Origin of the sequence: Halomicrobium zhouii (assembly GCF_900114435.1) — an archaeon.
Lineage (GTDB): Archaea > Halobacteriota > Halobacteria > Halobacteriales > Haloarculaceae > Halomicrobium > Halomicrobium zhouii.
Window position 1 is genome coordinate 110,452 of record NZ_FOZK01000002.1, and the last position, 57,285, is coordinate 167,736.

At 66.6% G+C, this 57,285-nt stretch carries 50 protein-coding genes, 1 tRNA gene and 1 pseudogene (1 of these 52 only partly in view); 28 read left to right on the plus strand and 24 right to left on the minus strand.

Going from position 1 to position 57,285, the window contains the following annotated elements; translation table 11 throughout:
- Nucleotides 1–312 carry the 3' portion of a DUF5790 family protein gene (locus BM337_RS08090; protein WP_089815822.1) on the plus strand. The gene continues 156 nt to the left of window position 1, outside the view, so the window shows 312 of its 468 coding nt (coding positions 157–468); its start codon lies beyond the left edge, outside the window; its stop codon occupies nt 310–312.
- A gap of 37 nt (nt 313–349) precedes the next feature.
- On the opposite strand, the gene BM337_RS08095 is transcribed toward BM337_RS08090, so the two are convergent.
- Both BM337_RS08095 and BM337_RS08100 read right to left on the minus strand, forming a co-directional pair.
- Nucleotides 350–1,066, minus strand: coding sequence for a creatininase family protein (locus tag BM337_RS08095; RefSeq protein ID WP_089815824.1), 717 nt, complete (start codon nt 1,064–1,066; stop codon nt 350–352).
- Between the two features lie 118 nt (nt 1,067–1,184).
- Nucleotides 1,185–1,709: a DUF6789 family protein gene (locus tag BM337_RS08100; protein ID WP_089815826.1), complete on the minus strand. Its 525-nt coding sequence runs from the start codon at nt 1,707–1,709 to the stop codon at nt 1,185–1,187.
- Nucleotides 1,710–1,959: 250 nt separating this feature from the next.
- Between BM337_RS08100 and BM337_RS08105 the strand changes: the two genes are divergently transcribed.
- The 4 genes from BM337_RS08105 to BM337_RS08120 are packed head-to-tail and all read left to right on the plus strand — an operon-like array spanning nt 1,960 to nt 5,211.
- Nucleotides 1,960–2,793, plus strand: coding sequence for a basic amino acid ABC transporter substrate-binding protein (locus BM337_RS08105; protein ID WP_089815828.1), 834 nt, complete (start codon nt 1,960–1,962; stop codon nt 2,791–2,793).
- A gap of 3 nt (nt 2,794–2,796) precedes the next feature.
- A complete protein-coding gene (locus tag BM337_RS08110; RefSeq protein ID WP_089815830.1) occupies nt 2,797–3,513 on the plus strand; it encodes an amino acid ABC transporter permease in 717 nt (238 codons plus the stop codon).
- Nucleotides 3,510–4,262 carry an amino acid ABC transporter ATP-binding protein gene (locus BM337_RS08115; RefSeq protein WP_089815832.1) on the plus strand — a complete coding sequence of 251 codons (753 nt, stop codon included), beginning with the start codon at nt 3,510–3,512 and terminating at the stop codon, nt 4,260–4,262. The genes BM337_RS08110 and BM337_RS08115 overlap by 4 nt, the downstream gene beginning before the upstream one ends.
- The gene (locus BM337_RS08120; protein ID WP_089815834.1) at nt 4,255–5,211 is read left to right on the plus strand and encodes an amino acid ABC transporter permease; all 957 of its coding nucleotides are present in this window, start codon (nt 4,255–4,257) and stop codon (nt 5,209–5,211) included. Before BM337_RS08115 ends, BM337_RS08120 begins: the two co-directional genes overlap by 8 nt.
- A 74-nt stretch (nt 5,212–5,285) precedes the next feature.
- Here the strand turns inward: BM337_RS08120 and BM337_RS08125 are convergent, their stop codons facing one another.
- The 4 genes from BM337_RS08125 to BM337_RS21055 form a co-directional block, all read right to left on the minus strand.
- Complete coding sequence (locus BM337_RS08125) at nt 5,286–5,687, minus strand: ArsR/SmtB family transcription factor (RefSeq protein WP_089815836.1); 402 nt, start codon at nt 5,685–5,687, stop codon at nt 5,286–5,288.
- A 106-nt stretch (nt 5,688–5,793) separates the two neighbouring features.
- Nucleotides 5,794–6,438, minus strand: coding sequence for a helix-turn-helix domain-containing protein (locus BM337_RS08130; protein ID WP_089815838.1), 645 nt, complete (start codon nt 6,436–6,438; stop codon nt 5,794–5,796).
- A 154-nt stretch (nt 6,439–6,592) separates the two neighbouring features.
- Entirely contained in the window at nt 6,593–7,045 is a 453-nt protein-coding gene (locus BM337_RS08135; RefSeq protein WP_089815840.1) for a pyridoxamine 5'-phosphate oxidase family protein, read from the minus strand.
- Between the two features lie 196 nt (nt 7,046–7,241).
- Nucleotides 7,242–7,406, minus strand: a complete 165-nt coding sequence (locus tag BM337_RS21055; protein ID WP_177227342.1) for a DUF7560 family zinc ribbon protein — start codon at nt 7,404–7,406, stop codon at nt 7,242–7,244.
- Between the two features lie 238 nt (nt 7,407–7,644).
- Between BM337_RS21055 and BM337_RS20500 the strand changes: the two genes are divergently transcribed.
- The 10 genes from BM337_RS20500 to BM337_RS08180 all read left to right on the plus strand — a co-directional run bounded on the left by BM337_RS20500 (nt 7,645) and on the right by BM337_RS08180 (nt 18,253).
- Complete coding sequence (locus tag BM337_RS20500; RefSeq protein ID WP_143117662.1) at nt 7,645–7,800, plus strand: rubrerythrin-like domain-containing protein; 156 nt, start codon at nt 7,645–7,647, stop codon at nt 7,798–7,800.
- Between the two features lie 17 nt (nt 7,801–7,817).
- On the plus strand, nt 7,818–9,113 hold the full coding sequence (gene gdhB, locus BM337_RS08140; RefSeq protein WP_089815842.1) for a glutamate dehydrogenase GdhB: 1,296 nt from the start codon (nt 7,818–7,820) through the stop codon (nt 9,111–9,113).
- 105 nt (nt 9,114–9,218) lie between these two features.
- Nucleotides 9,219–9,878: a cyclase family protein gene (locus BM337_RS08145; RefSeq protein WP_089815845.1), complete on the plus strand. Its 660-nt coding sequence runs from the start codon at nt 9,219–9,221 to the stop codon at nt 9,876–9,878.
- A gap of 64 nt (nt 9,879–9,942) precedes the next feature.
- Complete coding sequence (locus BM337_RS08150) at nt 9,943–10,935, plus strand: VOC family protein (protein WP_089815847.1); 993 nt, start codon at nt 9,943–9,945, stop codon at nt 10,933–10,935.
- An 82-nt stretch (nt 10,936–11,017) separates the two neighbouring features.
- Entirely contained in the window at nt 11,018–11,995 is a 978-nt protein-coding gene (locus BM337_RS08155) for a DUF6199 family natural product biosynthesis protein (protein WP_089815849.1), read from the plus strand.
- An 857-nt stretch (nt 11,996–12,852) separates the two neighbouring features.
- Nucleotides 12,853–13,485 carry an HD domain-containing protein gene (locus BM337_RS08160; RefSeq protein ID WP_089817142.1) on the plus strand — a complete coding sequence of 211 codons (633 nt, stop codon included), beginning with the start codon at nt 12,853–12,855 and terminating at the stop codon, nt 13,483–13,485.
- 391 nt (nt 13,486–13,876) lie between these two features.
- The gene (locus BM337_RS08165) at nt 13,877–14,821 is read left to right on the plus strand and encodes a cupredoxin domain-containing protein (RefSeq protein WP_089815851.1); all 945 of its coding nucleotides are present in this window, start codon (nt 13,877–13,879) and stop codon (nt 14,819–14,821) included.
- Nucleotides 14,818–17,430 carry a cbb3-type cytochrome c oxidase subunit I gene (locus tag BM337_RS08170; RefSeq protein ID WP_089815853.1) on the plus strand — a complete coding sequence of 871 codons (2,613 nt, stop codon included), beginning with the start codon at nt 14,818–14,820 and terminating at the stop codon, nt 17,428–17,430. The genes BM337_RS08165 and BM337_RS08170 overlap by 4 nt, the downstream gene beginning before the upstream one ends.
- 12 nt (nt 17,431–17,442) lie before the next feature.
- A complete protein-coding gene (locus BM337_RS08175) occupies nt 17,443–17,712 on the plus strand; it encodes a cytochrome C oxidase subunit IV family protein (protein WP_089815855.1) in 270 nt (89 codons plus the stop codon).
- A gap of 103 nt (nt 17,713–17,815) precedes the next feature.
- The gene (locus tag BM337_RS08180) at nt 17,816–18,253 is read left to right on the plus strand and encodes a hypothetical protein (protein ID WP_089815857.1); all 438 of its coding nucleotides are present in this window, start codon (nt 17,816–17,818) and stop codon (nt 18,251–18,253) included.
- Between the two features lie 83 nt (nt 18,254–18,336).
- Here the strand turns inward: BM337_RS08180 and BM337_RS08185 are convergent, their stop codons facing one another.
- From BM337_RS08185 to BM337_RS21865, 4 genes and pseudogenes are all read right to left on the minus strand, one after another.
- The gene (locus BM337_RS08185; RefSeq protein ID WP_089815859.1) at nt 18,337–19,260 is read right to left on the minus strand and encodes a phosphotriesterase family protein; all 924 of its coding nucleotides are present in this window, start codon (nt 19,258–19,260) and stop codon (nt 18,337–18,339) included.
- Nucleotides 19,261–19,361: 101 nt separating this feature from the next.
- Entirely contained in the window at nt 19,362–21,320 is a 1,959-nt protein-coding gene (locus BM337_RS08190; RefSeq protein ID WP_089815861.1) for an ABC transporter ATP-binding protein, read from the minus strand.
- 46 nt (nt 21,321–21,366) lie between these two features.
- Nucleotides 21,367–21,810: a DUF192 domain-containing protein gene (locus BM337_RS21860; RefSeq protein WP_394327768.1), complete on the minus strand. Its 444-nt coding sequence runs from the start codon at nt 21,808–21,810 to the stop codon at nt 21,367–21,369.
- Nucleotides 21,811–21,885: 75 nt separating this feature from the next.
- Nucleotides 21,886–22,383: pseudogene (locus tag BM337_RS21865) on the minus strand (DUF192 domain-containing protein); the annotation flags it as partial.
- Between the two features lie 85 nt (nt 22,384–22,468).
- Between BM337_RS21865 and BM337_RS08200 the strand changes: the two are divergent.
- The 4 genes from BM337_RS08200 to BM337_RS08215 all read left to right on the plus strand — a co-directional run bounded on the left by BM337_RS08200 (nt 22,469) and on the right by BM337_RS08215 (nt 27,195).
- Nucleotides 22,469–22,541: transfer RNA gene (locus tag BM337_RS08200), tRNA-Val, on the plus strand.
- A gap of 417 nt (nt 22,542–22,958) precedes the next feature.
- Complete coding sequence (locus BM337_RS08205) at nt 22,959–24,455, plus strand: MBL fold metallo-hydrolase (RefSeq protein WP_089815866.1); 1,497 nt, start codon at nt 22,959–22,961, stop codon at nt 24,453–24,455.
- Nucleotides 24,455–24,751 carry a DUF3006 domain-containing protein gene (locus BM337_RS08210; RefSeq protein WP_089815867.1) on the plus strand — a complete coding sequence of 99 codons (297 nt, stop codon included), beginning with the start codon at nt 24,455–24,457 and terminating at the stop codon, nt 24,749–24,751. Before BM337_RS08205 ends, BM337_RS08210 begins: the two co-directional genes overlap by 1 nt.
- Before the next feature lie 131 nt (nt 24,752–24,882).
- Nucleotides 24,883–27,195 (plus strand): DNA topoisomerase I, encoded by a 2,313-nt coding sequence (locus BM337_RS08215; protein ID WP_089815869.1) that lies wholly within the window; start codon nt 24,883–24,885, stop codon nt 27,193–27,195.
- A gap of 764 nt (nt 27,196–27,959) precedes the next feature.
- On the opposite strand, the gene BM337_RS08220 is transcribed toward BM337_RS08215, so the two are convergent.
- Nucleotides 27,960–28,703, minus strand: coding sequence for a DUF7260 family protein (locus BM337_RS08220; protein ID WP_089815872.1), 744 nt, complete (start codon nt 28,701–28,703; stop codon nt 27,960–27,962).
- 249 nt (nt 28,704–28,952) lie between these two features.
- Here BM337_RS08220 and BM337_RS08225 point away from each other — a divergent pair, with 249 nt between their 5' ends.
- On the plus strand, nt 28,953–30,518 hold the full coding sequence (locus BM337_RS08225) for a tryptophan 7-halogenase (RefSeq protein WP_089815873.1): 1,566 nt from the start codon (nt 28,953–28,955) through the stop codon (nt 30,516–30,518).
- 66 nt (nt 30,519–30,584) lie between these two features.
- Here BM337_RS08225 and BM337_RS08230 read toward each other — a convergent pair whose 3' ends face one another.
- Nucleotides 30,585–32,648 carry a beta-galactosidase gene (locus BM337_RS08230; protein ID WP_089815875.1) on the minus strand — a complete coding sequence of 688 codons (2,064 nt, stop codon included), beginning with the start codon at nt 32,646–32,648 and terminating at the stop codon, nt 30,585–30,587.
- 123 nt (nt 32,649–32,771) lie between these two features.
- Here BM337_RS08230 and BM337_RS08235 point away from each other — a divergent pair, with 123 nt between their 5' ends.
- On the plus strand, nt 32,772–32,966 hold the full coding sequence (locus tag BM337_RS08235; protein ID WP_089815878.1) for a hypothetical protein: 195 nt from the start codon (nt 32,772–32,774) through the stop codon (nt 32,964–32,966).
- A 33-nt stretch (nt 32,967–32,999) separates the two neighbouring features.
- Entirely contained in the window at nt 33,000–34,676 is a 1,677-nt protein-coding gene (locus BM337_RS08240; protein WP_089817143.1) for a TCP-1/cpn60 chaperonin family protein, read from the plus strand.
- Nucleotides 34,677–34,839: 163 nt separating this feature from the next.
- On the opposite strand, the gene BM337_RS08245 is transcribed toward BM337_RS08240, so the two are convergent.
- From BM337_RS08245 to BM337_RS08270, 6 genes are all read right to left on the minus strand, one after another.
- A complete protein-coding gene (locus BM337_RS08245; protein WP_089815880.1) occupies nt 34,840–35,565 on the minus strand; it encodes a hypothetical protein in 726 nt (241 codons plus the stop codon).
- Between the two features lie 69 nt (nt 35,566–35,634).
- Nucleotides 35,635–36,861 (minus strand): ABC transporter ATP-binding protein, encoded by a 1,227-nt coding sequence (locus tag BM337_RS08250; RefSeq protein WP_089815882.1) that lies wholly within the window; start codon nt 36,859–36,861, stop codon nt 35,635–35,637.
- 73 nt (nt 36,862–36,934) lie between these two features.
- Complete coding sequence (locus tag BM337_RS08255; RefSeq protein ID WP_089815884.1) at nt 36,935–37,822, minus strand: carbohydrate ABC transporter permease; 888 nt, start codon at nt 37,820–37,822, stop codon at nt 36,935–36,937.
- Between the two features lies 1 nt (nt 37,823).
- Nucleotides 37,824–38,747, minus strand: coding sequence for a carbohydrate ABC transporter permease (locus tag BM337_RS08260; protein WP_089815886.1), 924 nt, complete (start codon nt 38,745–38,747; stop codon nt 37,824–37,826).
- 284 nt (nt 38,748–39,031) lie between these two features.
- Nucleotides 39,032–40,645, minus strand: a complete 1,614-nt coding sequence (locus BM337_RS08265) for an ABC transporter substrate-binding protein (RefSeq protein ID WP_089815888.1) — start codon at nt 40,643–40,645, stop codon at nt 39,032–39,034.
- A gap of 197 nt (nt 40,646–40,842) precedes the next feature.
- The gene (locus BM337_RS08270; protein WP_089815890.1) at nt 40,843–41,268 is read right to left on the minus strand and encodes a hypothetical protein; all 426 of its coding nucleotides are present in this window, start codon (nt 41,266–41,268) and stop codon (nt 40,843–40,845) included.
- A 258-nt stretch (nt 41,269–41,526) separates the two neighbouring features.
- Here BM337_RS08270 and gfo6 point away from each other — a divergent pair, with 258 nt between their 5' ends.
- The 5 genes from gfo6 to BM337_RS08295 all read left to right on the plus strand — a co-directional run bounded on the left by gfo6 (nt 41,527) and on the right by BM337_RS08295 (nt 46,775).
- Nucleotides 41,527–42,597, plus strand: a complete 1,071-nt coding sequence (gene gfo6, locus BM337_RS08275; protein ID WP_089815892.1) for a D-xylose 1-dehydrogenase Gfo6 — start codon at nt 41,527–41,529, stop codon at nt 42,595–42,597.
- Between the two features lie 192 nt (nt 42,598–42,789).
- Nucleotides 42,790–43,593 (plus strand): helix-turn-helix transcriptional regulator, encoded by an 804-nt coding sequence (locus BM337_RS08280; RefSeq protein WP_089815894.1) that lies wholly within the window; start codon nt 42,790–42,792, stop codon nt 43,591–43,593.
- Between the two features lie 155 nt (nt 43,594–43,748).
- Nucleotides 43,749–44,210 carry a hypothetical protein gene (locus BM337_RS20505; protein WP_143117663.1) on the plus strand — a complete coding sequence of 154 codons (462 nt, stop codon included), beginning with the start codon at nt 43,749–43,751 and terminating at the stop codon, nt 44,208–44,210.
- Between the two features lie 74 nt (nt 44,211–44,284).
- Entirely contained in the window at nt 44,285–45,766 is a 1,482-nt protein-coding gene (locus BM337_RS08290) for a glycoside hydrolase family 43 protein (RefSeq protein ID WP_089815898.1), read from the plus strand.
- A gap of 106 nt (nt 45,767–45,872) precedes the next feature.
- Entirely contained in the window at nt 45,873–46,775 is a 903-nt protein-coding gene (locus tag BM337_RS08295; protein ID WP_089815900.1) for an alpha/beta fold hydrolase, read from the plus strand.
- A gap of 44 nt (nt 46,776–46,819) precedes the next feature.
- Here the strand turns inward: BM337_RS08295 and BM337_RS08300 are convergent, their stop codons facing one another.
- The 3 genes from BM337_RS08300 to BM337_RS21530 form a co-directional block, all read right to left on the minus strand.
- Nucleotides 46,820–49,165, minus strand: coding sequence for a glycoside hydrolase family 95 protein (locus tag BM337_RS08300; RefSeq protein ID WP_089815901.1), 2,346 nt, complete (start codon nt 49,163–49,165; stop codon nt 46,820–46,822).
- A gap of 107 nt (nt 49,166–49,272) precedes the next feature.
- Entirely contained in the window at nt 49,273–49,677 is a 405-nt protein-coding gene (locus BM337_RS08305; protein WP_089815903.1) for an HVO_A0114 family putative DNA-binding protein, read from the minus strand.
- A 4-nt stretch (nt 49,678–49,681) separates the two neighbouring features.
- On the minus strand, nt 49,682–50,026 hold the full coding sequence (locus tag BM337_RS21530; RefSeq protein ID WP_089815905.1) for a toxin-antitoxin system TumE family protein: 345 nt from the start codon (nt 50,024–50,026) through the stop codon (nt 49,682–49,684).
- A 445-nt stretch (nt 50,027–50,471) separates the two neighbouring features.
- Here BM337_RS21530 and BM337_RS08315 point away from each other — a divergent pair, with 445 nt between their 5' ends.
- The gene (locus BM337_RS08315) at nt 50,472–50,882 is read left to right on the plus strand and encodes a winged helix-turn-helix domain-containing protein (RefSeq protein WP_089815907.1); all 411 of its coding nucleotides are present in this window, start codon (nt 50,472–50,474) and stop codon (nt 50,880–50,882) included.
- Between the two features lie 107 nt (nt 50,883–50,989).
- Here the strand turns inward: BM337_RS08315 and BM337_RS08320 are convergent, their stop codons facing one another.
- The 3 genes from BM337_RS08320 to BM337_RS08330 all read right to left on the minus strand — a co-directional run bounded on the left by BM337_RS08320 (nt 50,990) and on the right by BM337_RS08330 (nt 57,274).
- Nucleotides 50,990–53,947, minus strand: a complete 2,958-nt coding sequence (locus BM337_RS08320; RefSeq protein WP_089815909.1) for a UvrD-helicase domain-containing protein — start codon at nt 53,945–53,947, stop codon at nt 50,990–50,992.
- Nucleotides 53,940–56,525, minus strand: coding sequence for a PD-(D/E)XK nuclease family protein (locus BM337_RS08325; protein ID WP_089815911.1), 2,586 nt, complete (start codon nt 56,523–56,525; stop codon nt 53,940–53,942). Before BM337_RS08325 ends, BM337_RS08320 begins: the two co-directional genes overlap by 8 nt.
- Before the next feature lie 119 nt (nt 56,526–56,644).
- Nucleotides 56,645–57,274 carry a hypothetical protein gene (locus BM337_RS08330; RefSeq protein ID WP_089815913.1) on the minus strand — a complete coding sequence of 210 codons (630 nt, stop codon included), beginning with the start codon at nt 57,272–57,274 and terminating at the stop codon, nt 56,645–56,647.
- Nucleotides 57,275–57,285 lie beyond the last annotated feature (11 nt).

A 57,285-nucleotide genomic window follows, 5' to 3' on the forward strand; every position in this document is an offset into this window, starting at 1 on the left:
AACGCCCTGCGCTCGGCGTTCGACGTCGGCGACGCCGAGGACGAACTCCGCGACGCGAAGAAGTGGTACACCATGGGCGAGCGCGCCGACGCCTTCGAGGACGCCGACGACCTCGCCGAGGAGATAGAGACCGTCGGCGACCTGATTTCGGACGTCGAGGACGCGAAGGAACAGGTCGGCGACCTCGCCAGCACCGTCCCGCAGCTCCGGAGCCAGCTCGAGGAGTTCGAGGCCGAGAGCGAGGAGGCCACAGAGGACGAAGAGGCGGACGTCGACGCCGACGCGGACGCCGAAGCGGAAGCGGAGGCGTAGACGGCAGTCGGCGGGTCGATTCCCCGAACGCAGATCGTCAGGACAGGTCCCGGTCTCGCACGGCCGCGAGCAGGGCCGCCAGTGCCTCGCTCGCGTCGTCCAGTAGCCGTTCGCCCCGCTCGGCGCTCGCCTCGCGCGGGTCGCCGACGGTCCCGTTCTCGCTGAACTCGTCGCTGTCGTAGGCCAGGTTGACGCCGGACACCCACTCGCCCCAGCCGTCGGCTGCGCCCTCGGCCGCCTCGTCGAGACGGTCTTCGCGGACGAGGTCGGCGTCGAGGTGCTGGACCAGGCTGGTCTCCTCCGGGCCGCCGTGGCCCATGTCCGGTGCGTCGACCGAATCGAACCAGGTGAAGGGGACGGCGTACGCGTCGTCGGTGCGCGAGATGGTAGCGCAGACCTCCCGCAGTGGATCGACGTTGCCGCCGTGGCCGTTGACGACCACGACGCGGTCCCAGCCGTGATGGGCCAGGCTCTGGACCGTCTCGCGTACGTTCGCGCGGAAGGTGTCCGGGGAGACCCACAGCGTCCCGGCGAAGCGACGGTGTTCCTCGGCGACGCCCACCGGAATGGTCGGCGCGACGACGACCTCGCCGTCGAAGGCCGTTGCACCGGCGTCCGCGACGGCCGCGGCGGTGAGGGCGTCGGTTCCCAGCGGCGCGTGGGGGCCGTGCTGTTCGGTGCTGCCGACCGGCAAGATGGCGAGGTCGGTGTCGACCGACGCGGCGTCGGTCCACGTGGCCTCCGAGAGGTGCATGGCGGGGAAATTGTCGCCCGGGGCTACAAGGGTATCGGACGCTCGGGCGCCACTGGGCCGAACAGCCGTGTTCGTTCCCGCTGGCGATGCGAGGACGCGGACGGGAGTGGTCTGGAACTCAGACGATGGAGTCCGGGCGCGTCATGAAGTAGTTGAAGACGGCGCCGAGGCTGAGCCCGTAGAAGACGTGGGCGAGGAACGTCAGGATCACGTACGCCACGAGCGTGAGCCCGGACTGGCCGGTGTAGAACGCGAGCACGAACCCGGTCCAGATGGCGGCGCCGAAGAAGGCGCCCTTGACCGGGTCCGACTCCCCGGGGAGGTACTCCTTGAGCGAGGCGAACAGGAGCGGCCAGGGGATCATCCCGCCGAGCAGGAAGAGGAAGAAGCCGAACAGCACCCCCGGGACGTATCCCTCGAGGCCGATCATGCGCGTCAGGAGGGCGAAGGAGTCGGTGTCGAAGGCCCCGATGGACGCGGCGATCAACAGCCCCACGGTGAGCGCGGCAGTCCCGGCGAGGCCGCCCGCGGCCCCGACGATGCCGTCGCCGAGGATGCCGATCAGCGTGTCGAACTCCTGGTCGTCCTCGGTGACGTCGTCGACGTGGGACGGGTCGTCGACGTGCGAAGTATTGTCTACCATGGGTCGTTGTAACGTGGCAGTGGATAAAAAGGTTCCCGCGAGCGGCCGATGGGCCGGATTAGAGAGCGGTCCGGACGGGAACTGTGAACGTACCGTCTGTTCTCTATCTGGGACGAGTGACGAAATACCGGGGTAATCTGTCCAGGAGTGAGACGTTGTGTTCCTTTTACCCATTGATCGATTACAAACGTTTCGTAGCTGGGCGCCGGAATGAACAGGGGTTTAAGGATTTGCTGGCCCGAGGCTGTGTATGGACCGACGTTCGTACATCAAGTCTGTCGGCGGTACCGCAGTGGCACTCTCAGTCGCGGGTTGTACCGGCGACGGTGGCGGCGACGAGGCGACGGAGACGGACGACGAGACAGAGGCCGGGTCGCCGGCGGAATCCGAGACGGCCACCGAGGCCGTCACGACTGTCACGCCGGGGACGGCGCCGGGCTTCCCACCGTTCGAGATGAAAGAGGGCGGCGAACTCGTCGGGTTCGACGTCGACCTCCTGTCGGCGGTCGTCGCGGCGGCCGAGGGGTACGAACTCGGCGAGTGGCAGGAGTTCGACTTCGACTCGCTCACGCCGGCGCTCACGGGGAACAACATCGACGTCATCGCGGCGGCGATGACCATCAACGACGAGCGCGACGAGACCATCGACTTCAGCGACCCGTACTACAACGCGGACCAGGCCGTCCTCGTCCGCGCCGACGGCGAGTTCAACCCGAGCGAACTCGGCGACCTCGCCGGCAACATGGTCGGCGCCCAGTCGGGGACCACCGGCGAGACCATCGCCAAGGAGAACGTCGAGAGCGCGAACTACAACACCTACGACAGCTACGTGTTCGCGGTGCAGGACCTCCAGAACGGCAACATCGACGCCGTCGTCCTGGACGTCCCCGTCGCGCGGACGTTCGCAGACCAGCGCCCGGTCGAGATCGCGTTCGTCGAGGAGACCGGCGAGCGCTACGGGTTCGGCGTCCGCGAGGGCGACAGCGAGCTCCAGTCGGCGCTGAACGAGGGGCTCTCGGCCGTCCGGGACTCCGGCGAGTACGAGGAGATCCGCAACGAGTGGTTCGGCTCGTCGGACGAGTGATCGATGCCGTGCCCAGTACCGGTCCCGGGCGGACTCTCCGCGGACTGGCAGTACGTGCTGGAGAACGCGTGTTACCTCGGTGACGGGCTGGCGGTCACGATAGAGCTGACGGTCGTCAGCCTCCTCGTCGGCTTCGCCGCGGGGCTCCCGGCCGGCGTCGTCGAGGTGTACGGCCACCGGTCCGACAGTCGCCCGGTCCGCTGGGCGTCCGGTCTCGTCCGGAACGCGGGCGTCGTCCTCCGCGGCACCCCCATCGTCGTCATCATCATGCTCGCGTACTTCGCCGCCGGCATCTCGCCGGCGTTCCTCGCGGCGACGGTCTCGCTCGGGTTCCGTAGCGCCGCCTACCAGGCCCAGATCTTCCGGGGCGCCATCGAGAGCGTGGACCGGGGCCAGATGGAGGCCGCCCGCGCCGTCGGCCTCTCGAAGCTCCAGTCCATCCGGCACGTCGTACTCCCGCAGGCGCTCCGGCGGAGCGTCCCGGGCTTCCAGAACGAGGTCACCATCGTGCTCAAAGACACGTCGATCGCCTTCGCTATCGGGCTCGCCGAACTGCTGACGAACAGCTACGACCTCTTCCAGTCCATCGGCCACACGACGGCCATCTTCGAGGTCATCCTCTTCGTCAGCGGCCTCTACTTCGTCCTCACGTTCTCGGCGAACCGGGCGCTCGAAGCGCTCAACGACGCCGTCGCGATCCCGGGAGGTGAACGCGGATGAGCGACGACGCCCTGCTCCGGGTCACGGACCTCCACAAGCGCTTTGGCGACGAGGAGGTGCTGAAGGGCGTCTCCTTCGAGATGGCGCCACAGGACGTCCAGGTGCTCATCGGCCCCTCCGGATCCGGGAAGTCGACGCTCCTGCGGTGTGTCAACCGCCTCACCGACTACGAGCAGGGCGAAATCGTCCTCGACGGGACGCCCACCAGCGAGATGGACGAGAACGACCTGCGCCGGCAGGTCGGGATGGTGTTCCAGGACTTCAATCTGTTCGCCCACCGCACGGCGAAGGGGAACGTCACGCTGGGCCTCCGGCAGGTGCTCGGGCTGTCGAAGGAGGAGGCCGACTCGCGCGCGATGGCCCAGCTCGAACAGGTCGGCCTCGCCGACCAGGCAGATTCCTATCCCGCGGAACTGTCCGGGGGCCAGCAGCAACGGGTCGGCATCGCCCGCGCGCTCGCGATGGACCCGAAGCTGTTGCTGTTCGACGAGCCGACGTCGGCGCTCGACCCGGAACTCATCGGCGAGGTGCTGGGCGTCATGCGCGACCTCGCCGACGAGGGGATGACGATGCTGTGTGTCACCCACGAGATGGGGTTCGCCCGGCAGGCAGCGACGGACATCATGTTCCTCGACGGCGGCACCATCGTCGAACACGGGCCGCCCGACAAACTGTTCGAGGACCCTGAACGCGAACGCACCGGCCAGTTCCTCGAACGCCTGACCAGCCTCCACGGGGACGATGGCTGAATCGACGGCGGGCGGTTCGATGGCCGACCGGGCTCGCCTGCGCGTCGGGACGCGGAGCCGGCGCTCGCTCGCGAAGTTCGTCGTCGGCGTCGCGTTCTGGGCCTGGGTCGTCCTCCGGTGGCTCAACGACTGGGCGGGCGGCCTCGTCGTCCCACGCCAGCAGCCGTTCGTCCCGCCGTCGCTGTTCACGGGCCTCGCGAACGCCGTCCCGGACGTCGTCCCGTTCGTCGCCGGCGCGCTCCGGTCGGTCGCCTTCGCCGTCGAGTTCCTGCCGGCGCTCGTGGACGCCTTCTGGCTGACCATCGTCCTGACCGGCGTCGCCACCGTTCTGGGGTTCTTCATCGCCGTCCCGCTCGCCGGCGCGCGCGTCTACGGCCGCCTCAGTGCGTGGCTGGCGCTGGGCTACGTGGAACTGTTCCGTGGGACGCCACTGCTCGCCCAGCTGTTCGTCCTCTACTACGGGCTCCCGTGGCTGCCCGCGTTCTTCCGCGAGCTTCCGTTGGTCGGCGCCGGGTTCGTCCCGGGACAGGCGGTCTTCGTCGCTATCCTCGGGTTCACACTCAACAGCGCGGCCTACCAGGCCGAGTACATCCGCGGCGCCGTCGAGAGCGTCGACCCCGGACAGCTCCTGGCCGCCCGCTCGGTCGGTCTCTCCCGGATCCAGGGGATCCGGTTCGTCGTCTTCCCGCAGGCGCTCCGGTACGCCATCCCCGGCTGGACGAACGAGCTCGTCTACCTCATCAAGTACTCCTCGCTCGCGGCGTTCATCACGGTGCCCGAACTGTTCCAGGCGGCCCAGGGCATCGCTTCGACGAACTACCGCTACACGGCGCTGTTCGTCCTCTCCGGCCTGCTCTACCTCGCCCTCGTCGTCACGGCCACCACCCTGATGGAGTACGTCGGCGACGTCGTCTCGGTCCCCGGCGTCAGCGGGACCGGGAGTCGATAGGCTCCGCCTCTCGACGGTGACCGTCGTACCCGAACTCACGCTATCGAACCCTCGCGCTATCGAAGCGAGCGGCCTCAGTACCGGGGAACGGGGGTCGAAAAGGGGTCGTCGTTCGCGGTACGAGTGAGAGAGAGTTCGACGCCCGTCTCCCCGTCAACCGAGAGGGCGACGTCGACGACGCGGCAGGTGTACGTGCGCACGTGACTCCCGGACCCACGGAAGCGAAGTTCCTCTTCGAGGAGGCCGGCGTCGACGAGCAGCTCGACCTTCCGGTAGGCAGTCGATTGCGCGATGTCGTGGTCGTCGACGATCTCGGTGACGGTCAGCGCGCCGTCGCTGGTCGCCGCCAGGATCGTTCGGCAGTCTCCGTCCTCCAGCGCTTCGAGGAGCGACCCGATCTCGGCGTCCTCGGTCAGCGCGGTGGTTTCGGTCTGGTCCCGGCTCGCCTCGATTCCAACTAGCTGCGACTGGCTCATGTATCGAGGAAGGCGGCCGGGACACAGGGTTCGATAGCCCAGCTATCGTGGGTGGTTTATATGGGGGTGGCAATTTGCCGTTGGCGGTGGCGGGGAACCGGCGCCGTCAGGACCCCGCTTCGAGGACGTCCTGCAAGAGTTTGGACTGGGCGGCGAGCAGGTGTTCGGTGACGGTCGAGGGGGTGACGTCGAACTCCGCGGCGACGTCGGTGGCGTTGGCGGCCCGCGGTCGCTCGAAGTAGCCCATCTCGTAGGCGGTCCGGAGCACCTCCAGCTGTCGATCGGTGAGTTTCGCCCGGTCGACGAACACGGTGTCGCGAGCGGTGCCGCCGGTGGGCGCCCGGACGAGACGCTGGATGTCGACGGCCGGAAAGCGGTCGCGGAACTCGCCGACGATGGTCTGGAGCCGGTCGAAGTCGGGGGCGTGAAAGACGAGTTCGAGTTCCCCGTCACTGGCGAAGTAGCGGGAGACGGGCACCCCGTACTCACCGAGACAGCCGCAGGGACAGTCCGTGTCGTGGGGAATTCGGTAGAGGTGGCGGTCGGCGTAGGCGAAGACGGGATCGTGGTCGTAGTCGTCCGGTACCGCGTCGCCGGCGACGAGAAACTCGGTGAACGCCCCCTCGGCAGTGGCCGGCCCGGCGGTCGTGGACACGTCCTTGATGACGGTGCCGGCGGCCGCCGACAGGTCGGCGATGGGGCACGCGGACGGCGTCTCGAACGCGACGGTCACGCGAATCCCGGCTGGCATTCGTCCGTTGGTATCCGGCGTCGTCACTTCAGTCTGCGGGTCTGTGGCTGAGTCGGTGAGTGGCCGAGTCGGTGAGTGGCCGAGTCGGTGAGTGGCCGAGTCGGGGAGCGGGTGGCCCGGCGGGCACGCTCACCTGGGCGTCACCGGTCGCGCGTCACTGGTCGCGGTCGAGTTCGATCCGGCGACCGCTGATCGTCTCGGGCCGGAGGACGTAGAGCTGGATGTCGAGGTCCTTCCTGGCGTCGCCCCAGATCTCGAACAGCGGTCGCTTCGCGTCGCCGTACTGTTCGACGTGTTCGGGCGTTATCTCGTCGCGAGCGATCGGGTCGAGAACGCCGCTGACCACCACGCTCCGGTACGTCCGCCCCGCCTCCTCGTAGACGACGAGACGGACGGTCGGCGACCCGGAGAGGAACTCGCGTTTCTTGCTGTCCGGAGTCGAGACGAGTCGCATGTAGAACTGCCGCTCGTCGGCGTCGTAGCCGTAGGAAATCGGGATCGCGTAGGGGTCGTCGTCGCTGGCGAGCGACAGCACACCGGTCTCGTGACGGCTCAGAAGGGCGTCCGTCTCCTCCCGCGTCATCTCCGTCTCTTGCTCCAGACCCATTGTCGGTACGTCGGCTATGTACGTCGGAACTTTATGGTTGCCTATATCTGCCGGGTCCACTGGGAAGCGGGAGAAAACGGCCGACGCGACCGGCTCGACGTCGTCCGGCGGGGCTGGCCCGGAACAGGGACGGCCTCGTCACGAACCAGTCGGGGAGAGGGGCCTCGTCACGAACCAGTCGGGGAGGGAGGCCTCGTCACTGGTCGGCCGACGGTTCCACACGTGTGAACGCGTCGGTGGAGACCGGTGCACTACAGACCACACAGCCGTTCGCGACGAGCGCGTCCCGCATGGAGGGGTTTACCTCCATGGACTCCTCGCAGTCCGGGCACACGAAGACGTACTCTTCACTGGCGCTCATCTCTAGGTAGGGCTATGTCCTCCACGGGTAAATGAAACCCCACTGTTTCCCAGACCCCGGGAGTGCTCGGACCGGTTACTGTGCTGCCGCACGTTCCTGACAGCCTGTCAGCGCGAACGAGCCAGCGGACGCTGTTCGTGTTGGGGCACGTCGCTGGCCGAGATGCCGGCGCCTTCCTAATATGGCCTATTATTACTATTACGATTAATATTTACCCCTGGGGACTCGAGAGTGAACTATGCCCCACGGGCAAGACATCGAAGGCGACACCTCGAACTACTCGTCGAAGTACGAATGCCTGCAGTGCGGAAATATCGTCGAAGCCCAGACCCACCCGGGGACGTGCTCGAAGTGCGGCGGCGACTTCCAGAACCGGGCGAAGTCGCTCGAATAACCACTCTTTCTTCCACAATGTCGGGAGAGTCCACAGCGACAGGAGACGGTGCTGCCCCCGCCGTAGAATCGCCCCCGGAGACCGCCCTCGACACCGCCCGCCACCAGCTCAAACAGGCCGCCTCCCACGTCGACGTCGACCCGAACATCGTCGAACGGCTCACCTACCCCGCCGCGGTCCACGAGGTGACTGTCCCGCTGAAACGCGACGACGGCACCGTCGAGATGCTACAGGCGTTTCGCGCCCAGCACGACAGCGTCCGCGGTCCCTACAAGGGCGGGCTCCGCTATCACCCCCATGTCGGCCGCGAGGAGTGCATCGGCCTGGCGATGTGGATGACCTGGAAGTGCGCCGTCGTCGACATCCCCTTCGGTGGCGCGAAGGGCGGCGTCGTCGTCAACCCGAAGGAGCTGAGCGACGACGAGACGGAGCGTCTGACTCGCCGGTTCACCAACGAAATCCGCAACGTCATCGGGCCGATGACCGACATCCCGGCGCCGGACATGGGCACCGACGCCCAGACGATGGCGTGGATCATGGACGCCTACAGCGTCCAGGAGGCCGAGACCATCCCCGGCGTCGTCACCGGGAAGCCGCCCGTCATCGGCGGGAGCAAGGGACGCGAAGAGGCGCCCGGCCGGAGCGTCGCCATCGTCAGCCGGGAGTTGCTGGCGTACTCCGACTACCCCATCGAGGACACGACCGTCGCCGTCCAGGGCTTCGGCAGCGTCGGCGCCAACGCCGCCCGCCTGCTCGACGAGTGGGGCGCCACCGTCGTCGCCGTAAGCGACGTCAACGGCGCCGCCTACGACCCCGACGGCCTCGACACCCACGCCATCCCGTCCCACGACGAGGAGCCGGAGGCCGTCACGAAATACGCCGACGAGACCATCGGCAGCGGGGAGATCCTGGAACTCGACGTCGACCTCCTCGTCCCGGCCGCCATCGGGAACGTCATCACCGAGGACAACGCACGGGACGTCCGTGCCGACATGGTCGTCGAGGGCGCCAACGGCCCGACGACGTTCGTCGCCGACTCCATCCTGACCGAGCGGGAGATCACGGTCGTACCCGACATCCTCGCCAACGCGGGCGGCGTGACGGTGAGTTACTTCGAGTGGCTCCAGGACATCAACCGTCGCTCGTGGTCGCGTGACCGGGTCAACGAGGAGCTCGAAGCCGAGATGATCGCCGCCTGGGACGCCGTCCGGAGCGAGGTCGAGGAACGCGACGTGACGTGGCGCGAGGCGGCGTACATCGTCGCCCTCTCCCGCATCGCGGCCGCCCACGAGTGCCGCGGCCTCTGGCCCTGAAACTTTCGGCAGGGATCCGGATGGGCTTTCGGGCTGTCGAGCACGTCACAGCCGGCGCCGTACGTATCGACCAGCGTTTTGGGTGGGTCACTCGTGGGGAGACATATGCACACGCGCGACCTCTCTCACCCCATCGAATCTGACATGCCGGTGTTCCCCGGCGACCCCGGCGTTTCGGTCGAACCGCACGCCACCGTCGACGCGGACGGCTATCGCGTGTCGGCGGTCGAACTGGGGAGCCACACTGGCACCCACGTCGACGCGCCGAGCCACACCGAGGCCGACGGGCGGGCCATCGACGACCTCGACGTCGACCGGTTCGCGTTCGACGCCGTCCTGGCCGACTGCACCGGCCTGGCTCCCCGGACGGCCATCGGGCCCGAGGACCTCCCCGCCACCGACGCGGACCTGCTCGTCGTCCACACCGGCTGGGACGAGTACTGGGGCGAGGACGCGTATCTTGACCACCCGTTCCTGTCGCCCGACGCCGCCGCGTTCTGTGTCGAACAGGGGTACGACGTCGCCGTCGACGCGCTCAACGTGGATCCGACGCCGACCGGCGAGGGCGACGGTAGTGACGAACCGGCGGAAGACGAACCGGACGGCTTCCAGGCCCACCACGCGCTCCTCGGTGCGGATCGGCTCATCTTCGAGAACCTCACCGACCTGTCGGGGCTCCCCGACCGGTTCGAAGTGCTGGCCTTCCCGCTCAGACTCCGGGCTGGGGACGGGTCGCCGGTCCGCGCCGTGGCACGGTACGGGTGAGCAGCACCGGTGGTAACACTCGCGTCAGGGCGAACTCAAGTTCCTGCAGTCGCAAGGGAGAGTAATGGCAGCATCCACGCCCACACCGGGCATCCACCACGTCACCTGTATCGCGGGCGACCCGCAGCGGAACCTCGACTTCTGGGTCGAGACGCTGGGCCTCCGGCTGGTCAAGCGCTCGATCAACCAGGACGACCCCGGGACGTACCACTTCTTCTTCGCCGACGCGGAGGGGAACCCCGGGACCAGCATGACGTTCTTCCCCTGGGAGAACCAGTCGGGCGGCAAGGTCGGCTCCGGCCAGGTCTCCCGGACGGCGTTCCGCGTCCCCGAGGGGAGCCTCGATTACTGGGAGGCGCGCTTCGACGACTACGGCGTCGACTACGACGAGCGCGTCGAACGGTTCGGGGAGACGGTCCTCCCGTTCCGCGACCCCGACGGCCTCCCGGTCGAACTGGTCGCAGTCGAGATTCCCGAGGACGACCCCACGGTCCCCTGGACCGAGTTCGTCCCCGAGGACTACGCCATCCATGGGTTCCACTCGGTGACGCTCTGGCTGGCCGACCCCGGGCCGACGACGGAGTTGCTCCAGACGATGGGCCTGGAGGAGGTCGGCACCGAGCAGGCCCAGGGCGACACGCCGGGCGACGAGCGAACCCGCTTCGCCGCGGAGGGGCCCGTCGGTCGCTACGTCGACGTGCTCCCGACCATCGAGGGCGGTCGGCAGGGCCACGGCACGGTCCACCACGTCGCCTTCCAGACGCCATCCGACGAGGACCAGGAGTCGATGCGGAAGGCAGTCCGGTCGCAAGGACTCAGTCCCACCCAGCAGATCGACCGCCACTGGTTCCGGTCGGTGTACTTCCGCGAACACGGCGGCGTGCTGTTCGAACTCGCGACGAACGGGCCGGGCTACGACAGCGACGAACCCCTCGACGACCTCGGCGGCCGCCTCGTCCTGCCCGGGAAGTTCGAGGCCCGGCGCGAGGAAATCGAGGCCGGCCTCGCCGACGTGACAATCCCCCGGGCCGAGCAGGTCGAAGCGGACGACGACTGAGCACTGGGTGGTCGATCGCCGGTTCCTGGCTACCACGTGGCGACCACGAGACATTTATACGATTCACCGGTGAGCCACGGGTATGTCCCCGAAACGGTTCCTCCGCGCCCTCGTCCGGCCACGCGACGCGCTCGGCGAGTGGACGCCGAGTATCACTCTCGCCGTCGTCGCCGTCGTGTCGCTCTGTGCGCTCAACGCCGCGTCGGTCGCCTACGCGGGCGACGCCATCGCGGGCGAGGTCAGCGGTAGCGTCACGGTCGAGAACCCCGAGAAACTCCCGGAGTGGGTCTGCGAGGATTCGGAGACGGATATGCCCACAGTGAACGACGATGGCTGCGACGCGCCGGCGACGATACAGGAGCCGCTCCGGGGCGCCGCGAGCAGCGCCGTCGACGCGGTCGTGCTGAAGGCGGCGCTCGCGCCCGCCGCGTGGGTGGTCCTGTTCGCGTCGCTGTTCGCCGTCTGCTCGGGGAGCGTCGGCGGCCGCGACGGCGAAGTGTTCGCCGCGTTCCGCGACGGGCTGGGAATCGCCGCCATCGCCGCAGTGCCTGGAGCCCTCCGCTACCTCGCCCGGCCGGTAGCGGTCCAGCGCGCGCTCGCGGACTGGACGCACCCTGGAACCCTCAACGAGGTCGGGACCGCGGCGGTCCACGCGCTGTTCCCCGACGGGCCGCTCTGGGCCGCCGTCGTGGTTCTCTCGGCGCTCTGGACCGGGTTCGTCGTCTTCGGGGGCGCCCGCGCCGGCTTCGAGATGGAGGTCGGACTGGCCGCCCCGCTCGCGGCCGCAGCGTTCCTCACGACGGCCGCGTCGGCCGCGCTGGGGAACGGCGGCTGGACCGGGACGCCGGGCGGTATCGGTCTCCTCCTGCTCGGCGGGGGCGTCGTCGGGCTGCTCGCCGCCTACACGTACATCTCCATCTCCAAGGAGTTCGAACTGGTCGGCTTCAGCGGGAGTCGACAGGTCGAACCCCAGTCGTGGTACGTCGGCCTCCACCGCCTCGTCGCGCTCTGCGTCGTGGTCGTCGGGTTCGTCTTCCTGGACGGCCTCGCGCTCGCGTGAAATCGGCGTACGTCACGTGTGTTTGTTTATGGAACGGGTGGTTCTCGGTTGAGACAGTGAAATGAACATTGGCAGGAAGACGTAGAAAGCCCTCGGCGCGCTCGGGTCGCGGGGCTCGCTGCGGTCCTCGCCTTCGGCTGTGGTCCTTGCGTCGCCCGGCTTCCCCGAGCCCGCCTCGCCCTTTCAGTCCTCCAGGGACCGCATCGCACCGCAGCCCTGCCCTTCCCCTTCCACGCGAGCGAAGCGAGTGTGGGCTCGAAAGACGAGGTGTGCCGAGTCTTTCGGTGGGTCGGCCGACGAGACGGCCTCCCGGCCGACCGCCGGGCGGGTGCGGAGCGGTCAGGAAGCGTGATTCGGCGCGGACGCGCCGAATCCGGGGAGGGTTGGTGGACTCAATCGCGAGCGCGTTTTCTCGCGCGAGCGATGCTGTTCCTGGAGGACTGAAAGGGCGAGGTGCGGTCGACGAAGCACGACGCGTCAAGCACCGTGGTTCGAGAGAGCGAAGCTCTCTCGTCATCACGAAAGAGCGCGTACGCGCTCTTTCGAACGACAACGGAGTGAGGAGCGCAGACTGTGGCGCGCGAGTCGAGCGCGCCGAGGGCTTTCGACGTGTTTGCGGTAGCGTTGTCGACTCCAGAGAGCGCGCCGAGGGCTTTCTGGGTGTTGGCGGTCTCGTTTCTTCCAGCGCAATTCCGACGAACCACCCACTCAGTTCACACACTGTACTGACCGAACTGGACCGACGAGTCCCGGTACAGATCGATGGGCCTGCAGAGTTGGCGCAGCGGCAGTCCCCACACCACCGCGCTTATGCCTCACTTGACTGACCGAGGGATATGGCCGAGGACGCCGACTGCCTGGTCCAGGCGATACGCCCCGTCGCCCGCTCGTACTTCCCGCCGGAGACGAGCCCCGCCCACGACTGGTTTCACGTCCAGCGGGTCGAGACGAACGCCGAGCGACTCCTCGCCGAGTTACCCGACGCTGACACCGAATGCGTTCAGCTCGCGGTCCTGCTACACGATATCGGTCGGGCGAAGGAGGACGCCGGCGAAATCGAGGACCACGCCGCGTGGGGCGCCGACGAGAGCGAGCGAATCCTCCGCGAGCACGGCGCTGCGGAGGGAGCGACCGAGACCGTGAGCCACTGCGTCCGCGCCCACCGCTATTCGAACGACGTGGAACCGGCAACTATCGAGGCGAAGATCGTCAGCGACGCGGACAACCTCGACGCGATGGGCGCGGTCGGCGTCGCCCGCTGTTTCGCCTACGGCGGCGAGCTGGGGTCGCCGATTCACGACCCCTCGCTCCCGCCCGAGGACGATCCGACATCGGCCGGGAAGACGCAGTGCAACCACCTTCACGCGAAGATCCTCGACCTCCCGAACCGGATGTACACCGACGCTGGGCGCGACCTCGCCGACGGGCGAACCGGGTTCGTCCGGGAGTTCCTCGCGCAGTTCGAACGGGAGACGGCCGGCGAGCGATAGCGTGCCAAGGGCTGAGCGGCCGGTGGACGTGTACAATAACGAAAGTGGTCCAGCCACGGCGACGGACAGATCTACGTGGCCGGACGTGTGGGGATGGGTGGGGAGTCTGCCGGGGACGGAATCCGGCAGGTAACTGACGGAGTGGACGAAGGATAGTAGGCCAGGCTTACTCGTTAGGTACCGATCAGACTCGCCCGGAGCGCGGGGCCGAACGCCGAAAGCGACGCCGGTCGACGCGTCGGCGTCACGGATCGCACCCGCCCACGTGCGTGGGGGTTCGACACACACCGTCCCGATTTCGGACGGCAGATGGCGTCTGTCCCGAGATTGGCGGACGTACCCGCCCGATGACCACAATATCTAATAGATGGGGGCAGCAAGAGTGAGTGGAATGCTGGGTGTTCACACGGTATCGTCTTTCACACTCGCGTGGTTCCCCGTCGCCCACGCCGGGGACGTCAGGGCCCCGGCCGACGTCTTCAACGAGATCTTCACGGTCTTTCTGGTGCTCGGGACGGCCGTCGGCGTGGTGGTGGTTGGATACACGCTGTACAACGCGTACAAGTACCGGGACGGCGACGGCGACGGCGTCGACGCGGACGTCGAACGGCCCCAGATGGGCGAACTGCCCACGGGCGGGGGTGGTGGGAAGAAGCTGTTCCTCTCACTGACGATCAGTGCGATCATCGTCGTCGGGCTGATCCTCTGGACGTACGTCTCGCTGCTGTACATCGAGGAGGGCCCGTCCAGTCAGCAGGCCCAGCAGCAGGCCCTGGACAACGCCGGCATCGCGTCGGCGAGCGAGTCCGACGCGGCGGCACAGGCCCAGGCGAACCAGTCGGGCGAACTGGATCCGATCACCATCGACGTGGTCGGGATGCAGTTCTCCTGGCAGTTCGTCTACCCGAACGGGCACACGACGACGGGTGAGTTACGGGTGCCACAGAACCGCCTGATACAGCTCAACGTCACCTCCGCGGACGTGTTCCACAACATCGGCTCGCCGGAGCTCCGGTTCAAGGCCGACGCCGTGCCGGGCCAGGAGACCGACGCCTGGTTCGTCGCCAAGCAGACGGGCACCTACCAGGCCAACTGCTACGAACTGTGTGGCTCGGGCCACTCCTACATGACCGCGGACATCCGCGTGGTCACCCAGAACGGCTACGACCAGTGGTACGACCGGACCAACGAGTCAGGTAACGAGGCGGCGGGCAACGAGAGCGGCGGTAACGGCACGGCGGCCGGCAATAACGAGAGCGCCCGCGTGACGGCCGGTTCCGGACCCCCGACAGCTGGTTCCGGCCCCGCGGCGACCCAGCGGGTGATAGCCCCATGAGTGAACTCCCACCGAAATCGTCGATCAAGCGCTGGTTCCTGACGACCAACCACAAGGACATCGGCGTCCTCTACCTGATCACGGCGCTGTTCTTCCTGATCTTCGGCGGGCTGCTCGCCCTGCTGTTCCGGGTCGAGTTGCTCTCGCCCGCGGCCGACTTCCTGGGTGAGAGCGGCTACAACCAGGCTGTCTCGGCCCACGGACTGCTGATGGTGTTCTGGTTCATCTCGCCCTTCGCCTTCGGATTTGCCAACTACATCGTTCCCCTGCAGATCGGCGCCGACGACCTGGCGTTCCCGCGGCTGAACGCACTGTCGTACTGGTTCTACCTCTTCTCGGGGCTCCTGTTCGGCGTCTCGTTCTTCCAGGGCCAGACGTTCTCCGGCGGCTGGACGATGTACGCGCCGCTGAACACCCCGACGTACCTCCCCGGCGAGGCGCTCGGGGCGACGACGGTCGTGCTGGCGCTCATCATGTTCGTCACGGCGGTCACGCTGGGTTCGGTGAACTTCCTGACGACGATGTACCGGATGCGTGCGGAGGGGCTTCGGATGCGGGACCTGCCGCTCTTTTCCATCTCGATCAACCTCACGGTGTGGATGATGCTGTTCGCCTTCGCCGCGCTGCTGGCGGCGCTGATGATCCTCACCTCGGACCACATCCTCGGGACCCACTACTTCTCCTACGAGATCGGCGGCGAGGGGATCACGCAGGGCGGGAACAACCCCGGCGCGTCGCTGCTGTGGGCCCACCTCTTCTGGTTCTTCGGCCACCCGGAGGTGTACATCGTCTTCTTCCCCGCACTGGGAATCATGGCCGAGTGCTTCCAGACGTTCACCGGCCGCCGCATCGTCGGGCGCAAGTGGTTCATCATCGCGATGGTGCTGGTCGCCCTGCAGAGCTTCATCGTCTGGATGCACCACATGTTCCTCACCGGGATCAACCTGCAGATCAAGACCGTCTTCATGGCGACGACCATCGGCATCTCCCTGCCGTTCGACCTGATGGTCTTCTCGCTGATCTACACGATGATCAAGGGACGGATCCGATTCACGACGCCGTTTCTCTTCTCGCTGGGCGCGCTCATCGTCTTCATCCTCGGGGGCATCACCGGCGTCTTCCTCGGCGCCGTCGTGCTCGACTACCAGTTCCGGGGCACCTACTGGGTCGTCGCCCACTTCCACTACGTCATGGTCGGCGGCGCGACGGCGCTGTTCGGCGGCCTCTACTACTGGTATCCGAAGATAACGGGGAAGATGTACGACGAGTTCCTCGGGAAGGTCCACTTCGGCGTGTTCATGCTCGGGTTCAACCTGCTGTACTTCCCGATGTTCCTCGCCTGGGAGACGCCCCGGCGGGTGTTCGACTACGGTGACTTCACGACGACCATCGCGCTGGGCGACCTCGGAACGTACGTCGTCCCCTACGAGGTCTGGCACAACATGTCGACGATCGGGGCCGCCATCCTCGGGGCCTCGTTCCTCATCATGTTCTACAACCTCTTCGTCAGCTACTGGCACGGCGAGGACGCCGGCGACAACCCCTGGGCCTACGCCACCTCCGCGGAGTGGGCCGTCTCCTCGCCGCCGCCCCTGGAGAACTTCCACGACACGCCGAGCTACGCCTCGGGCAGGCTGGAGTTCCTCGACGACGAGGAGGTGGCCAGGCGGAGTAGCGGCTCGTCGGGCGGTGGCCTCGCCGGCCACGGCGCCACGGCGACGGACGGCGGCACCTCCACGGACGGTGGCGCCATCGCGCAAGCGGGCCCCGAGGCCGCACTCGCGACGGGCACCGGCACCGCCGGCGAGCACGGCCACGACGGCCACGCCGACCACGCCAGCCTCTGGCCCTTCATCGTCGGCGTCGCCGGCTTCGTGCTCTTCCTCGGGCTCTCGGGCATCCGGACGGGGGGCACGTTCTACACGTCGCTCACCGTCGTCGGCGCCGTCGGGGTGTTCGGCAGCTTCGTCGGCATGGCCCAGGAGCCGTTCTACGCGCCCGAACCCCTGCTGGCCGAGCGGTGGCCCTACGACGGCGTCGAGAAGATGAAACTCGGCATGTGGACGTTCCTGGCCAGCGACATCGTCCTCTTCGGGGCGTTCATCGGCTCGTACGTCTTCGTCCGGGTCGCCTACGGCTGGCAGGAGTGGCACCACCTCATCCCCGAGGCCCACGTGACGATGCCGGGGCTGATCAACACCTACCTGCTGCTCACCAGCAGTTTCGCCGTCGTGCTCGCGATGGTCGCCGCGGAGAAGGAGTCGCGCAAGGGCGTGCTGGCTTCGCTCGGCGCGACGTTCGCCCTGGGCGTGGGCTTCCTGATCAACAAGGCTCTGGAGTGGGACCACCTGTTCAACCTCCACGGCTCGGAGGCGTTCCCCCACGGCTGGGACCTGACGACCAACCTCGCGTCGTCGACGTTCTACCTGACGACCGGGCTCCACGGGGCCCACGTCGCCATCGGGCTCATCATGGTCGCCTACATGTTCCTCCGGGCGTGGAACGGCGCCTACATGGGCGACGAGAAGCCCATCGAGTACTTCGGACTGTACTGGCACCTGGTGGACATCGTCTGGCTGTTCCTGTTCCCGCTGTTCTACATCCTCTGAGGTGAACCACACATGTCACACACCAAACTGTACGCCGCGATCTACGTCGTCCTGTTCGCCTTCGCGACCATCCAGGCGGTCGTCGAGTACGCCGGCTTCCTCGAGCAGTCGTACTGGCTGGCCTTCTGGGCTATCATCGTCCTGTCGGTGATCAAGGCCGTCATCGTCGCCGCCTACTACCAGCACCTGCGCTGGGAACCGCGGGCGGTGTCGTACCTGGTCGTCGGCGGCGTCGTCGCCGCCGTGGCGCTGACCGCCGCCGCGAGCTTCTCCATCACGTGACCATGACTGGACCAGCACACACCCACGACGATACCGACGAATCGACGCCGACCGAGCGGAGCAGGCACCGTCCGGCCATCCACACCGCGACGGGAGGGCGACCATGAGCGCGACGCTCCTCACGAGCGCGCTGGTGATGGCCACCCTCGCCGTGCTCGTGCTGGTCGCGATCGTCCGGAGTCGCCGGTGGTACCACTACGCACCGGCGCCGGACGAACACGGTCAGGTTCCGGCGCTGGCGGGCCAACAGCGACCGCCGCTGCTCGAACGGCCGACGACCTGGATCGTCGGCTTCCTCGCGCTGATGCTCGGCGCCGTCGGCGGCGTCTTCGCGTTCGTCACAAACCCAGACGCCCCGGGCGAACTGTTCAGCGTGCCCGTCCTCGCCGTCGGAGGGCTCCTGCTGGGCGGCTACCTCCTGTACGGGACCTACTCGGCCGCGAAGGGTCGGGGCCACCCCAGTTCCATCGCCGCCGCCGAGACCGCGACGCTGGCCGGCGGGCTCTTCCTCCTCGCCGTCTCGGCCCAGTTGATCGGCTGAGGCGACGCTACGATTCTTTCGGTAGCGTCGTCGCATCCTGGGGTCTGGAGTGCCACGCGGGGCGTCTCGTGGCCGCATTCGGCTCACCGCGCGTACGCGTCGAATGGGTTGTCGTGCGTCATCCGTCGAATCGTCTCCTCGTCGATTCCGGTAGCACGGAGCTTCGGGAGGAACTCCTCGACGAGGTAGGTGTAGGGTCGCTGCTCGCCACCGCCCGGTTCGGACGGGTCGTACCACCCCCGGTCCTGGCTCAACAGGAGGTTCTCGGTGTATCCCGCGTCGATCATCGTCTCGATCCGGTCGACGTAGTCGGCGTCGTCCTGGTCGTCGCCGCCGATCCAGTCGTACTCGACGAACGCACCGCGTTCGGCGACCTCGCGGTGGTACCGCTCGTCGTCGGCCTGCGCGTGGATCCAGACGAACCGGTCCGCGTCGTGGCCGGCTTCCTCGAGGACGTCGAGTTGCCGGTGGACGACGTCGCCGTGGAGCGTGTGGCTCCCGACGACGGCGCCGGTTTCGGCCCCCGCGCGGCCCGCTGCACGCAGGATCTTCGCCTCGTCGTCGGAGAGCCCCGTCGGGTCGTCGTCGTCCGTGCTGACCTTGATCCAGGCCGCCCGTACGCCGGTGTCGTCGACGCCGTCGGTCAGCTCTTCGACCATCCACGCGGCGAGTTCGTCCTCGCTCGCCTCGCGGGCCCACTGCGGAATCGACGGCTCCTGGTAGATGCCCGTCGGGACGACGATCGGGAAGTCGGTGGCCTCGGAGACGGCCAGGTCGATATCGACTCGCCGGCCGACGCCCTCCGGCGTGGACTCGACGATGGCTGTGACGCCGGCGTCGCGTGCGCGTTCGATTTCCGGGCTCATCACGTCGACGACGTCGGCCGGATCGGCGTCGCGCCAGTTGGCTTCTTCCATGGGGCCCAGGTCGACGAAGACGTGCTCGTGAGGGAGGACGAGCCCCAGGTCTTCGCGTTCTATCGGCCCCAGCGTGGTGTACAGTCGCATGGCTCAGAGTGCGCGTGGTGAAAGGTAAACCTCCCCCATGGGTCCGGTGGAGACCCGCGAGTGACGCCCGTGGGTGAGTCCGGGCTGTCACCGACGACTGATCAGTCGTCGTCGTCAGCGGCGTCGGCGGCGTCGGTCTGGGCCCGGCGCTCGGTCGCCCGCTGAACGAACTCCTCTGGCAGTTCGTCGATCTCGCCGGCCTGGACGGCCCAGAGGTTGGCGTAGAGGCCGCCTTCGTCCAGCAGTTCGTCGTGGCTCCCGTTCTCGACGACCCGGCCGTCCTCGAGGACGACGATCTGGTCGGCGTCCTTGATCGTCGACAGGCGGTGGGCGATGGCGAACGTCGTCCGGTCCGCGGTGAGTTTGTCGAGCGAGCGCTGGATGAGCATCTCCGTCTCCGTGTCGACGTCGCTCGTCGCCTCGTCCAGCACCAGGATCTTGGGGTCCTTGAGGACCGCGCGGGCGATGGCGATGCGCTGGCGCTGGCCCCCGGAGAGCTTCACGCCCCGTTCGCCGACCTTGGTGTCGTAGCCGTCGGGGAGGTTCTGGATGAACGCGTGGGCCTCGGCGGCCTTCGCGGCCTCGATTATCTCCTCGTCCGTGGCGCCGAAGGTGCCGTAGGTGATGTTCTCCTTCACGGTGCCGTAGAAGAGGAACGTCTCCTGGCTGACGTAGCCGATTGCCTGTCGCAGGCTGGGGAGGGTGACGTCCCGGAGGTCCTGGTCGTCGATGCGGACCGCGCCCTCGTCGACGTCGTACATCCGCATCAGGAGCTTCATGACCGTCGACTTGCCGGCGCCCGTCGGGCCGACGAGCGCGAGCGTGTCCCCGCCCTCGACGGTGAAGCTCACGTCGTCGAGGATGGTCTCCTCGTCCGCGGTCTCGCCCGCCCCGTACCCGAAGCTCACGTCCTCGAACGCCACCTCGCCGCCCTCGACCACGAGGTCGGGGGCGTCGGGCCGTTCCTCGATCTCGCCCGGGACGTCCATCAGGCCGAAGACGCGCTCGGCGGAGGCGTAGGCCCGCTGGTACATGTTGATGATCTGACCGAACTGGGCCATCGGCCAGATGAACCGCTGGGACAGCAGGATGAAGACGACGAACTCACCGGTCGAGAGCGTGCCCGTGAAGAACAGCGGCGCGCCGCCGCCGTTGGGCAGGGCCCAGAGGCCGCCGACGAGGAACGTGACCACGAACCCGAATCCGGCGAGGACGCGCAGCCCCGGGAAAAAGCGAATCCTGGTCTCGATGGCGCCCCAGTTCGCGTCGAAGTAGTCCTGCGAGACGTCCTCGACGCGGTCGGACTCGTAGCTCTCGGTGTTGTACGTCTTGATCACCTGCACGCCGCCGAGGTTGTTCTCCAGCCGGGAGTTGAGCTGGCCGACCGAGGAGCGGACCTCGGCGTACTTGGGCTGGATGGTCTTGATGAAGCGGTAGGTGAAGAAGGCGATGGCGGGGACGACGACCAGGGTGACCAGCGCGAGTTGCCAGTTGTACCAGAAGAGGATGGCGGAGATGCCCATCACCATCACCGCCAGGCGGAACGCCGAGTTCATCCCGTCGTTGAGGAACCGCTCCAGTCGGTTGACGTCGTTCGACAGCACCGACATCATCTCGCCGGTCTGCTTGTCGGCGTAGAAGTCCATGTTGAGCCGCTGCATCTGGTCGTAGGTGTCGGTCCGGACGGCGTGTTGAATGTGCTGGGCGAAGCTGTTCCACCCCCAGTTGCGGATCCAGTGGAACCCCGCGCCGAGGAGGAACGCGCCGGCGATGATGGCCGTCGCCATGATTACCTGGCTCTCGGGCTCGGACGCGTACTCGTAGAGGGGAATGGGGCCGAGCGAGAACGGTCGGTTCTCCTCGAACGTCGCGTCGATGGCGATGCCGAGCAACACGGGCGGGAGCAGGTCGAGCAGCCGGGCGGCCACGCTGCCGAGCAAGCCGACGGCGAAGGCGACCCAGTTGTCGCTGCCGTACTCTTCGAAGAGGCGACGCATCGGATGATCGACGCGCTCGCGGACGTCGTCGAACACGTCGTCGTCTGTCGCGTCGATATCCATTACCGAGAGGCAAGGGCTGGTCGTTCAAAATACTCTCGACACTGCGTCACTGGTTCGCGGGGAAACAGAGGCGGTCACCGACGTCGAGACCGGTCTCGTTCGTCCAGCCGCGGTTCACTTCGAGGACGTACTGTCCGGTCCCCTCGTACCCCGTCAGTTCGCTCTCGTTCGTCCCCTCCGGGGGCACCGGCGCGTGGTGGATGGTCGTGACGGCGCCGTTCGCGTCGGCGAAGACGATGTCCAGCGGGAAGTCCATGTCCCGCATCACGAAGGTGTGGGTCCCCACCTCGTCGTAGACGAACAGCATCCCCTCGTCGGCGCCGAGGGACTTCGTCTCGCTCAGCCCGGTGAACTTCTCGCTGCCGTTAGCCGCGACCATCGCACGCACCGATCCGAGCCGGGTCCCGTTCGCGTCGAGCGCCGACACGACCGGGCGCTCCGCCGGTGCCATCGCGGCGGCGGCCGTCCCGTTGGCCGTGCAGGTCGCCATCGGGTCGCGGGTTTGATTGGCGTCGTTCACCTCCCCCGCCCCTGTCGTTCCGTCTGCTGCGCCCGTCCCGTTCGTTTCGCCCGGAATCTGCAGTCGGTCACCCACGTCGAGGCCGGTCCGGTTGGTCCAGCCGCGGTTCACTTCGAGGACGTACTGTCCGGTCCCGCGATAGCGCTGGAGGTCGCTCTCGCCCGTGCCCTCGGCCGGGACGGGCGCGTGATGAATCGTCGTGACCGTCCCGTTCGCGTCGGCGAAGACGATGTCGAGCGGGAAGGCCATCTCCCGCATCACGAAGGCGCGCTCGGCCTCGCCGTCGTGGACGAACAGCATCCCCTCGTCGGGCCCGAGGGATTCGGTGTTACTCAACCCGACGTAGCGCTTCGTGTACGAGTCGGCGATGCGGACCTCCGCCGTCGCGAGTTCGGTGCCGTTGGCGTCGACGGCCGTGACGTTGGTCCGGTCGTACTCGCCAGTCCCGACGACGTCCACCCACGCCCCCGTCTGGACCGCTAGCAGGGCCAGCACCAGCACGCCCAGGAGGGCTGCGACCGCCAGCGTCGAACGGCGCGGCATGGGATAGCTGTCGGGCAGGGGTCAGGTAAGCGTTCCGTCGCAGAGAGAAAGCGTTATTCGTCCACGCGGGCATCTTTCGGCTACCGGGTCTGTGGTCTAGTGGTTATGACGCTTCCCTTACAAGGAAGAGGTCGGCGGTTCAAATCCGCCCGGACCCACTTCTGACGGCGCCACGCGACGAGCGAAGCGAGTCGCCAGCGCCGTCTGTGTGGGCAATGGCGGATTTGAAGCACGGAACGAGCGAACGGAGTGAGCGAAGTTCAGGCGGTTCAAATCCGCCCGGACCCATTCTGCGAGGAGCGGACGCGACGAGCGAATGGGTCAAAGGATTTGAAGCACGGAAGTCACGCGCAGCGAGCGATAGCGAGCGAGCATGTCTTCCTCCGGTTCAAATCCGCCGGGAGAGCGAAGCTCTCCCGAACCCTCCTTCACTTCGTCCGAGAGGACAGCACGTAACCGCCACTCGAACTCCCCAGGACGATTACAATTATCCGACTCACACTTGCTAAATTTTACGGTGGAAAACTACAATACCCGGCGCCACACGTATTCGTCCTCGCTACGTCCGTCGGTTAATGACGAATCTGCCCGTGATGCGGGTTCTTACAGTCGTAATTCTCGTCGCCCTCGCCGGCTGTGGCGGTGCCGGGTTCGACGCCGTCGTCGGCCCCGACCAGGCCGCCGCGGAGACGGCCGAATCTCCCACGCCGTCGCCCGACGCGGTGGAGAGTCCGAACGGCACGCTGGAGGTCCACTTCATCAACGTCGGCCAGGGAGCGAGCACGCTGGTCGTCGGGCCGTCGAACGAGACGATGCTGATCGACTCCGGCGACTGGTCCGACGACGGGGAAGACGTGCTCTCGTACCTGGAGGAGCGTGGCATCGATCGGATCGACTACCTCGTGACGACCCACGCCGACGCGGACCACATCGGCGGGCACGCGGCGGTCATCGAGCACTTCGAGACGGAGGGTGAGGGCGTCGGTGCGGTCTACGACCCCGGCATCACGTCGAGTTCGCAGACCTACGGCGACTACCTCGACGCCGTCGAGGAACACGACGTGACGCTGTACGAGACGCGAGCGGGCGACACCATCCCGTTCGAGGGCGTCGAGACGACGGTACTGCTGCCGCCCGAAGAGTACGTCGCGAACGGTGACCGCAACGAGAACAGCATCGCCGTCCACCTCGGCTTCGGTGCGTCGAGTTTCCTCCTCCCGGGCGATACCGAGGACGCCGGCGAGGAGTACCTCGTCGACGAGTACGGGGCGTCGCTGAACGCCACGGTGTTGCAGGCCGGCCACCACGGGAGTCGCTCCAGTTCGAGTGACGCCTTCCTCGACGAGAGCCAGCCCCGGATCGCGCTGATTACGAGCGGCTACGACTCCCAGTACGGCCACCCCCACGAGGAGGTCCTCCAGCGCTTCGCCGACCGCGGTGTCGAGACGTACTGGACGGCGACCCACGGCAACGTCCGGATGACCAGCAACGGGTCGGCGGTCACGGTGGCGACCCAGCGAGCGGCACCGACCGACCCGCTCGAACTCAGGGAGGGCGACGCCGTCGAACCGGGGTCGACCGACGACCTGCAGGTGCGGACCGTCCTCGACGTGAGCGGCGGGACGACCTCACCCGTCGCAACGGACGGCGGCACGACGCCGACGACGGAATCGGCGACGACCGAGTCACAGACGGCGACCGAATCGCCGTCGGACTCGTCTGGGTCGGACGAAGGCGAGGCGGGCGCGCTCTCGGTGGCGACCATCCACGAGGACGCCGCGGGTGACGAGTACGAAAACCTCAACGACGAGTACGTCGTCTTCGAGAACACGGGCGAGGCCGCGCTCGACCTGTCGGGCTGGACGGTCCGGGACGAAGCGGACCACACGTACACGTTCCCCGAGGGCGTCACGCTCGACGTGGGCGCGCAGGTGACGCTCCGCACGGGCAGCGGCACCGACGACGACGCCGACCTGTACTGGGGTGCCGACGCGCCGGTCTGGAACAACGGCGGCGACACGGTCGTCGTCCAGGACGACGACGGGGCGACCGTACTGGAGGAGGAATACTGATGCCAACTGACGGAACCTACACGGCGGTGGTGGACCGGTTCGAGGCGGACCTGGCAGTGCTGCTGCTGGAAGACGACGGTGAGACGGTCGGTGAAGTCGTCGTCGACGAGGAGGCGCTGCCCGAGGATGGGCGACACGTCGACGCGGTGCTGGCGGTCGAACTCGACGACGACGAACTGGTCGGGGTCACGTACGAGGAAGCAGAGACCGAAGACCGGTCAGAGCAGGCCCAGAGCCGGTTCGACAGCCTGTCACAGCGGCCGCCGTCGGAAGGCGACGAGGCCGACTCGGGCTGACCGCCCCGCTCTCCTGGTGCTCACTATCTCTGTCGGCACCCGACGTCGTGGTCTCCGACCGGTGAACCGGGGCACCCGGAGAACGAACGTTTAGGTGCGTTCTCCCCGTTACCTGTGCTACTAACTGGTCTATGGAACTCATCGTCTCCGAGAAATACAACGCGGCCGAGCGGATCGCGGGCATACTGAGCAAGGATAGTGCGACGCGGGAGCAAGTCAGTGGCGTGACCGTGTTCAAGTGGGGCGGCACCTACTGTATGGGGCTGGCCGGCCACGTCGTCGAGGTGGACTTCCCGGACGAGTACAACGAGTGGGGGAGCGTCTCGCCGGCCTCGCTGATCGACGCCGAAGTAACGAAGCGGGCGTCGAAGCCCGACATCGTCGCCGCGCTGAACACGCTGGCGAGCGAGGCCGACCGGGTCGTCATCGCGACGGACTACGACCGGGAAGGGGAGCTGATCGGGAAGGAAGCCTACGACCTCGTTCGGGCCGTCAACGACAGCGCGCCCGTCGACCGGGTTCGGTTCTCGTCGCTGACCGGCCCCGAAGTCAGGAACGCCTTCGAGGACCCCGACGAGATCGACTTCGACCTCGCCGCGGCGGGTGAAGCCAGGCAACGGATCGACCTGCGCTGGGGGGCGTCGCTCACCCGCTTCCTCACGCTGGCCTCGAACCAGCGCGGCGACGGGTTCGTCAGCGTCGGTCGGGTGCAGACGCCGACGCTGAAACTGCTCGTCGACCGCGAGCGGGAGATCGAGAACTTCGACCCGGACGACTACTGGGAGATCTACGCCGACCTCGGGCGGACGGACGAGGACGACTCGTTCGAGGCCCAGTACTTCTACCTGAACGACCAGGAGAACGAGGCAGAACGGCTCTGGGACGAAGATGCGGCAACAGCAGTCTACGGTGACGTCGACGACGCCTCGGAGGCCACGGTCGAGCGAGTCGACGACAGGACGCGGACGGACAATCCGCCGATCCCGTTCAACACGACGGAGTTCATCAAGGCCGCGAACGCCATCGGCTACGACGCCAAACCGGCGATGAACGTCGCCGAGGACCTCTACGACGACGGGTACGTCACGTACCCGCGCACCGACAACACGGTGTATCCGGACGATCTGGACCCGCGAGCGTTGCTCGAGACGCTCTCGGAAGCGTCGCCGTTCGAGGCCGATGCCGAAGCCCTGCTCGACCAGGAGTCCATCTCGCCGACTGCGGGGGAGACCGAGACGACGGACCACCCGCCGATACACCCGACCGAAGACGTGCCGAAGAAGAAAGCCCTGAAAGGCAGGGAGTGGGAGATATACGAGTTGATCGTTCGCCGGTTCTTCGCGACGCTCGCCGACGCCGCGACGTGGCGAAAACTCCGGGTCGACGTCGACGTCGCGGGCCACTCGCTGAAGGCGAACGGGAGCCGCCTCGTGAAACCGGGGTACCACGCCGTCTACCCGTACTACGACACGGAAGAGACGACCATCCCGGCGGTCACCGAGGGGGACGCCCTGCAGATCGTCGAGAGCCGGCTCGACGAGAAACAGACGCGGCCGCCGAACCGCTACGGCCAGTCGAAGCTCGTCGAGAAGATGGAGTCGCTCGGTCTCGGCACGAAGAGCACGCGACACAACACGATCGAGAAGCTCTACGACCGGGACTACGTCACGGGCAACCCGCCCGAACCGACCGAGCTCGCCCGGAAAGTCGTGTCCGCGACCGAAGAGTACGGCGCCCACGTCGCTTCGGCCGAGATGACGGCACAGCTCGAGGACGACATGACGGCGATCGCGGACGGGGGAACGACGCTGGACGAGGTGACGCGGAGTTCGCGCGAGATGCTGGAGGACGTGTTCGAGGACCTCCAGGGCGCGAGAGACGAGATCGGCGAGTTGCTCCGTACGGAGATCGACGAGAGCGACAGCGTCGGCGACTGCCCGGAGTGTGGGGAACCGTTACTGCCGCGGCAGGCCAACAGCGGGTCGCGATTCGTCGGCTGCAACGGCTATCCGGACTGCGAGTTCACCCTCCCGCTCCCGAACAAAGGTCGGCCACACGTTCTCGACGAGCTGTGCGACGACCACGGGTTACACCACGTGAAGATGATCGCCGGGTCGAAGACGTTCGTCTTCGGGTGTCCGCGATGCCAGCAACGGGACGCCGCCGACACAGACGACCGGGTCATCGGTGACTGCCCGGAGTGTCACGCCAGCGAGGGTGGCGAACTGGCGATCAAGCGAGTCCACAGCGGCTCTCGGCTGGTGGGGTGTACCCGATATCCTGACTGCGACTACTCCCTCCCGCTTCCCCGTGACGGGGAACTCGAAGTCACCGACGACGTCTGCGACGACCACGACCTCCCGGCGGTCGTGATTCACCAGGAGGACAGCAGCCCGTGGCAGCTGGGGTGTCCCATCTGCAACTACGAGAACTACAAGAGCTGATGGCGCCGGCGCGTGGCCAGCGACCGTTCCCGCTGGCTGGCGCTGTCTCCGTGCCACCACCTGGTCTGGACGCTTTCGAGCGGCGCCAGCTGCCCCGACGGATTACCATCCTTCGGTCATTCTGGCCTACTTACATCGTCTGCTGTTATTCACTCCATTAATTCTAACATATTAACGGCGGTGGCACAGTACCGCTACGACATACCTACCCCACCCCACAGCCAGTTCAGTCCAGCCGCAGTCTGTCGGCACCCACCGCGCGGCTGCCATCCGTTTCTCGCACCGTCGTCGTCCAGATGGGACCCGATATCGCCACCCGATTGCCACCAGTGGCCCCTGTAATGCGTCGGTCGGAGGAGCTATATCCCTCGGCGCTCCCCTTTCAAGGGCTAGTACTGGCACAAGTACTGGCATGGGAGACCCGGCCATCGAACGCTCATCCCCTGGCACTTGCTTGGGCTTCGAGCCGGGTCCTTTTCGTGAATCCTCGCCCGTTGCCGTCACTCGGGCCCACTGGTGCAACCTGGTGGCGCCACCAGCCGTCCGGCTGCCACAGGGTGAATCTGGGCTCACCCCACTTGCAGCTGGTTCGGCTTCGAGACAGGTGTTTTACAAACCTAATTAAATCGGCATGCAGTTTTTACGTTGGCAACGTCTAGAACTGGTGCCGGAGTTCATTTGTGGTTCATCCGGCACTCCACCCAACCCACCCCACAAGTCCAGCCGTCGCGGCCATCACCTAACACGGCTGACTTTTCTACCGTTCACTCCGGTACTGATATCGAGTCGAGCAATCGCGCGACCGCAGTGAGAATCGGATACGTCCACGACTCCTCGGCGTACAGATACGCACAGAGGCTGTGCTCGTCGATGTACGAGACGGACGATTGTGACCCGAGCGTCGACTGGCGAGTGCGAAGCACCTGTCTGACCTCCTCTTCGAACTGGTCGCGGTACCAGGCTGGGACGATACTCGTGTCGAGGTTGTCGAGGATGGTCGTGACGTCGTGGCGTCTCGAACGGAGCGAGTGCAGTTCCGAATCGAGCCTGTCACAGAACTCATCGCGGTCACGCGCCCGCTTTTCCGCCGCGGCGACGAGCAACTCCCTGTGAGACCGCGTGAACGTCGTCGACGTCTCCGGGGAGAGGAGACTCGCCAGGTCCGGCCCGAACTCCGCCCTCGCGTTTTCCTCGACTGATTCGTCGTAGACGTCGTCGTAGTGCTGTACCGCCATCACCGTCGCTTCGTACGCTTCCCGGAGTGGCGCCGTCGCAGACGACGTCCCGCTGGTATCTACGCTTCCAGCCATGAGCGCAGGTGGTCTGGGCGAGTCGGCAGTGGTGGCAGCCACGCGGTCGGCGAACGCGTCGAACGCGTCCCGCTCGCTGGCGACCTCGTTTCGCACGCGCTCTGTGAGTGTTTCTGCCCTCAACACGGGTCCGAGGACGTGATGGCGGAGTATGGAGAGGTGCTGGCGCGGGTCGTGGTGGGACTCGAGTTCAGCCATTGGCATGTACTACGGTACCACATAACTAAAATGCTTGTTTTACATTAATAGGTCTCGTCAGCTGTTTCTGCTTCGAATCGCCGAAATTAACTCCCTCGGCCGTTTCGCCTCGACGAGAGCGTCACTGTACGGGCAGCGATTCCGGGCACGCCAGTGCTCCTCGGCCCGCGCTTCCCTCCGCCACCTGTGGCGTCGCGTTCGGCCAGGCCGGAGACAGATACTTATCCCAATCTCTCCAAGCAGAGCGAAATGGGCACTGACGTTTCGAGCATTACCGTCGTCGGTGGTGGAGACGCTGGACTCCTCGCCGCGCTCACGCTCCGCAGGGTGAACCCGGACGTGGACATCGCCGTCGTCGACGACTTCGGCGAACCGCCGACGGAGGTCGGCCAGGGGACGTTCCAGTCGATCATCCCGCTGTTGCACGACGTGCTCGGGATCGACGAGGGACGGTTCCTCCGCGAGGTCAAGCCCGTCTGGAAGGCCTCGTCGTACTTCCGGGACTGGTGTGGCTACGAGCCGTTCCACTACGCCTTCGACATCCGGTCGGTCAAACCGGACGTGGACGACCCGAACTCCGTCGAGTCGCTGTATCACTACTACGAGACGGGGGACATGTCGACGCCCGCCGAGGGGATCGCCGAACGCGGGAAGACGCCGCTGGTCTACGCGCCCAGCCAGGACACCTACGCCATGTACCCGAACATGGCGTACCACCTGAGCGTCGGTCGCTTCAACGAGTTCCTCCGGACGCTCTGTGAGGAACGGGACGTCCCGCTCGTCGACGACCGGATCACGGACGTCGAGACGGACGCCGACGGGACGCGTATCGCGGCCGTCCACGGCGCCTCGGGTGCGACCTACGAGGCCGACCTCTACGTCGATTCGACGGGGTTCAAGCGCCTCCTGATGGACGAACTCGACGCCGCCTACCGCAGTTTCGACGTGCCACTCGACACCGCCGTCCGGGCCGCCGCCGACCGCCCGCTCTCGGAGATCGTCCCCGCGACCGTCCTCGAGACGGGCGAGCACGGCTGGTTCTGGCAGATCGACACCTACGACAGCCGGAGCCTCGGCTACGTGTTCAGCTCCGACCACGTCTCCGACGAGGACGCGCTCGCGGAGTTCAGAGCCCACCGCGAGGAGGACCTCGGCGAGGTCGATTACTACCGCTTCGACTCGGGCTTCTACGAGGAGCCGTGGGTCGGCAACTGCGTCGCGACCGGCAACGCCCAGGGGTTCATCGAACCGCTCCAGGCGACGTCGCTGACCACCCACCTCAACACCGCGTTGCGACTGTCGCGACGGCTCGCCGCCAGGGGCCGGATCGTCGACGACGGGTTCCGGGAGTCGTACAACCGGTACGTCCGCGGCAGCTGGAACTCGGTCTACGACTTCATCAGCATCCACTACCGCTTCGCCGACGGCGACACCGCGTTCTGGGAGGAGATGCAGTCGATCCCGATAAGCGACCGCGTCCGCGACTACATCGACTACTACGACGCCAACGGCTTCGAGCTGTTCGACTCCGAACTCGTCACCGAGGAGGGCGCCCCGCGCGGAATGTTGGCCTTCCCGACGTCGAGTCTCTACTTCGTCATGCGACACATGGGCGCCGAGTCGAGCTTCTACGAGGACAACGACTTCACCGTGAGCGACGAGGTGCGAGAGCGCTGGCGACAGCGCAACGGCTACGTCGACGACCTCGCCGACACCTGTCTCTCCTACGAGCAGGTGTACAAGTCGGGCGTCGTGGACTCGTTCGTCCGGAACGAGCGGGCGTTCGCACAAGCCGCCGCGCCGTCCGGGCGATAGCGCGCTGTCCGGGCCATAGCACGCCGTCCCGCCGGTTCCTGTTGCTCCGCGGCTTATTCCTCGCCGTCAGTCGCCGCTCTCCACCGTGACGTCGTGTGCGGGGCCCTCGACGACCGCGAGGTCGCGGCCCGGAACGGTGGCGTCGCCGACCACCACGGCAGCGTCGCCGGCGTCGACCGCGACGGGGTCGCGACCGAAGTTCGTCACCCAGGTGTAGCCGTCGCGCTCGGTCAGGCGGACGCCGTCGGGGAGCGGGTCGGCCGCGGGGACGGCGGTGCGCTCCAGCAGGTCGGCCACGAGCGCGTCGGCGAGGTCGGACTCGGGCCAGACGCCGACGTAGGTGAGGCCGCCCTCGCCGTGGTCGTTGCGGACGATCGCTGGTTCGCCCGCTGCGGGTCCGGAGTCGTGGCGACCGAGCACGTCGGCGGCGTCGGCGTCGAGCCACTCGCCCCAGGTCCGGAACGCGTAGGGCTCACCGCCGTCGGTGCCGTCGCCACGCGACTGGTCCCCGTAGGTCACGCGAGTCTCGACGCCGGGCGCGAGACTCTCGTGCTGGACGACGCGTGCGCCGAGTGATTCCGAGAGGGGCCCGGGAGCGAGCTCGTCGCGGAATTTGTGGTGTTCGTCCTTGGCGGCGCTGCGGACGGTGAGCACGAGTTCTCCGCCGTCGGCGGCGTAGTCGGCCAGTCGCCCGGCGAGGTCCTCGTCGACCAGGTGCAGGGAGGGTGCGACGACCGCGCTGTAGTCGTCGAGATTCCGGTCCGTCGGGATTACGTCGACGGTGACGCCGCGTCGACGGAGCGCCCGGTAGTACGCCCGACAGTGCGGCCAGTAGTCGTAGTCGGGTGTGTGGCGTTCCGAGTGGAGCGCCCACATGCTGTCGTAGTCGACGAGCAGCGCCACCTCGCCCTCGGGCGCAGCGAGGTCGGGCAGTTCCGCGAACTCCCCGGCAGCTTTGGCAGCCTCGCCCACGCCGCGGTCCGGCGACCCGTCGTAGTTGTTGAGCGCGCCCCAGTACTGTTCCTGGCCGAACCGGCAGCGCCGCCACCGGAAGTAGGAGACGACGTCACAGCCGTGGGCGGCGGCCTGGTGGGCCCACAGGCGCATCATGCCCTCGGCGGGTTCGGCCGAGTAGGGGTACGCGCGGATGTCGCCCGACTGGTTCTCCATCACCCAGAACGGCCCCTCGCTCGCGCCGCGGTAGAGCGCGTGGTTCAGCGCCGTGAGGTCGGGGTCGCCGACCCGCTGGACGTCGGCACCAGCCTCGCTCTCCGGGGCCGGCGTGTCGGGGGCCTGCTGGGCGTGCAGCGTCGGATACGAGTCCCACGCGGCGAAGTCGAGGTCATCGCTCACGTCGAAGGCGTCCAGCGGTTCGAAGTCGCCCATGAAGTTGTGCGTGATAAACCAGTCGTCGCCGTCGGCCTCGGCGCCGCGCAGCGCCTCGACGTGCAGTCGGTTGTAGTCGACGACGCTGTCGCTGGAAAAGCGGTGGAAATCGAGCAGCCGAGTCGGGTGGTGCTGTCCCTCCGCGGGCGTCGGCCCGGGGACGTCGACCTCTGAGAAGTCCCGGTACTCCTGGCTCCAGAAGGCGTTCCCCCAGGATTCGTTGAGCGCGTCGACGTCGTCGTACTTCCGGCGGAGCCAGTCCCGGAAGGCGCTCTGGCAGTCGTCACAGTAACACCGGACCGTCTCGTGACAGCCGAACTCGTTGTCGGTCTGCCAGCCTGCGACGCCGTCGTGACCGGCGAAGTGCTCGGCCAGCTTCCCGATGATGCGCCGACTCTCGCGCCGGTAGTCGGGGGAGTTGTAACAGTACTGGCGGCGGCTGCCGAACTCCAGGGGGGTGCCGTCGGGTTCCTCCTGACGGATGCCGGGATACTCGTCCGTGAGCCACTTCGGTGGCGTGGCCGTGGGCGTACAGAGGACGGCCTGCATCCCGTGGTCGGCGACGAGGTCGACCGCGGTTTCGAGCCACTCGAAGTCGTACGTGCCCGGTTCGGGTTCGAAGCGGTTCCAGGCGAACTCGCCCATGCGGACGTACTCGATGCCGGCCTCGGCCATGCGCTCGACGTCGGTCGCCCAGCGCTCGCGCGGCCAGTGCTCGGGGAAGTAACAGACGCCAATGTCCATACCGTTGGTGTCGGTAGCCGCGTTGATATAGGTATCCGCCGCAGCGAGTCGGGCCGGCCGAACGGACTGTTCGCCGGACCACGGTTGATTTATAGTCCCGGAGTGTGATACTCTCCCATACCTATGTCCGTCAACTACGACAAACGGCGAAACGTCGGTATTCTGGTCGGCCTTATCCTGGCCACCGCCGTTCTCGTCTTCGTCGGCACCCAGTTCCTGCGCAACAGCCTCGGGTGGAACCTGATCGGGGAGCTGGCCTACGCGTTTTTGATCATCGTCCTCGCGCTGTTCGCCTACGACAAGCTACTGGTGCGATAACGTGCTGGACGCTACGTGGGGGTCAGACCGACGATGACGACTGACGAGACCTACACTGGCTGGTCGCGCGTGCCGTCGCGGGAGACCCGAGCGGCCGTCCGACAGACCTCGGGCGCCATGGCCGAGCTGGTCCGGTCGACACTCGGCCCGCTGGGACTGGACAAGATGATCGTCAGGCGGATGCCCGACGACGAACTCCGGGGGTTCGTCACCAACGACGGCATCGGCATCATCGAGGAGTTCGAGGGCGAGACAGACGACCCGATCGCCCAGCAGTACATCACGCTCGCCGAGGACCACGAGGACGACGTCGGCGACGGCGTCACGACGATGTTCCTGCTCGCGTGTGACCTCCTCTCTGCGTCGATGGATCTGGTCGACCAGGGGGTCCACCCGAACGACGTCGTCGAGGGCTACTCGATCGCCGCCCAGCGGACTATCGAGAACTGGGTCGAGATGGCCGTCCCGGTCGCCCGTGAGGGTGAACTCCACCGCGATACACTCGAGACCATCGCGATGACGGGGATGACCAACGGGCGCACGCAGTCGTGGCCGCTCGACCAGGTCGTCGACACCGTCGTCGACGCCGTCCTGCGCGTCTCGGACCCCGAAACGGGGACGACCCGACTCGACCACGCCGACACCGTCGCCGTCCACGGCGGCACCGTCACGGACACGGAACTCGTCGAGGGGGCGGTCGTCCCCCGCGAGGTCGTCGACGCGGAGTACCTCCTCCCCGCGGAGGGGCCGATACTGCTCGTCGACGGCGACCTGACCTCGCGCGAACTGACGGCCGACGTCTCCGTCTCCATCGACCCCGAGGACCCCGCCAAGACCGCCGAAAGCTTCGACGAGAGCGCCGGCATCGCGGAGGCCATCGGCGAGACCGGTGCCGTCGCCGTCGTCGTGACCGGCGACGCTGACATGCAGGTCGCCTACGAACTCGCCGGCGAGGGAGCGGTACTCGTCAGGGACACCAAGGACTCCACCTTCGAGTACCTCCAGATCGTGACCGGCGCCACGCCGATCGGGCCGGTCAGCCCCGGCGCGAGTATCGATCCGGACGTCCTCGGTCACGTGCGGCTGAGCCGCCGGGACATGGCCCGTGACACGGACTGGCTCGCCTTCGAGGCACCGCCCGGGACCGGGCAGCCGGCCGTCACGATCGTCGTCCGCGGCGGCACCGAATCGGTCGCAGAGGAGGCCGAGCGCCGCATCCGAACCGGGAAGAACGCACTCCGTGCGGTCGTCCAGGACCCGCGCGCGCTCCCGGCCGGCGGCGCGCCCGACGTCGCAGCGGCGGTCGACGTCCGGTCGTTCGCCAGGCGGTTCGACGGCCGCGAACAGCTCGCCGTCGAGACCTTCGCTGACGTCCTGGAGACGGTTCCGAAGACGCTGGCGCACAACGCGGGACTCGACCCGCTCGCAGCGCTGGCGGACCTGCGTGGCCGTCACGATGCCGGCGACGACCGCGCCGGCGTCTCGGCCGACGGCGAGGTGGTCGACGACGTGGTCGCCCACGACGGCCTCGACGCCTTCCGCGTCCGGGTCTCCGGGCTCGTCCGGGCCGTCGAGTTCGTCAACGGCCTGACCCGCGTCGACAACTTCCTCGTCGACCAGCGGGTACCCACCGTCGACAGCGTCCTCGGCGAACCGGAGTACGACGAGCCGCCGGGGAACCTGATGGCCGGGCCGGATATGGACGACTGATAGTGGTAGTTGTAAGCCCTTACCGGCGTCCGGCCGAACTGCGTGAGGCCGGGCTCGATAGACGAACGGAGTGAGTCTATCGGCGTTCGCCGGTACTGACCACGTCGAACGCTGGTACGGGCTTACAACTACCACTGTGACTCCCGGGCAGCGGCCGACGCGGTCAGACCAGCACGGTCGCGACGACGGCGACCAGCGTCACCGGGAGCACCGAGACGACGGCCGCTTTCCTGTCGATTCCGTACAGTTCCCTGACGATCGGCAGGAGCAAGAATCCGACCGCGACCCACCCCGCCGCGATCAGGACGCCGACGGCGCGCATCTGCGGCGTCGCGGCGAGTGCCCTGTGGGCGTCGGCGACGGCCGGTGCGCCCTCGCCCGTGAGGGTTACGACCGACGACGGTATGGTGGTCGCGACGACGGCGCTGATCGCCAGGAGCGGGACGAACACCAGCAACAGGTACGCGCCGGCCTTGAAGATGCCCGTGTCGATGCTCGTCTCCTCGGTGAAGAAGCCGGCGAACACGCCGACGACGCCGAAGTAGAGGAACCAGGAGAACCCGCCGAGGAAGAGGCCGAAGACGACGTTGATCAGGACCGCGGCCGGCCAGGCCTCGAAGAAGTAGCCGTTGGCGATGGCGTACGTCTCCGCGGTGAACTCGAAGACGCCTCTCGCGACGCCGTAGGTCACCAGTGCGAGCACGGGCGGGAGCCAGCCGTACGCTCGTATCGTCGCGACGAGTTCGGTGACGCTCTCGGCGCCCCGGAACTGGCTCGGTAACCGGCGGTAGGTCAGTTTCGTCCCGCCGACCCCCACGTCCGGACCGTGCGGGTCGGCGCTGGGGTCGTACCCCGTGTCGTATCTGGGTGAGCCGTCGTCAGCACTCATGTGTCGGTACCGGCGTCGTCCACGGGCACGAACGTGACGATCGGGACGTCACGGGTCCCGCGGCGGACGTCAGTCGTCGTCACCGGCGGTCTCGGTCTGTGCGTCGACCGTCGTCCGCGTCGTCGTCTCCACGTCGATGTTCTCCCCGGTCCGGGGGTCGAACACGTGCATGTGTTCGGTGTCGAAGGTCAGGTAGACGAGTTCGCCGGTGTCCTCGTACTCGATCGGCACCGAGTCTGGCTGGATGAACACCTTGTACTCCTCTTCGTCCTTTTCCTCGTCTTCGCCGATGCTGACGCTGTCGGCGATGACGTCCTCGACGCCGTTCCCGTCCTCGAGGTCGAAGTACAGGAGGTCGTTGCTCCCCAGGGGTTCGATGATGTCGACGGACGCGGGGACGGACTCCTCGACGGCCTCGAGGTGGACGGTGACGTGCTCCGGCCGGATGCCGAGCAGGAGCTCGTCTGACGTGGCGTTCTGTGCGATGGCGCTGGCTCGCTCGGGGTCGATGGAGACGTCGATGTCGCCGACGAACCGACTGGCGTCGGTGTCGAGCTCCGAGACGAACATGTTCATCGACGGGCTGCCGATGAACTGCGCGACGAAGACGTTCTCGGGGTCGTTGTACACCGTCCGGGGCGAGCCGACCTGCTGGAGTTCCCCGTAGTTGAGGATGGCGATGCGGTCGGACATCGTCATCGCCTCTTCCTGGTCGTGAGTGACGTATATCGTCGTCGTGTCCAGCTGATTCTGGATGCGCTGGAGCTCCGTCCGCATGTGCTTCCGGAGCTTTGCGTCCAGGTTCGAGAGCGGCTCGTCGAACAGGAACACACCCGGGTCGCGGACGATGGCCCGCCCGGTGGCGACGCGCTGGCGCTGCCCGCCGGAGAGGTGTTTTGGCTTCTGGTCGAGGTGGGGTTCGATGCCCATCATCTCCGCGGCTTCCTGGACGCGGTCGTTGATCTCGGGGTCGGAGAGGTCGGTCGACCGCTTGAGGCCGAAGGCCATGTTCTCGCGCACCGTGAGGTGCGGGTAGAGCGCGTAGCTCTGGAACACCATGGCGATGTCCCGACTGCGCGGGGGGAGGTTGTTCACGACCTTGTCGCCGATGTGGATGGTGCCGTCGGTGATGTCCTCGAGCCCCGCGACCATCCGCAACAGCGTCGACTTCCCCGACCCGGAGGGACCGACGAGCGTCAGGAACTCGCCGTCCTCGATCTCGAGATCGAAGCCGTCCACGGCCAGCGTGTCGTCGCCGTAGATCTTGGTGACGTCGTCGAACAGTATTCGGGCCATAGTCTATCGCTCGCCTCCTCGCTGGGTTACGTTTTCGGTGGTGTGTGTGGTGTGTCGTGTCATTCTGAGTACCTCACGTCTTGACGGCCCCTTCGGCGAGGCCGGTGATGATGTACTTCTGCAGGAAGAACAGGATGATAATCAGCGGGAGCGTCGCGCCGATCGCGCCCGCCATCAGCAGGTCCCACTGGAGCGAGTAGCGGCCGACCCACGTGCTCAGCCCCGGCGGGAGCGTCGTCTTGGAACTGTCGCTGATGAGGATGAGCGCCATGACGAACTCGTTCCAGGCGAAGATCCACGCGAAGATGGCCGTCGTCGCGATCGCCGGCGCCGACAGCGGGACGATGACGCGGATGACCGCGCCGACCCGGGTCGAGCCGTCGACCATCGCCGCCTCCTCCAGGGACTCGGGGAGGTTCTCGTAGAACCCCCGCAGCATCCAGATCGAGAACGGGAGGATGAACGCGATGTAGGCGATCGTCAGGCCGTAGAGCGTGTTGACGAGGCCGAGATCCCTGAAGATGAGAAAGAGCGGGACGGCCACGAGGATGAGCGGGAACATCTGGGTCAACAACAGGAACGTCGCCACCGCCTTGCGGCCGCGGAACCTGAGCCGACCGATGCTGTAGGCACCGAACGTACAGACGACGATCGTCAGCGCGGTCGCGGCGAGGGTGACGAGCGCCGAGTTCTTGAACCAGATCAGGAAGTCGGTCTCGTATATCGCCCGCTCGTAGGCGTCGAGACTGACGCCGTTGACCCATCGCATGGGGTCCTCGATGACGCTGAGGAAGGAGAGGGGGTTCAGGGACACGACGACCATCCAGAGGACCGGCAACAGGACGACGAAGATCGACCCCCACAGGAACGTGTGGAAGCCGACCGCTTTCAGCCGGTCGACGGTTGTCTCCGACAGCTCGACGCCGAACAGTTCGGTCGTATCGCGTGATTGGGTTGCCATGTTACTTGCCTCCGACCTCTTCCTGGTAGAGTCGCAGGTACACCAGTCCGTACCCCATCATGATGATCAGCATCACGACGGCGATGGCCGCGGCGAGCCCGAAGTCGTTCTGGCGGAACGCCTGCCGGTAGATGTACACCGGCAACACCATCGACGCGTTCCCGGGGCCCCCGCTGGTCATCACGTAGATCAGCGTGAAGTGGTTCAGCGTCCAGAGACTCATCAGCAGCGTCGTCACGATCCCGATCGGTTGCAGGAAGGGGAGCGTGATGTGTCGAAACAGGTCGAGCCGGGTCGACCCGTCGACCCGCGCCGCCTCGTAGAGGTCCTGGGGGATCCCCTTCATCGCCGCCAGGAACGTGATCATGAAGAAGGGGAAGTTCCGCCAGACGTACGCCAGCGTGACCGAGAACAGCGCGTACCGGCCGCGGCTGAGCCAGTCGAGCCGTTCGAACCCGAGGAGGTTCAGGATGCCGTTGAACATCCCCAGGTTGAAGTCGAACAGCAGGTTCCAGTTCAGCGCGACCGCGATGAAGGGGATCGTCCACGGTAGCAGGAGGAGCGTCGTCGCGATGGACCGCCCCTTGAACTCCCGGTCGAGGAGCAACGCGAAGCCCAGGCCCAGCGCTGCCATCATCACGACCGAAGCGAACGACCAGACGAACGTGTTCTTCAGGACGTTCCAGAACTCCGGCAGCCCGAAGATCGTGGTGTAGTTGCCGAACCCGAGCCAGACGTTCGGTCTGAGGGCGTTGTACTCGTAGAAGCTCAACAGGATCCCGCGAATGATCGGGAAGACGCTCACGACCGCGAGCGCGACGAGCGTCGGTAAGAGGAACAACCAGCCCCAGACACTCTCTTTCGAGAGCAGGTATCGGTACTCCTCTATTATCGACCCTCCCTCGGTCGGCGTTGCGTTTGACATACTCTATCAAACCAAGCAGGCCCAGATACTTTATTGAATCGGCTGCGGGCGACCGAACAGTCGGTTAGCTGACGGTACTGGTCCGGTAGTCGTCGGTTTCCGGACGGTGTAGCGCAGTGCTGGTGACCTGGTTCGACGAGCCCTCGAGCGCGTGTCGGCGGCGAAACGCGCGTCGAAGCGCCGACGGGAGCGACCGCCCTCGTGGGGGTGAGCCAGGTCGACCGCACCGGTCCCGTCGGCCGCGAATCCCCGGGCCGTCCGGGGTCGGGCACCGGTTCCGGTAGCTACTCGTAGGGGTTCCAGATCTGGGGTTTGCCGTCGCCGGAGATCCAGTCCTGAACCATGTCGGGGGCGTCGTCCAGCGACGGGCCCGACGACGATTCCTCGAGCGTCTGGTCGACGTAGTCGGCCTCGTTGATCGTCGAGCGGATGTTGTTGGCCATGTTCCGGAGCGCCGTCTTGGGGTCGGCGTCGTTGCCGATCATCGCCGAGATCGCGACGGAGTAGCCGCTGGTGGACCCCTCCAGTGAACCCATGAACGGGGTGGCCTGTCCGGAGCCGGTGACCCCGTAGCGGACGGCCTGGGGGGCTTGCTCCAGGCGAGTCTCCAGCCAGGAGTCGGGGAGTTCCGTCGGGTTGTTGGTGTAGAGTTCCATCTCCTCTTGCCCGCTCCGGACCGGCATGAACGTCGGCGCCGACACCGGGAAGTACTCGCTGAGGTTCTCCGGTTGCGTCATGTAGTCGACGAAGCCCTTCGAGATCTCCGATCCCGCGCTGTACGAGGCGACCTCGTCGGTGAACGAACCGAAGACGCTGCCGCCCATGAACGAGTGGCTCTCGCCGTTCGGTCCCTCGGGCATCGGTTCGAGCTCGGTCGCCTCGGCGAGGTCCGCGTACTCCTCGTTGACGCCTTCCTGTGGGTCGATGAGGCTCCGTGCCAGGTCCGTCGGGAGGTGGGCCGCGGCGACCTCGCCCGACTGGAAGAGCTCCTGGTTCGACGTGCTGTCGATACTACCCCAGCCGCCCGGGGCCGTACCCCACTGCTCGCGCATACTCATCACCCACAGGTGGGTGAACAGCGAGCCTGCGGCGTCGGCCTCGACGCTCCACTGGTCGTCCTCGTACCCGTAGTACTTCCCGCCGGCCTGGTAGTTGAACGCGGCCACGTTCTGCCCGGTCGTGGTGTCCTGGGCCCCGGGCGTCGTCCACGCGCCGGCCAGGTCCGTGTTCTCCATGATCGTCTGGCCCTTCGAGACGATGTCCTCCCAGGTCTCGAAGGTACCGTCGACGCCGGCCTCGTCCATGAGGTTCCGGTTGACGTGTGTCGTGCGCACCTCCATGAACCACGGGACAGCCCACTGCTCGCCCTGGAAGTTCTGCCACTTGTTGATCACGTCGTACCAGTCGTCGTACTGGTTGAACAGGTCGGTGAGGGGTTCGGCCGCGCCGCGGTACCCGAAGTCGACGGCGTGTTCGCCCGCCATCTCCGAGACGTTCGGCAGCGACCGCCCCTGGACGCCCGCCTCCCACTCCTGGAAGATGGAGTCCCAGGTGATGACCTCCGTGCTCAGGTTGACGTTGGCGTCCGCGGCATCTTCGAAGCCCTTGGCGGCGTTCTTGATCCCCTCGGTCTCGGCGGGGATGTACCCCCGCATGGTCCACCAGAGGAAGTCCTGTTCGCCGGTCCCGTCCGTACCACCGTCTCCGCCGTCACCACCGTCTCCGCCGTCTCCGCCGTCGCCGTCTCCCGAACAACCCGCGAGACCGCCCGTGGCGCCGACAGCCCCCACTGCAGCCGCTGTTTCCATGAAGTTCCGTCGAGAGTACTCTCCGCCGTCGTCGCCGGTGTCGACGGGCTCGCCGTCTGCGTCTGCGTCACTGTCATCGGACTGTGGCATATGTTGACTTGTACAACGGCATCAGTATATATCTAACGGGACATGTATCATTTCACACTGATCCGAGTACCTCGTAAACGCCCCATCTAGGCGTCAAAACGGTGGAAATCCCCTTTCCTGGCGTGTCGAACGGTGCTACGTGTACCTGGCCAAAAGCGAGTCGTCGGCTATGTCCAGATTCGACTGTCGACGTCTGGTCAGCCCCGTCGGTGTATCGGCGGCCGATCTTTCGGCTCCTGGGCGGCCCGCGGCAGGGCCAGCGACCAGATGACGAACTCCAGCACCCCGAGCGCAATCCCGATCCCGGCGGCGAGCAGCGAGTCCCCGAGGAGTTCCAAGAGCGCGAGGACGACGAGGCCGGTCACGCCCAGTGCGGCCCCGGCGGCCCCGGGATTGACCCGTCGTCGATCCTCGTCGTCGTCGGCCTGGCCGAACCGGTCGAGTCGTACCACGTACGGGACGAACAGGAACGCGCCGGCCCCGGAGACGGTCGCGACGAGCGCCGCGATCCCCACGCCGCCCCCGTTCCGCAGGGTCACGTACCCGAGTGCGACGGCAGTCAGGACGCCACTCACCGCACCGGCGACCGTCAGCGAATCCGCGCTGTCCACGGTGGCTCCCATCGCCCCACGTTGCTGGGCGAGCGACGTAAAACCGACCGGAACACGGTCGGTCCAGGTTCGCGACGCGCCAGAACGGGTAGTGTGCTCCGCTTTCCGTCCACGGGAACCCCTTCGAGCACGACAGGAACTTCTTCGAGCACTGCGACGCCACTCGTGGGCGACCGGATCGTCGGCCATGCTCCCGGGGATCGGCGCTGCTCGATGCACGTAGATCCACGGGCACGAAGATTATCAATCGGGGGCAGCCAATCCTTGCGTATGGAGTACGATCTCGACAGTTTCAGTGCCCGCGACTGGGAGCGCCCCACAGACGCCGACCCGATTCGGTTCGCCATGGTCGGACTCGGCTGGTGGACGCGCGAGCAGGCGATCCCCGCCGTCGAAGACGCAGACTACTGCACGACGACGGTCCTCGTCAGTTCCAGTACGGAGAAGGCCGACGAGGTCGCCGCCGACCTCGACGGGATCGAGGCGACGCTCACCTACGACGAGTACGCCGACGGCGCCGCGACCGACGCCTACGACGCGGCCTACGTCGGCACGCCGAACGGTCTCCACCGCGGCCACGTCGAAGCCGCGGCCGAGCACGACAAAGCCGTTCTCTGCGAGAAGCCCCTCGAAGCGACCGTCGAGGATGCCCGGGCGTGCGTCGACGCCTGCCGGCAAGCCGACGTCCCGCTGATGGTCGCCTACCGCGTCCAGACCGAACCGGTGGCTCGTCGCGCCCGGGAACTGATCGACGACGGCGCCATCGGCGACGTCGTCTCGGTACTCGGACACATGTCGGACCGGATCCTCGACGCCGTCGGCGAGGACAGCTGGCGGTTCGACCCCGAGCTCTCCGGGGGAACGACCCTCAACGACATCGGGATCTACCCGCTGAACACGATCCGGTTCATCCTGGAGGAAAACCCCGAGGCGGTGTACGCCCGGACGGAGTCCGAACAGCCCGCCTACGACGGGACCGACGAGCACGGGGCGTTCCAGCTCGAGTTCCCCGACGGCAAGCTCGCCTCGTGTACGGTCACGCACAGCGCGACGCTTGCATCGAGTCTGCGGTTCGTCGGCACCGAGGGCGAACTGAGCATCGAGGGGCTGTTCTTCCCGAACACCCGGAAGGTGCTCCGGGTCTCCGGCCCGGATATCGAGGGCGAGTACCGGCCGGAACCGGTCGACCAGATGCGCGAGGAGTTCGACTACTTCGCCAACCGCCTCCAGCACGGGGAAGACCCCGAGCCCGACGGCGAACACGGCATGGTCGACATGCGCACGATCCGCGCGCTCTACGAATCCGCCGAGCAGGGGCGACGCGTCGAACTCGACCGGTGAGGCGGTGCGTGCGGGTCGGCGAACGGTAGCCAGTCGGTCTCCGACGAGCAGACGAATCAGACCGAAGCGAGAGCGTGAGGGTTCGGCTACCCGTTCGACGGCTCAGTCTCCAGGCCTTCGGTCGCCCAGTCACAGTACGGGGAGCCAGATGGGACAGGCTCACTTTTCAATCCGGGAGGAATAGAGACAGATATGACGACAGGTGACGCTGCGAAATTCCTGGCGGGGTCGCCGGAACGACGGCGTCTACTGACCTCCCTGTCGGCCGACCCCGCGACGCCGGCGGACCTGGCCGAGACCCTCGACGTCTCGCGCCGGAGCGTCCAGCGCCATCTCAAGGACCTCGTCGACCGGGGCTGGGCGACGAAAACGGACGGGCGCTACGAGTCGACCACGACTGGCGAGCTCGTGGTCGAGGAACACGCGACGTACCTGGATGCCCTCGACCGGATCGACGCCTTCGGTCCGTTCTTCCGCCACCTGCCCGACAGCGACCACACGCCGGAGCTACGGTGGCTTCGGGACGCGACGCTCAGGACGGCGACTGAGCAGCATCCCCAGGCGCCCGTCGAGTTCTACGTCGAGCGCGTCCGGGCGTTCGACGGCGACCGCGTCCGGATGATCGCGCCGGTCCTGAGCCGGTTGTTCCACCGGGCCCACGCCGACCTCGCCTTCGACGGAGTACACACGGACCTCGTTCTCTCGGCGTCGACGATCGCAGCGGCACGCGATCTGAACCCGACGGAGTTCGACGTCGTCACCAGCGTCGACGTCCTCACGGTGTACGAGTACCCCGACGAGGTCGGGTTCGGACTTACGCTCGGGGACGACCGATTGCTGATGGCCGCCTACGACGGCGACGGACCGCTCAGGGCGTGCATCGAGTCCACGGATCCCGACTGCTATCAGTGGGCCGAACGACTGTTCGAACGGTACGTGGAGCAGTCGACGACCATCGACTCGCCGTTCTCAGTCCCGTTTCCCCGCCGCAAGTGAGCGCGGAGGGACAGAGCGCGGATGGATATATCGTTGCAGGTGTGACAGCGCCTGTCCCGAGTGACTGGCGGTGACGTAAGGTGCCGTCCGCGCCCAGAGACGCCTATGAAGGTCCTCGTACTCGGCCCCGGGTTCCCGACAGGTGGCGTCCTGGGATGAGTTCCGGACGCTCTCTCCGCCGGCTCGCCCGCATCGCCGGCGGCGCAGCCGGGCTGAGTGGTTCGTACGGCTTCTTGCGACTGATGGGCGCGTTCGGCCCGGTCTCGTGCTGGACCAGCCAGACCAGTAGCGAAAGTTCCAGCGGGGGAGTCACCTCGACAGCGGTGAGCCGCGGCTGCGAAGCGGGCGTCGACTACTTGCTGGGCAGTACGGGGGGCAACGCGCCCGTCCTGTTCTTCTGGGCCGTCGTCCTGCTGGCGCTCACCGGCGTCGGCGTCGTCTCGGTCTGGACGGACCGCCGACTGCTCAACTGGGCGACCGTCTGTCTCGGCGGCGTCATCACCGTCGTCGGGATGTTCAGCATCGGGGGTCAGTTCCTGTTCCCGACGCTGTGCCTGTTCGCCGCCGCGGTCGCGCTCTCCGTCCGTGCCCGTCGAGAGCCGTCCGTTCGGGCCTGACTGGGGACGTTCGAACCGGCAAGATCCGACACGGGAGCGAACGGAATATACCAGCCCTGTGTGAAGGACTGTCTATGCGTTACGAGAACCCAGTACTGCCGGGATTTCATCCGGACCCCTCCCTCTGCCAGGTCGACGGAACCTTCTACCTCGCCACGAGCACCTTCGAGTACTTCCCAGGCGTCCCGCTCTACGAGAGCGAGAACCTCGTCGACTGGGAACCGATCGGCCACGCGCTCACTCGCGACTCCCAGCTGGCACTCCGAGACGTCGGTGCGTCCGGCGGCGTCTTCGCGCCCACGCTCCGGCACCACGAGGGCACGTTCTACCTCGTCACGACGAACGTCAGCGGCGACGGTCACGTCTTCGTCACCGCCGAGGACCCGGCGGGCGAGTGGTCCGACCCGACGTGGGTGGACGCGCCGGGGTTCGACCCGGACCTCTTCTTCGACGGCGACACCTGCTATTTCACCTACCACGTCGAGGACACCGAGAACCCGATCCAGCAGGCCGAACTCGACGTGGAGACCGGTGAACTCGGCGACCCGCGGACGATCTGGACGGGGTTCCGTGACCCCCACGTCGAGGCACCACACGTCTTCGAACGGGACGGCACGTACCACCTGATCCTCGCCGAAGGGGGGACCCACGCAGGCCACATGGTCGTCGCGGCGCGTGCCGACGACCCGACGGGGCCCTACGAGGGCTGTCCGGACAACCCCGTCCTCACGCACTGGGGCCGGCCACGAGACGACATCCGCGCAGTCGGCCACGCCGACCTCGTCGAAGACGAAAACGGGAGATGGTGGCTCGTCTGCCTGGGCATCCGCCAGCGCGGGCCGTGGCCGCGGTACCACCACCTCGGTCGAGAGACGTTCCTCGCGCCCGTCTCGTGGGAGGATGGCTGGCCGGTGGTCAACGATGGGAATCCGATCCGGGCCGAGATGGACGCACCGCTCCCCGGCGAGCGCCGGGCAGAGCCGAACAGTATCGAGCGTACCGACACCGGGTTCGCGGACGGACTGGGCGTCGAGTGGGAGTTCCGCCGCAACCCCGACCGGGACCGCTATCGGACGACCGCGGACGGACTCCGCCTCCGCGGCGGTCCGGAGACCCTCGACGAACCCGGGGCGACCTTCGTCGGCCGGCGCCAGACCGCCTTCGACTGCCGGGCCGAGCTGTCGCTGTCGTTCGACCCGGGCGACGGCGACGAGGCCGGCCTCGCGGTGGTCGCCAACGAACGGCACCACTACCAGCTCGGCGTGACCCGTCGAAACGGGCAGCGGGAAGCCGTCGTCCGCCTCCGCATCGGCGACGCGACGGACGTGGTCGGACGGACCCCGGTCGGGGCGTCGACCGACCTGGCCGTGGTGGCCGACACCGACGACTACCGCTTCCACGTCGACGGCGAGGAACTCGCGTCGGCGGCGACGCGCTACCTCTCGACGGAGGTTGCCACCGGGTTCACGGGCGTCTTCCTCGGCCCCTACGCGACCGGCCGTGGAACCACGTGCGATGCGGACGCGGTGGTCGAACGCTTCGTCTACGAATCCTGAAACGGCGGGGTCGCGGCTGGCGCACCAGCGAACCAGACATTCCGCGTCTCCACACGGCTCGAGATTCCCAGTTAATTTTTCTACCCAGGCCGGGAGATTCTAGCCAATGAGTGACCGAACGCAGGTCCCGGACCAGTGGGAGCGCGGCTTCGTCGAGGCGAACGGCATCGAGTTGCACTACTGCCGCAGCGGTGGCTCGAGGCCGACGTTCGTCGTCTCACACGGCTTCACCGACGACGGGTACTGTCGGCTCGACCTCGCCCGCGAACTCGGTGACGAGTTCGACGTCGTGCTGTACGACGCTCGCGGACACGGTCGTTCCGACGCCCCCGACGAGGACTACGGCGCGCCCGAACGGGCGACGGACCTGCTCGGACTGCTCGACGCGCTCTCGATCGACGACCCGATCCTGTTCGGCCACTCCATGGGCGCCGACACGGTCGCGGCGGCCGCGGCCCGTCGACCCGACCGGCCGCGAGCGGTCGTCCTCGAAGACCCCGTCTGGCCGGTCGAGGGAGTCAACGACGTCATCGAGGCCGGACCGGGCGACGACGGCGAGGACGGGCCCGGCGACGACGGCGAGGACGGACCCGGCGACGACGGCGAGGGCGGACCCGGCGACGATATCGAGGCGCAGGTCGAAGAGTGGCAGGACACCAGCGTCGAGGAACTCCTCGAGGCAGACACGATGTTCCGGGACCTCGCCGAGCGCGGTCAGCCCGACCTCGCACGGCGGGTGGCCGAAGCCAGGGGCCGGCTCCGGCCGGAAATCGCCCGCGTGTTCCAGGCCGACCTCGTCGACCCGACCGAGCGGTACGGCGACGTCGCGGCGCCGACGCTGATCGTGAAAGCCGACGCGGACGAACCGGAACGCGAGCGCGAACGGGAGATTGCCGCGTACCTCCAGGACGGCCAAATCGTACACGTGGACGACGCCGGCCACTGCGTCTTCTGGGACGAGCGCGAGCGTGCGACCGAGGAACTCCGGGCGTTCCTCGCGACGGTCTGAGAGGTTCCCGTTCCGGAGTCGGCGAGCGGAGTCCTCGTCAGCGTTCAACTGGAGTCCGAGACCGGAGTCACACAGTAGTTCTCACCCGCCCGCGTCTCGAAGACCACCTGGCCGTCGTCGCGGTGTGCGTCCACCGACCTGCCGTCGACGGTCTCGACTGCGAGGTCGAGCGTCGCCCTTACGCGACAGGGCTCGCCGGATTCCGACCGGACGGTCGCGCCGTCCAGGCTCCCCTCGGACCATTCGATATCGACCTCGAAGTCACCCCGGGCGCGCAGTCCCGAGACCGCCCCCTCGGCCCACGCGTCGGGGAGCGCCGGCAGGAGGCGGATCTCCTCGCCGTGACTGCCCAGCAGCATCTCGACGACGCCCGCGGTGGCGCCGAAGTTCCCGTCTATCTGGAACGGCGGGTGGAGGTCGAACAGGTTCGGCGCCGTCGACTCCGTGAGCAACGTCTCGACCCACTCGTGGGCTCGCTCGCCGTCTTCCAGGCGGGCGAACTGGTTGACCAGCCACGCGGCGCTCCAGCCGGTGTGGCCGCCGCCGTGTTCGAGCCGGCGCTCCAGCGACGTCCGGACCGCGTCGGCGAGTTCCGGTGTCTCCCGCGGGGTTATCTGGTCGCTCGGGTGCGTGCCGTAGAGGTGGGAGATGTGCCGGTGGCCCGGGTCGGCCTCGTCGTAGTCCTCGACCCACTCCTGTAGCTGGCCGTGTTCGCCCACCTGCATCGGCGGGAGGCGGTCGGCGGCGGCGACCAGGTCCTCGTGAAAGTCGCCCTCGATATCCAGGACCGCCGCGGCGGCGACGCAGTGTTCGAAGCAGTCGCGAGTGAGCTGGACGTCCATGGTCGGCGCATAGGTGACGGTGGCTTCCTGCCCGTCGTCGGTGACGTAGGCGTTCTCGGGCGAGATAGACGGCGCGGTCACCAGCCAGTCTTCCTCCGGGTGTTCGACGAGGAAGTCCAGGAGGAACGACGCCGCGTCACGCAGGATGGGGTACGCCGTCTCGCGGAGGAACGTCTCGTCGCGCGTGAATGCGTAGTGGTCCCAGACCAGCCGGGAGAGCCACGCCGCCCCCATCGGCCAGAGCCCCCACCGCGCGCCGTCGACGGGCGCCACGTTCCGCCAGAGATCCGAGTTGTGGTGGACGGCGAACCCGTCACAGCCGTAGTGCGTCTCCGCGACGCGCTCCCCGGGACCGCGCAAGTCGTCCACGAAGTCGTACAGCGGAGCCGCACACTCCGCGAGGTTCGCCTGCAGCGCCGGCCAGTAGTTCATCTCCAGGTTGACGTTCAGCGTGTACCCGCTGTTCCACGGCGGGTCGAACTCGGCGTTCCAGACGCCCTGCAGGTTCGCGGGCTCGGATCCGGGCCGGGAACTCACCAGCAGGAGATAGCGCCCGAACTGGGCGTACAGCGCCGCGAGGTGCGGGTCCTCGGCCCCCTCGGCCACCCGGGCGAGGCGCTCGTCCGTCGGCCGGTCGACCGGGTCGCCAAGATCCAGTGCCACGCGGTCGAAGAGGGAGCGGTGGTCGGCGACGTGGGCCCGCCGCAGGTCGTCGTACGGGCGGTCCGCGATGGTGGCCAGCACGTCCTCGCAGGCCCCGGTCGGGTCCGCCGTTTCGTGGCTCGTGAATCCGGTCAGCGTTATCGTCACGTCGTCGGCGCCCATGACCGCGAGACCGGCCTCCGACGCGCCCGGTGCGTCTGCACCAGTTACCGGTTCGATCGACCCAGTTGGCGCGTCCACGCGGGCCTGCGCTTCGAATCGCATCCCCCAGCCCCCCGCGCCCCGGTCGCCGGCCGGCATATCGACGACCGAACCACGGAGAAAGAGCGTGTCGTCCCGGGCGACCGCTCGCGCACCGCGGTCGCGGTGGAGGCCGGCCGTCACGTCCACCTCGCCGGGACCGTCGGCAGTGAGTCGGACCACGATCGCGTCGTCCGGTGCCGAGGCGAAGTACTCGCGCGTGTACGTCGTCCCCTCGTGGTCGTACCGGACGCGAACGACGCCCGTCGACAGGTCGAGTTCGCGCCGGTAGTCGGTGACGTCGTCGTGGCCCACGGCCAGCGCGAGGTCGCCGAAGGGCTGGTAGGGACGCAGGCGAACGGGATCACCCAGCAGTTTCTCGTCGGCGAGCGCCTGTGCTCGCTCGACCTCGCCGTCGAAGAGTAACTGCCGGACCGCTTCGAGATGCTCCCGTGCGACCGGGTTCGTCCGGTCCTCGTGTCCGCCCGCCCACAGCGTGTCGGCGTTGAACTGGACCCGGTCGACGCGGGGGCCGCCGAAGGCCATCGCGCCGAGGCGGCCGTTACCGACCGGCAGCGCTTCCAGCCACTCCGTGGCTGGCGAGTCGTACCACGTCGTGGTCTGTGGGTCGAAGGCAGCACGCATGGTTTCGGATTGCGCACCGTCGGGTTAAATCTGGGGTCCCGGGAGGGGGTGTTCGTTCGAGAAGCAAGGAGGTCGTAGCGTGGAGTGGGTATGCGACTCCCAGGAGCCTACGACGTCGTTGCGGGGTGGTTGTCGTCCTGGCGCGAGTGGGGAAACGGAACGTTCACGATCAGCTCGTCGAACGGAAAGACCGGCTGCTTCGCCTGGCCGACTTCCTCGAACCGGATGATACCCATCGCTTCGAGGCGCGTCAGTTCGTCGTGGACGTTCTTGACATCCCGCTCGACCAGCCGGGCCGTCTCGCGGATACTCGCCGGTTCGTGTGCCGAGAGGGCTCTGAGGAGCGCCAGCGTGGTCGCCGTGAGCGTCTTTGCGAGGAGTTCCTCGCTCGGAAAGGAGACCGTATGCGCGGAGTCCACTGATTCCCCGTGTTGCAAGCGCTCGACCGCCGAACGGACTTCGTCATCGAACGCTTCGTCGGATTCGACAGTGACGACGAGTGTTCGTGTCATTGGATTATTCCTCCCCCGGAAGGTCGAAAGTCGACTTTGGAATCTCGCCCCAGAATCGCTTCCAGAGTTCGAGGATTCCCGGAAAATCGATATGAATGGGCTCTCGCTCGGAAGCGACGTGGAGTTCGTGGCCCTTGGTATCCTCGTGAGAATTGCCGTACCGGCGAATCGTCCCATCGGGCAACGTTCCTGGAGACTCCGGATCGAGAGCTCCGTAGTGAAACGTGTACTTCCACCCCGACGGATACGCGTCGCTGTCTGTGCGACGGAGCGAGACGCGGACGACAGTCCCGTCTGGATACACCCGCGAACGGCTGAACTCGTCCAGGCGGTCCGCCGTTAGTCCCATTCATCATCCGTTGGTTGGGTCACCAACGCCATAGTTCCGTTGGTCGAGTTACCATCGCCTTCGGTGGCCTGCTTTCCGGTGAGCGAGTGCTCGATGAACCGACGGCGAGCTATTGAACCGTCTCTTATGGGTGGGACGACAGCGTTCGACAGCTTTGCTCGTCGATGAAATTGGTTTTCAGCGACCATTACCACCTGCTGGCCCCGTCTTCACTGATGAATCTTCGAGGGGAGTGCACGGCCACAGTACGTCTGGTCATTGCTGGTCATGGTGAGATGTGAAGCGTACGACCGCTTGCACTCGGCGTCTCCTGCCCAAAATCACCTTCTTTCAAACCGGCAACATCGATTCGCTGCACTGGCTGTCGAATGGCTGCGACTTGTTTTAGGTTACAGTTCTCTGATGTTATTTTATTTAAGCCGTGCTGCCCGTACGTGGAATTACCATGGGCTCGGATCAAACGCGTTCAGTCCACGGCGATGCCCCGGAAGATCCGGAGGATCTGCTGCCAGCGGACAGCATTCTCACCCTCGACGAGTACCTCGATATGCACGCCGCAGTCGGGCACCGGACCCGCTACGAGATCCTCTATCGACTCGTCCACGGCGGCGAGATGAGCCCCACGGAACTCGAAGACGCGATCAGCATCGACGACAGCACGCTTCACTACCACCTCAACGAACTCGTGGACGTCGGTCTCGTCGAGAAGCGCCAGCGCACCGAACGGGGACAGGACGGTCTCTACACATATTACCGGGCGACCGTCTTTGGCGAGGTCACGCTCACCGACGGCGTCGACGATCTGATCCGCGGTGAGCAGGCCTTCGAGGGGATGTACGACAGCGGGGCCGAGTAGGCTGCGATGTGGCCCACTCGGTTTGAGATACGCGTTACCTGACGCGGACGGAGACCTGCAAGAACATCCGGGAAGCGTTGTCGGCCGGAATCGGGAATCGCTGCCGACTACGACGAGGCACGGACGACGTCTTCGAGTTCAGCCAGCGAGACTGGCTCGATAGTTCGGCGTTCGTTCGTCGCCGTGTAGAAGAGTCTCGCCGTTACCACCTTCTCGGGGAAGCACTCGCTGACGACGTGGTAGTAGACGCTCAGCTGTTTCCGGTACTCCGATTCGGCACGTCTGCTCTGGTCGGTCTTGTAGTCGATTATCTCGATGCGGTCCGCCGTTTCGTGGACGAGGTCGACGATGCCCGAGACGGTCACCTGCTCGCCGTCGATCTCCAGGGGAAGGACGGCCCGCTCTTCGACGTGGAGGTCGCCGGAGAGCCCGTCGATGAATGCCTTCACGTGACGCTGGTCGTCGTGGCCGTCGGTGGTCGGCGAGACGTCCTCGCCGAGCGCGTAGGCCTCCGCAAAGTCGTGAACGCGGGAGCCGAAGTCACGGCCGCGGAACGCCATCGACTCCGTGGTTTCGAGTTCGACGTCGGCGTCCTCGAACACCGCGTCGTCCATCAGCGTGTGCGGTGTGTGTCCGGTCGGGCCCTCCGGCGTGACGACCGAGAACGGGAGCTGAGTCTGGACCGTCTCGCGCCGGTCGACAGGCTCGACGGCCGGGTCGAGGCGTGTTCCCTCGAACGGGAGTTCCTCGTAGAACGTGTTGGGGTCCTCGCCGCCGGCGAAGACGACGTGGTTCTCGGCGCGCGTGACCGCGACGTAGAGCAGGCGTCGCTCCTCGTCGTTGTCGTCCTGCAGGCAGTGCCGAAGGACGTCGTGGGTCCAGTTGTCGTAGACGTGCGGGTGGGCGTGTTCCTCGACGTCGGCGTAGATCTTGCGCTGCCGGAGACCGACTGGCTCCTCGTACTGGACGACGCTCGACCCGCCGACGTTCGGCGGGAACTTCCCGGCGTTCATGTTCGCGAGGACGACGATGGGGTACTCCAGGCCCTTCGCCGAGTGGATGGTCTGGACCGTCACGGAGTCGACGCCGGCGCTGGTGACGACGTCGTGCGTGCTCCCGTTCTCGATGCCGCGCTCGACGATGCGAACGAGGTCGCCGCGCGTGAGCGTCGAGGTGTCGTGGAGCGACTGGACGGTGTGCAGGATGACGTCGGCGTACTCGCCGGTGAAGCCGTACCGGTCGAAGACGCGCCTGGCGACGGCGCCGACGGCCTCCATCGCGTCGAGTCGCTCGCGGAAGGTGACCATGTTCGACGGATAGTTGCGGTTTTCGAGGACGTGGTCGATTTCGTCGAGGGTGTAGCCCGCCTCCTCCATGACGACGGCCCAGCCACGGTCGGCGTCGGATTCGAGGATGCGGAGCCAGGCGAGCAGGAGTTTCGCCTGGTCGGTCCGGAAGAGTTCCACGCCGCCGTCGTAGGCCATCGGGAAGTCGTAGTCGTCGGCGACGGAGAGGAGTTCACGGCCGAAGTCCCTCGTCCGGGTGAGCACGGCGACGTCACCGAACTGGGGTGGTCTGGGGTCGCCGTCCTCGTCCTCGACGGCGTAGTCGTCGTTCCCGACGATAGACTGTATCTTCGTGAGGACGGCCTCGTGTTGGTCAGGGTGATGGATCCCCTCGATGGTGGTGTTGTCGAACGACGCGTTCGAGGAGAGCGACACGACGTCGTCGAGGACGTCTTCGTCCACGTCCTCGTTGTTCGACGCGGGCGTGACGAGCGTCTCCTCCGAGAAGTCGAGGATCGACTGCGTCGACCGGTAGTTCTCCTCGAGTTCGATGGTCTCGACGTCGTCGACGGGGAAGGCGACGCGTTCCTGGTCGTCGTTCAGGTCGCTGGCGAATCGGTCGATCCGGTCCTCGAAGGAGCGGATGTTCTCGACGTCGGCGTACTGGAACGAGTAGATGCTCTGCTTCCAGTCGCCGACGGCACAGAGGTTGTCCGTCCCGGCGAGCAAGAGTGCGAGCTTGAACTGGATCTCGCTGGTGTCCTGGAACTCGTCGACCATCACGTACTCGAAGCTCACCCGGTCACGAAGCGACTCGTTCTCACAGAGCAGGACGAACGCGAACAGCTGGAGGAACCCGAAGGTGAGGTAGCTCCGGGAGAGGGCGAACGCCAGGTATTCGTGGTAGACGTCGTGGACGAACGCCTTCAGGTCCTCACGGTCCTCGTCGAAGGCCCGGCGAGCGGTCTCCTCGGGTGCTTGCTTCGTCCCGTCGCCCCGTAGCACTCCCTTGTCTGGCGCGTCCGGGAGGTAAGTCCGGCGCTTCCCGTACCCGTTCAGCTTCGACCGGAGGACCGACTGCTTGCTCCCGCCGTTGCGGGGCTCGTTCACCTCGTCGAAAAGGTCCTGGAATGTTTCGAAGTCGCCATCGACGAACGACTCGCCGTCGCGATACCAGCCGTCGGCCGTCGGGAAGACGCCCTTCGACGCGAACTCCGTGACGACGTCGAGCAGGTCGCTCCTGTCCGAGAGCGCCCGGAAGAACTCCGCGTACTCGGGGTGGTCGTCCTGGAACCCGTCGAGGAACTCGCGGAACAGCTCAGCCTCGACCAGTTCGTCCTCGACGACGCGGGTCGCCCCGGTGATGCGGTCGTCGATGCCGAGGTGGGTCGGGGCGCGATAGCCGTGTTCCTCCAGGAGGTCGAGACAGTGGGAGTGGAACGTCTGGATCGACGCGTCGGCGAGTTCCCGGAGCGAATAGGTGGAGTGGTCGACGATGCGCTCTTTCATCTCCGTCGCGGCGCTCCGGGTGAACGTCACCAGGAGGACGTCCGCCGGCTCGACGTCGGGCTGGTCGACGATCGCTGCGTACCGGCGCGTGACGGCGAAGGTCTTGCCCGTCCCGGCGCCCGCGTCGACGACGTAGATGCCCGCCGTGTTCTCGATGAGCTGGCGCTGTTTCGCGTTCGGCGTCGGCGCACTCTCGGCTAGGTCACCCTTGGCTGATTCACTCGCTGCTGAGTCACTCTCGGCTGGTTCATCTACCGCTGGATCACTCATCGCTGGCACCCTCCAGGATGCAGTCGCGGTGGTCGACCCGCCTGTAGTTCGGCTCGCCGCCGGGGCCCTCGACGGGGAACCGTTCCTCGCCGGCGCGGTGCCGGTTCAGTTCGTCGATGCGTCCCGCGACGAAGTCCTCCAGGGCGTCCAGGTCCTCTTCGAAGAACGTCTTCTGTCGGTGGCCGTTGAGTGCGCGAATGGCCTGGTCGCAGCCTTTCTCGGCGTCGACCGAGTCGCTGGTCCGCTCCACCACGGCGTTCGTGAACTCGGTCGCGAAGGAGGAGTCCCGGAGTTCGTCCTTCTCGGTCGTCTCGGGGAAGGAGAGCCGTTCCACGATGGCGGCGTAGGCCTCGTAGCCCAGGTCCTCGAACGTCGCCACGCAGTCGTTGTAGCCGTCGAGGAGGACGTCGAACGCGTCTCTGGTACCCACGTGCTCGTCGAACGTCCACGGGTAGTACGAGACCGTCGTGAGCGTGTCGGCGACGTCGTGGTCACCCGTGACGACGTCGTCCAGCGTCTCCAGGAAGTGGAAGAACGTGAACTCGAGGGGCTCGTCGGGCCGTTCCGTCCGGTAGTGACAGAGGTACATCGCCGCCTGGAAGTCCGGCGTATCGCCGGGCGGGTCGACGGCCGCGTTCTCGATCACGTTCCGCCGGGACTTCTTCGAGCCGCTCTTGAAATCCAGCAGGTGCGCCGGGTCGCTGACGAGGTCGATCTTCCCCTTCATCCCGAGGGCGCCGTTCTCGAACCAGCGCTCGGTGATCGGCGAGTCGACGGGCCTGTCGAAGTACTCGGCGAAGACGTTCTCGCCCCAGCCCGAGGAGGGGGTGAGGAAGTCGTCCCTGAACGGCCGCTGGTCGTCGAGGTACTCGACGATGGTCTCAAGACCGATCCGGTACGTTCGTTCCCGGAGTGGCTGGTCGCTCGTGGCGAAGTACGGCGTCGCCTCCTCGAGCATCAGGTCGACGACTTCGTCGATAGCGGCGTCGTCGACGACATCGGGGTGGGTGACGTAGAACTCGGCGAAGTCGTGGAACAGGTTCCCCTCTTTGAAGTAATCCCTGTCCGGGCCGTCGACGAGGCGGTCGAAGAAGTAGTCCCGGGGACAGTTGACGTAGGTGGTGAGACTCGAGTTGCTGACGTTCCGGACGGTCTCGGCGTCGCCGTCCACGGGCTCCTTCTCGAATCCCTCGCCGACGCCGTCGAAGGTCCGGGTGTGGGACACCGACTGGAGGTCGCTGAATCGCTCGTACTCCTCGTCGAGGAGTTCGCCGAAGTAGAGACACGGCGTGACGGGCTGGCCACCCGCGGTGTCCTGGACGAGGTAGTACTGCTCGACGCCGCTCTGGAGGAGCAACTGGAACTGCTGTATGTAGCGCTCGAACTGCGTCTCCGTGTCGACCCAGGGCCGCTTGGGCGCGGTGTGGGTCCACGCCTCGTCGAGGCCGACGTGGAAGACGACCGGGCGGTCGACGTAGCCCGACGATTTCGCGTCGGCGAGCAGGACGCCCTCGTTCTCACGGTCGACGGGCACCTCGTAGGCCTGGAGGTAGTAGGCCAGTTCGTCGAGGCGACGTTCGTCTATCCGCGTCTCGGCGAGTCCGAGCTGGGCGAGTTCGTCCCGGAACAGGTCCAGTGACGCGCCCGTCCTCGATTCGTACTCGGCGAGGCACTCATCGAAAGTTTGGGATTCCAGCGTCGAACAGAACGCCCGGATCCACTCGGTCTCGGGGACGTCTAGCGCGTGAAGTCGCTTGTCGTCGTGGGTGATATCGACGTCGACGCCCATCTGTGTGAGGGCCGGCCTGACGTCGGAGACGAGCGTCTCCGACCCCCGGAACGCCGTCCGGCAGAGACAGAGCAGGGACCGGTGATGTGGGTCGTCGACGAATCCCGGGCCGCCGTAGTACGGGACGTCGGCCGCCGCGAACGCCGACTCGACGAGCGAGGAGTAGCGACTGTTGCTGTCGAGGACCACCGCGACGTCGTCGGCCGTCTCGGCGTCGACCGTGTCGAGGATGGCGTCGACGATGTCCGCCGAGGACTCGAAGACGTTGAACGACGGGTACTCGAACTTGTCGTCGGTGAACAGGTCGAACCGGTCGTACTCGTCCGGGAGGATAGACCGTTCGAGTTCGGTGAGCTGGTCCTCGCCGACGACGGCGACGGAGTCCGCCTCGATGGTGTACTCGGTGAGGCGCCTCGATGTCGACCGCAGCTCGGCCATAATCTCGACGACTGCCTCGGTGGCGTCGTCGACGTAGGCGTCGTACGTCAGGATCGACTCGATGGACCCCTGGTGCTCCCAGCACTGGAGCGTGTTCCCGACGGCGTAGCTGATGGACTTCCAGTCGTGGTCAGTCCGGTCGACGACTTCGAGGAACGCGCTCCGGTCCTCGGCTCGCTCCTTGCGACCGGCCGCGAGTCGGCGTGGCGTCGTCGCGAACGTCCCGAAGTGCGGGACGTCCAGTCGGCGATTGATCGCACTCGCCAGCGGCGCGTCGGGCGTCAGGACGAGGTCGTACCCCGCGACCTCGTCGTAGAGTGTTTCCACGGGCTTCGCGCGCTGAATAGGCACGCACAATGAACTCGTAAGTAACTGGTTAAAGGTTGGCGTGACGTTCGCAGTCGGGAACGTTACGAACAGTCTCACCCGCTTCAGAACGAACAACTGGTACGCGGGCCCTTGTCAGCGGACTACGTGAATTCCCCACTGAGGTGGGTCTCGAGTTCGTCTCCGAGCGCATCGAGATCTGCAGCGACGTCGCCGTCGGGCTGGACAGAACTACCAGGTTGACCCTCATCGCTATCACCGAGCATTTGACCATCGATTACCTCGCGTTCCTCTTCCCAGTCGTTGACTCGCTTGATGGTATACTTCTGGCGCCGACGCCACTCGCCATCTTGTTCTTGCCACAGGTAGACCATCACCTCGTTCGTCTCCCACGTCCCCTTCCCGACGACGTTGACGATAGCCTTCCACCAGCCGTCGCTCTGGAAAATCGTTTCACCGTCGCCGACGGTGTAGTAGTCGCTCACCGGGAACGAGGTATTCTCTGCCGATGGAGCATCGCTCCGGATGTAGTCGTCGATGACCTCCCGGTCGATTGCCCAGGCGTCCGGTGTTTTGATGACGTACTTGTTCTTGCGCGTCCAGCCGTCGCCGTCGTCGTGCCAGAGGTACATCGCCGTCTCGTCGGTGTCCGAGTCACCCTCGAACTGGTAGGTGACGACGGCCTTCCACCATTCGTCCTTCTGGTACAGGGAGACAGCGTCTGTGACGTGGAGCGAGTCGTGAACGGGGACGGTCGCGCTGGTTCCGTCCATACTACCAGCGT

Coding starts and splice junctions, on each gene's coding strand:
- BM337_RS20500 (WP_143117662.1), top strand. CDS start 7,645: ATGCCCCACGGGCAAGACATCGAAGGCGACACCTCGAACTACTCGTCG.
- BM337_RS20505 (WP_143117663.1), top strand. CDS start 43,749: ATGAGTTCCGGACGCTCTCTCCGCCGGCTCGCCCGCATCGCCGGCGGC.
- BM337_RS08125 (WP_089815836.1), bottom strand. CDS start 5,687: ATGAGCCAGTCGCAGCTAGTTGGAATCGAGGCGAGCCGGGACCAGACC.
- BM337_RS08180 (WP_089815857.1), top strand. CDS start 17,816: ATGAGCGCGACGCTCCTCACGAGCGCGCTGGTGATGGCCACCCTCGCC.
- BM337_RS08105 (WP_089815828.1), top strand. CDS start 1,960: ATGGACCGACGTTCGTACATCAAGTCTGTCGGCGGTACCGCAGTGGCA.
- BM337_RS21055 (WP_177227342.1), bottom strand. CDS start 7,406: ATGAGCGCCAGTGAAGAGTACGTCTTCGTGTGCCCGGACTGCGAGGAG.
- BM337_RS08170 (WP_089815853.1), top strand. CDS start 14,818: ATGAGTGAACTCCCACCGAAATCGTCGATCAAGCGCTGGTTCCTGACG.
- BM337_RS21860 (WP_394327768.1), bottom strand. CDS start 21,810: ATGGCGACCTGCACGGCCAACGGGACGGCCGCCGCCGCGATGGCACCG.
- BM337_RS08280 (WP_089815894.1), top strand. CDS start 42,790: ATGACGACAGGTGACGCTGCGAAATTCCTGGCGGGGTCGCCGGAACGA.
- BM337_RS08315 (WP_089815907.1), top strand. CDS start 50,472: ATGGGCTCGGATCAAACGCGTTCAGTCCACGGCGATGCCCCGGAAGAT.
- BM337_RS08150 (WP_089815847.1), top strand. CDS start 9,943: ATGGCAGCATCCACGCCCACACCGGGCATCCACCACGTCACCTGTATC.
- BM337_RS08175 (WP_089815855.1), top strand. CDS start 17,443: ATGTCACACACCAAACTGTACGCCGCGATCTACGTCGTCCTGTTCGCC.
- BM337_RS08295 (WP_089815900.1), top strand. CDS start 45,873: ATGAGTGACCGAACGCAGGTCCCGGACCAGTGGGAGCGCGGCTTCGTC.
- BM337_RS08255 (WP_089815884.1), bottom strand. CDS start 37,822: ATGGCAACCCAATCACGCGATACGACCGAACTGTTCGGCGTCGAGCTG.
- gfo6 (WP_089815892.1), top strand. CDS start 41,527: ATGGAGTACGATCTCGACAGTTTCAGTGCCCGCGACTGGGAGCGCCCC.
- BM337_RS08220 (WP_089815872.1), bottom strand. CDS start 28,703: ATGGCTGAACTCGAGTCCCACCACGACCCGCGCCAGCACCTCTCCATA.
- BM337_RS08225 (WP_089815873.1), top strand. CDS start 28,953: ATGGGCACTGACGTTTCGAGCATTACCGTCGTCGGTGGTGGAGACGCT.
- BM337_RS08235 (WP_089815878.1), top strand. CDS start 32,772: ATGTCCGTCAACTACGACAAACGGCGAAACGTCGGTATTCTGGTCGGC.
- BM337_RS08155 (WP_089815849.1), top strand. CDS start 11,018: ATGTCCCCGAAACGGTTCCTCCGCGCCCTCGTCCGGCCACGCGACGCG.
- BM337_RS21530 (WP_089815905.1), bottom strand. CDS start 50,026: ATGGGACTAACGGCGGACCGCCTGGACGAGTTCAGCCGTTCGCGGGTG.
- BM337_RS08115 (WP_089815832.1), top strand. CDS start 3,510: ATGAGCGACGACGCCCTGCTCCGGGTCACGGACCTCCACAAGCGCTTT.
- BM337_RS08300 (WP_089815901.1), bottom strand. CDS start 49,165: ATGCGTGCTGCCTTCGACCCACAGACCACGACGTGGTACGACTCGCCA.
- BM337_RS08245 (WP_089815880.1), bottom strand. CDS start 35,565: ATGAGTGCTGACGACGGCTCACCCAGATACGACACGGGGTACGACCCC.
- BM337_RS08330 (WP_089815913.1), bottom strand. CDS start 57,274: ATGGACGGAACCAGCGCGACCGTCCCCGTTCACGACTCGCTCCACGTC.
- BM337_RS08265 (WP_089815888.1), bottom strand. CDS start 40,645: ATGCCACAGTCCGATGACAGTGACGCAGACGCAGACGGCGAGCCCGTC.
- BM337_RS08190 (WP_089815861.1), bottom strand. CDS start 21,320: ATGGATATCGACGCGACAGACGACGACGTGTTCGACGACGTCCGCGAG.
- BM337_RS08185 (WP_089815859.1), bottom strand. CDS start 19,260: ATGCGACTGTACACCACGCTGGGGCCGATAGAACGCGAAGACCTGGGG.
- BM337_RS08290 (WP_089815898.1), top strand. CDS start 44,285: ATGCGTTACGAGAACCCAGTACTGCCGGGATTTCATCCGGACCCCTCC.
- BM337_RS08095 (WP_089815824.1), bottom strand. CDS start 1,066: ATGCACCTCTCGGAGGCCACGTGGACCGACGCCGCGTCGGTCGACACC.
- BM337_RS08145 (WP_089815845.1), top strand. CDS start 9,219: ATGCACACGCGCGACCTCTCTCACCCCATCGAATCTGACATGCCGGTG.
- BM337_RS08260 (WP_089815886.1), bottom strand. CDS start 38,747: ATGTCAAACGCAACGCCGACCGAGGGAGGGTCGATAATAGAGGAGTAC.
- BM337_RS08230 (WP_089815875.1), bottom strand. CDS start 32,648: ATGGACATTGGCGTCTGTTACTTCCCCGAGCACTGGCCGCGCGAGCGC.
- BM337_RS08120 (WP_089815834.1), top strand. CDS start 4,255: ATGGCTGAATCGACGGCGGGCGGTTCGATGGCCGACCGGGCTCGCCTG.
- gdhB (WP_089815842.1), top strand. CDS start 7,818: ATGTCGGGAGAGTCCACAGCGACAGGAGACGGTGCTGCCCCCGCCGTA.
- BM337_RS08250 (WP_089815882.1), bottom strand. CDS start 36,861: ATGGCCCGAATACTGTTCGACGACGTCACCAAGATCTACGGCGACGAC.
- BM337_RS08270 (WP_089815890.1), bottom strand. CDS start 41,268: ATGGGAGCCACCGTGGACAGCGCGGATTCGCTGACGGTCGCCGGTGCG.
- BM337_RS08320 (WP_089815909.1), bottom strand. CDS start 53,947: ATGAGTGATCCAGCGGTAGATGAACCAGCCGAGAGTGACTCAGCAGCG.
- BM337_RS08130 (WP_089815838.1), bottom strand. CDS start 6,438: ATGCCAGCCGGGATTCGCGTGACCGTCGCGTTCGAGACGCCGTCCGCG.
- BM337_RS08110 (WP_089815830.1), top strand. CDS start 2,797: ATGCCGTGCCCAGTACCGGTCCCGGGCGGACTCTCCGCGGACTGGCAG.
- BM337_RS08240 (WP_089817143.1), top strand. CDS start 33,000: ATGACGACTGACGAGACCTACACTGGCTGGTCGCGCGTGCCGTCGCGG.
- BM337_RS08205 (WP_089815866.1), top strand. CDS start 22,959: ATGACGAATCTGCCCGTGATGCGGGTTCTTACAGTCGTAATTCTCGTC.
- BM337_RS08215 (WP_089815869.1), top strand. CDS start 24,883: ATGGAACTCATCGTCTCCGAGAAATACAACGCGGCCGAGCGGATCGCG.
- BM337_RS08165 (WP_089815851.1), top strand. CDS start 13,877: ATGCTGGGTGTTCACACGGTATCGTCTTTCACACTCGCGTGGTTCCCC.
- BM337_RS08305 (WP_089815903.1), bottom strand. CDS start 49,677: ATGACACGAACACTCGTCGTCACTGTCGAATCCGACGAAGCGTTCGAT.
- BM337_RS08100 (WP_089815826.1), bottom strand. CDS start 1,709: ATGGTAGACAATACTTCGCACGTCGACGACCCGTCCCACGTCGACGAC.
- BM337_RS08135 (WP_089815840.1), bottom strand. CDS start 7,045: ATGGGTCTGGAGCAAGAGACGGAGATGACGCGGGAGGAGACGGACGCC.
- BM337_RS08210 (WP_089815867.1), top strand. CDS start 24,455: ATGCCAACTGACGGAACCTACACGGCGGTGGTGGACCGGTTCGAGGCG.